54 protein-coding genes and 1 other RNA gene (1 of these 55 only partly in view) are annotated in these 55170 nt (G+C 67.7%); 33 read left to right on the forward strand and 22 right to left on the reverse strand.

The genetic code is table 11. The annotated features are described in order from the left end of the window. The 3 genes from ACFQ4E_RS13440 to ACFQ4E_RS13450 all read left to right on the forward strand — a co-directional run. The coding region (locus ACFQ4E_RS13440; RefSeq protein ID WP_386804386.1) for a 3'-5' exonuclease at positions 1–1138 on the forward strand (1138 nt) is incomplete at its 5' end. Positions 1139–1228: 90 nt separating this feature from the next. After that, complete coding sequence (locus ACFQ4E_RS13445; protein WP_386804388.1) at positions 1229–1432, forward strand: YgaP family membrane protein; 204 nt, start codon at positions 1229–1231, stop codon at positions 1430–1432. A gap of 98 nt (positions 1433–1530) precedes the next feature. Beyond that, positions 1531–1890: an excinuclease ABC subunit A gene (locus ACFQ4E_RS13450; RefSeq protein ID WP_386804390.1), complete on the forward strand. Its 360-nt coding sequence runs from the start codon at positions 1531–1533 to the stop codon at positions 1888–1890. A gap of 138 nt (positions 1891–2028) precedes the next feature. Here ACFQ4E_RS13450 and ACFQ4E_RS13455 read toward each other — a convergent pair whose 3' ends face one another. Beyond that, positions 2029–2484, reverse strand: coding sequence for a DNA polymerase III subunit chi (locus ACFQ4E_RS13455; protein WP_386804392.1), 456 nt, complete (start codon positions 2482–2484; stop codon positions 2029–2031). Continuing rightward, positions 2484–3953, reverse strand: coding sequence for a leucyl aminopeptidase (locus ACFQ4E_RS13460; RefSeq protein WP_386804394.1), 1470 nt, complete (start codon positions 3951–3953; stop codon positions 2484–2486). The genes ACFQ4E_RS13455 and ACFQ4E_RS13460 overlap by 1 nt, the downstream gene beginning before the upstream one ends. Before the next feature lie 132 nt (positions 3954–4085). Between ACFQ4E_RS13460 and lptF the strand changes: the two genes are divergently transcribed. The 6 genes from lptF to rsmA are packed head-to-tail and all read left to right on the forward strand — an operon-like array spanning position 4086 to position 11493. Beyond that, positions 4086–5222: an LPS export ABC transporter permease LptF gene (lptF, locus tag ACFQ4E_RS13465; protein WP_386804396.1), complete on the forward strand. Its 1137-nt coding sequence runs from the start codon at positions 4086–4088 to the stop codon at positions 5220–5222. After that, complete coding sequence (gene lptG / locus ACFQ4E_RS13470) at positions 5219–6313, forward strand: LPS export ABC transporter permease LptG (protein ID WP_386804398.1); 1095 nt, start codon at positions 5219–5221, stop codon at positions 6311–6313. The genes lptF and lptG overlap by 4 nt, the downstream gene beginning before the upstream one ends. After that, positions 6313–8451 carry an LPS-assembly protein LptD gene (locus tag ACFQ4E_RS13475; protein ID WP_386804400.1) on the forward strand — a complete coding sequence of 713 codons (2139 nt, stop codon included), beginning with the start codon at positions 6313–6315 and terminating at the stop codon, positions 8449–8451. Before lptG ends, ACFQ4E_RS13475 begins: the two co-directional genes overlap by 1 nt. Further along, the gene (locus ACFQ4E_RS13480) at positions 8442–9686 is read left to right on the forward strand and encodes a peptidylprolyl isomerase (protein ID WP_386804401.1); all 1245 of its coding nucleotides are present in this window, start codon (positions 8442–8444) and stop codon (positions 9684–9686) included. The genes ACFQ4E_RS13475 and ACFQ4E_RS13480 overlap by 10 nt, the downstream gene beginning before the upstream one ends. Continuing rightward, on the forward strand, positions 9683–10654 hold the full coding sequence (pdxA, locus tag ACFQ4E_RS13485) for a 4-hydroxythreonine-4-phosphate dehydrogenase PdxA (protein WP_386804403.1): 972 nt from the start codon (positions 9683–9685) through the stop codon (positions 10652–10654). Before ACFQ4E_RS13480 ends, pdxA begins: the two co-directional genes overlap by 4 nt. Beyond that, the gene (gene rsmA / locus ACFQ4E_RS13490) at positions 10651–11493 is read left to right on the forward strand and encodes a 16S rRNA (adenine(1518)-N(6)/adenine(1519)-N(6))-dimethyltransferase RsmA (RefSeq protein ID WP_386804405.1); all 843 of its coding nucleotides are present in this window, start codon (positions 10651–10653) and stop codon (positions 11491–11493) included. Before pdxA ends, rsmA begins: the two co-directional genes overlap by 4 nt. 71 nt (positions 11494–11564) lie before the next feature. On the opposite strand, the gene ACFQ4E_RS13495 is transcribed toward rsmA, so the two are convergent. The 3 genes from ACFQ4E_RS13495 to prfA all read right to left on the reverse strand — a co-directional run bounded on the left by ACFQ4E_RS13495 (position 11565) and on the right by prfA (position 14342). Further along, the gene (locus tag ACFQ4E_RS13495) at positions 11565–12230 is read right to left on the reverse strand and encodes a DUF4167 domain-containing protein (RefSeq protein WP_386804407.1); all 666 of its coding nucleotides are present in this window, start codon (positions 12228–12230) and stop codon (positions 11565–11567) included. A 220-nt stretch (positions 12231–12450) separates the two neighbouring features. Beyond that, entirely contained in the window at positions 12451–13296 is an 846-nt protein-coding gene (gene prmC / locus ACFQ4E_RS13500) for a peptide chain release factor N(5)-glutamine methyltransferase (RefSeq protein ID WP_386804409.1), read from the reverse strand. Continuing rightward, complete coding sequence (gene prfA / locus ACFQ4E_RS13505) at positions 13293–14342, reverse strand: peptide chain release factor 1 (RefSeq protein ID WP_386804411.1); 1050 nt, start codon at positions 14340–14342, stop codon at positions 13293–13295. The genes prmC and prfA overlap by 4 nt, the downstream gene beginning before the upstream one ends. A gap of 239 nt (positions 14343–14581) precedes the next feature. Here prfA and ACFQ4E_RS13510 point away from each other — a divergent pair, with 239 nt between their 5' ends. Next, the gene (locus ACFQ4E_RS13510; protein ID WP_386804413.1) at positions 14582–14860 is read left to right on the forward strand and encodes a hypothetical protein; all 279 of its coding nucleotides are present in this window, start codon (positions 14582–14584) and stop codon (positions 14858–14860) included. Here the strand turns inward: ACFQ4E_RS13510 and ACFQ4E_RS13515 are convergent. Next, a complete protein-coding gene (locus ACFQ4E_RS13515) occupies positions 14836–15246 on the reverse strand; it encodes a DUF1499 domain-containing protein (RefSeq protein ID WP_386804415.1) in 411 nt (136 codons plus the stop codon). The two genes, ACFQ4E_RS13510 and ACFQ4E_RS13515, sit on opposite strands and share 25 nt — an antisense overlap. A gap of 256 nt (positions 15247–15502) precedes the next feature. Between ACFQ4E_RS13515 and ACFQ4E_RS13520 the strand changes: the two genes are divergently transcribed. Continuing rightward, a complete protein-coding gene (locus tag ACFQ4E_RS13520) occupies positions 15503–15709 on the forward strand; it encodes a hypothetical protein (RefSeq protein ID WP_386804417.1) in 207 nt (68 codons plus the stop codon). A gap of 12 nt (positions 15710–15721) precedes the next feature. Here ACFQ4E_RS13520 and ACFQ4E_RS13525 read toward each other — a convergent pair whose 3' ends face one another. Further along, the gene (locus ACFQ4E_RS13525) at positions 15722–16885 is read right to left on the reverse strand and encodes a M20 aminoacylase family protein (protein ID WP_386804419.1); all 1164 of its coding nucleotides are present in this window, start codon (positions 16883–16885) and stop codon (positions 15722–15724) included. Positions 16886–16948: 63 nt separating this feature from the next. Between ACFQ4E_RS13525 and mazG the strand changes: the two genes are divergently transcribed. From mazG to ACFQ4E_RS13555, 6 genes are all read left to right on the forward strand, one after another. Then, entirely contained in the window at positions 16949–17752 is an 804-nt protein-coding gene (mazG, locus tag ACFQ4E_RS13530) for a nucleoside triphosphate pyrophosphohydrolase (protein ID WP_386804421.1), read from the forward strand. 75 nt (positions 17753–17827) lie between these two features. Further along, positions 17828–18183, forward strand: a transfer-messenger RNA (tmRNA) gene (gene ssrA / locus ACFQ4E_RS13535). 112 nt (positions 18184–18295) lie between these two features. Beyond that, positions 18296–18775 carry an SspB family protein gene (locus ACFQ4E_RS13540; RefSeq protein ID WP_386804423.1) on the forward strand — a complete coding sequence of 160 codons (480 nt, stop codon included), beginning with the start codon at positions 18296–18298 and terminating at the stop codon, positions 18773–18775. Between the two features lie 170 nt (positions 18776–18945). Then, a complete protein-coding gene (fumC, locus tag ACFQ4E_RS13545) occupies positions 18946–20340 on the forward strand; it encodes a class II fumarate hydratase (protein ID WP_386804425.1) in 1395 nt (464 codons plus the stop codon). Between the two features lie 168 nt (positions 20341–20508). After that, positions 20509–20682, forward strand: a complete 174-nt coding sequence (locus ACFQ4E_RS13550; RefSeq protein ID WP_386804427.1) for a DUF4169 family protein — start codon at positions 20509–20511, stop codon at positions 20680–20682. Beyond that, positions 20679–20921 carry a ribbon-helix-helix domain-containing protein gene (locus ACFQ4E_RS13555; protein WP_386804429.1) on the forward strand — a complete coding sequence of 81 codons (243 nt, stop codon included), beginning with the start codon at positions 20679–20681 and terminating at the stop codon, positions 20919–20921. The genes ACFQ4E_RS13550 and ACFQ4E_RS13555 overlap by 4 nt, the downstream gene beginning before the upstream one ends. 13 nt (positions 20922–20934) lie before the next feature. Here the strand turns inward: ACFQ4E_RS13555 and ACFQ4E_RS13560 are convergent, their stop codons facing one another. Continuing rightward, positions 20935–21636, reverse strand: a complete 702-nt coding sequence (locus ACFQ4E_RS13560; protein ID WP_386804431.1) for an SIMPL domain-containing protein — start codon at positions 21634–21636, stop codon at positions 20935–20937. Between the two features lie 160 nt (positions 21637–21796). Between ACFQ4E_RS13560 and ACFQ4E_RS13565 the strand changes: the two genes are divergently transcribed. Next, complete coding sequence (locus ACFQ4E_RS13565; RefSeq protein ID WP_386804433.1) at positions 21797–24460, forward strand: hypothetical protein; 2664 nt, start codon at positions 21797–21799, stop codon at positions 24458–24460. A gap of 114 nt (positions 24461–24574) precedes the next feature. Here the strand turns inward: ACFQ4E_RS13565 and hppD are convergent, their stop codons facing one another. Next, a complete protein-coding gene (gene hppD / locus ACFQ4E_RS13570; protein WP_386804435.1) occupies positions 24575–25672 on the reverse strand; it encodes a 4-hydroxyphenylpyruvate dioxygenase in 1098 nt (365 codons plus the stop codon). A gap of 118 nt (positions 25673–25790) precedes the next feature. Here hppD and ACFQ4E_RS13575 point away from each other — a divergent pair, with 118 nt between their 5' ends. Then, on the forward strand, positions 25791–26264 hold the full coding sequence (locus ACFQ4E_RS13575) for an Lrp/AsnC family transcriptional regulator (RefSeq protein ID WP_386804437.1): 474 nt from the start codon (positions 25791–25793) through the stop codon (positions 26262–26264). 78 nt (positions 26265–26342) lie between these two features. Beyond that, on the forward strand, positions 26343–28220 hold the full coding sequence (locus tag ACFQ4E_RS13580; protein ID WP_386804439.1) for a monovalent cation:proton antiporter-2 (CPA2) family protein: 1878 nt from the start codon (positions 26343–26345) through the stop codon (positions 28218–28220). Between the two features lie 72 nt (positions 28221–28292). Here the strand turns inward: ACFQ4E_RS13580 and ACFQ4E_RS13585 are convergent, their stop codons facing one another. From ACFQ4E_RS13585 to ACFQ4E_RS13605, 5 genes are all read right to left on the reverse strand, one after another. After that, on the reverse strand, positions 28293–28802 hold the full coding sequence (locus tag ACFQ4E_RS13585) for a CarD family transcriptional regulator (RefSeq protein WP_386804441.1): 510 nt from the start codon (positions 28800–28802) through the stop codon (positions 28293–28295). A gap of 288 nt (positions 28803–29090) precedes the next feature. Further along, complete coding sequence (gene fdxA / locus ACFQ4E_RS13590) at positions 29091–29429, reverse strand: ferredoxin FdxA (protein ID WP_386804443.1); 339 nt, start codon at positions 29427–29429, stop codon at positions 29091–29093. Between the two features lie 51 nt (positions 29430–29480). Next, positions 29481–29852, reverse strand: coding sequence for an RNA-binding S4 domain-containing protein (locus tag ACFQ4E_RS13595; RefSeq protein ID WP_386804445.1), 372 nt, complete (start codon positions 29850–29852; stop codon positions 29481–29483). Positions 29853–29940: 88 nt separating this feature from the next. Continuing rightward, positions 29941–32919 (reverse strand): helicase-related protein, encoded by a 2979-nt coding sequence (locus tag ACFQ4E_RS13600; protein ID WP_386804447.1) that lies wholly within the window; start codon positions 32917–32919, stop codon positions 29941–29943. A gap of 29 nt (positions 32920–32948) precedes the next feature. Beyond that, a complete protein-coding gene (locus ACFQ4E_RS13605; RefSeq protein ID WP_386804449.1) occupies positions 32949–33524 on the reverse strand; it encodes a hypothetical protein in 576 nt (191 codons plus the stop codon). 84 nt (positions 33525–33608) lie between these two features. Here ACFQ4E_RS13605 and ACFQ4E_RS13610 point away from each other — a divergent pair, with 84 nt between their 5' ends. From ACFQ4E_RS13610 to ACFQ4E_RS13625, 4 genes are read left to right on the forward strand one after another with little or no spacing between them, the layout of a single operon-like run. After that, positions 33609–33902 carry an SCP2 sterol-binding domain-containing protein gene (locus tag ACFQ4E_RS13610; RefSeq protein ID WP_386804451.1) on the forward strand — a complete coding sequence of 98 codons (294 nt, stop codon included), beginning with the start codon at positions 33609–33611 and terminating at the stop codon, positions 33900–33902. Beyond that, on the forward strand, positions 33902–34867 hold the full coding sequence (locus ACFQ4E_RS13615) for an alpha/beta fold hydrolase (protein WP_386804453.1): 966 nt from the start codon (positions 33902–33904) through the stop codon (positions 34865–34867). The genes ACFQ4E_RS13610 and ACFQ4E_RS13615 overlap by 1 nt, the downstream gene beginning before the upstream one ends. Before the next feature lie 48 nt (positions 34868–34915). Further along, complete coding sequence (locus tag ACFQ4E_RS13620; protein ID WP_386804455.1) at positions 34916–35938, forward strand: ligase-associated DNA damage response exonuclease; 1023 nt, start codon at positions 34916–34918, stop codon at positions 35936–35938. Then, a complete protein-coding gene (locus ACFQ4E_RS13625; protein WP_386804456.1) occupies positions 35935–37533 on the forward strand; it encodes an ATP-dependent DNA ligase in 1599 nt (532 codons plus the stop codon). The genes ACFQ4E_RS13620 and ACFQ4E_RS13625 overlap by 4 nt, the downstream gene beginning before the upstream one ends. 270 nt (positions 37534–37803) lie before the next feature. Here the strand turns inward: ACFQ4E_RS13625 and rpsI are convergent, their stop codons facing one another. The 3 genes from rpsI to ACFQ4E_RS13640 all read right to left on the reverse strand — a co-directional run bounded on the left by rpsI (position 37804) and on the right by ACFQ4E_RS13640 (position 40368). After that, positions 37804–38292: a 30S ribosomal protein S9 gene (gene rpsI / locus ACFQ4E_RS13630; protein ID WP_386804458.1), complete on the reverse strand. Its 489-nt coding sequence runs from the start codon at positions 38290–38292 to the stop codon at positions 37804–37806. Position 38293: 1 nt separating this feature from the next. Beyond that, positions 38294–38758: a 50S ribosomal protein L13 gene (gene rplM / locus ACFQ4E_RS13635; protein WP_386804460.1), complete on the reverse strand. Its 465-nt coding sequence runs from the start codon at positions 38756–38758 to the stop codon at positions 38294–38296. A 197-nt stretch (positions 38759–38955) separates the two neighbouring features. Continuing rightward, a complete protein-coding gene (locus ACFQ4E_RS13640) occupies positions 38956–40368 on the reverse strand; it encodes an aminotransferase-like domain-containing protein (RefSeq protein ID WP_386804462.1) in 1413 nt (470 codons plus the stop codon). A gap of 97 nt (positions 40369–40465) precedes the next feature. Here ACFQ4E_RS13640 and ACFQ4E_RS13645 point away from each other — a divergent pair, with 97 nt between their 5' ends. The 3 genes from ACFQ4E_RS13645 to ACFQ4E_RS13655 all read left to right on the forward strand — a co-directional run bounded on the left by ACFQ4E_RS13645 (position 40466) and on the right by ACFQ4E_RS13655 (position 41687). Continuing rightward, the gene (locus ACFQ4E_RS13645) at positions 40466–40693 is read left to right on the forward strand and encodes a DUF1127 domain-containing protein (RefSeq protein ID WP_386804464.1); all 228 of its coding nucleotides are present in this window, start codon (positions 40466–40468) and stop codon (positions 40691–40693) included. 147 nt (positions 40694–40840) lie between these two features. Continuing rightward, entirely contained in the window at positions 40841–41098 is a 258-nt protein-coding gene (locus ACFQ4E_RS13650) for a hypothetical protein (protein ID WP_386804466.1), read from the forward strand. 37 nt (positions 41099–41135) lie between these two features. Beyond that, on the forward strand, positions 41136–41687 hold the full coding sequence (locus tag ACFQ4E_RS13655; RefSeq protein WP_386804468.1) for a DUF6151 family protein: 552 nt from the start codon (positions 41136–41138) through the stop codon (positions 41685–41687). A 29-nt stretch (positions 41688–41716) separates the two neighbouring features. Here the strand turns inward: ACFQ4E_RS13655 and ACFQ4E_RS13660 are convergent, their stop codons facing one another. Beyond that, positions 41717–42205 (reverse strand): GFA family protein, encoded by a 489-nt coding sequence (locus ACFQ4E_RS13660; protein WP_386804470.1) that lies wholly within the window; start codon positions 42203–42205, stop codon positions 41717–41719. A gap of 195 nt (positions 42206–42400) precedes the next feature. Here ACFQ4E_RS13660 and purL point away from each other — a divergent pair, with 195 nt between their 5' ends. Then, positions 42401–44560: a phosphoribosylformylglycinamidine synthase subunit PurL gene (gene purL / locus ACFQ4E_RS13665; protein ID WP_386804472.1), complete on the forward strand. Its 2160-nt coding sequence runs from the start codon at positions 42401–42403 to the stop codon at positions 44558–44560. A gap of 3 nt (positions 44561–44563) precedes the next feature. On the opposite strand, the gene ACFQ4E_RS13670 is transcribed toward purL, so the two are convergent. From ACFQ4E_RS13670 to ACFQ4E_RS13685, 4 genes are all read right to left on the reverse strand, one after another. Continuing rightward, a complete protein-coding gene (locus ACFQ4E_RS13670) occupies positions 44564–45163 on the reverse strand; it encodes a DUF4174 domain-containing protein (RefSeq protein WP_386804474.1) in 600 nt (199 codons plus the stop codon). 163 nt (positions 45164–45326) lie between these two features. Further along, a complete protein-coding gene (locus ACFQ4E_RS13675) occupies positions 45327–47447 on the reverse strand; it encodes an OmpA family protein (protein ID WP_386804475.1) in 2121 nt (706 codons plus the stop codon). Positions 47448–47564: 117 nt separating this feature from the next. Continuing rightward, positions 47565–48824, reverse strand: coding sequence for a vWA domain-containing protein (locus ACFQ4E_RS13680; protein WP_386804477.1), 1260 nt, complete (start codon positions 48822–48824; stop codon positions 47565–47567). Between the two features lie 135 nt (positions 48825–48959). Then, complete coding sequence (locus tag ACFQ4E_RS13685) at positions 48960–49868, reverse strand: AAA family ATPase (RefSeq protein ID WP_386804478.1); 909 nt, start codon at positions 49866–49868, stop codon at positions 48960–48962. A gap of 249 nt (positions 49869–50117) precedes the next feature. Between ACFQ4E_RS13685 and ACFQ4E_RS13690 the strand changes: the two genes are divergently transcribed. The 5 genes in view from ACFQ4E_RS13690 to ACFQ4E_RS13710 are tightly spaced (at most 1 nt apart) and all read left to right on the forward strand, a layout consistent with a single transcriptional unit that may run on beyond the window. Beyond that, a complete protein-coding gene (locus tag ACFQ4E_RS13690; protein WP_386804480.1) occupies positions 50118–51149 on the forward strand; it encodes a glycosyltransferase family 2 protein in 1032 nt (343 codons plus the stop codon). Further along, entirely contained in the window at positions 51146–51844 is a 699-nt protein-coding gene (locus ACFQ4E_RS13695) for a sulfotransferase (RefSeq protein WP_386804482.1), read from the forward strand. Before ACFQ4E_RS13690 ends, ACFQ4E_RS13695 begins: the two co-directional genes overlap by 4 nt. Further along, positions 51841–54228, forward strand: coding sequence for a glycosyltransferase family 2 protein (locus ACFQ4E_RS13700; protein WP_386804484.1), 2388 nt, complete (start codon positions 51841–51843; stop codon positions 54226–54228). The genes ACFQ4E_RS13695 and ACFQ4E_RS13700 overlap by 4 nt, the downstream gene beginning before the upstream one ends. Position 54229: 1 nt before the next feature. After that, positions 54230–54934 (forward strand): FkbM family methyltransferase, encoded by a 705-nt coding sequence (locus tag ACFQ4E_RS13705; protein ID WP_386804486.1) that lies wholly within the window; start codon positions 54230–54232, stop codon positions 54932–54934. Then, positions 54924–55170, forward strand: partial view of a glycosyltransferase family 2 protein gene (locus ACFQ4E_RS13710; RefSeq protein WP_386804488.1) — the beginning only. 827 nt of this gene lie beyond the right edge of the window; the window shows 247 of its 1074 coding nt (coding positions 1–247); the start codon lies at positions 54924–54926; its stop codon lies beyond the right edge, outside the window. The genes ACFQ4E_RS13705 and ACFQ4E_RS13710 overlap by 11 nt, the downstream gene beginning before the upstream one ends.

Consider the following 55170-nt stretch of genomic DNA (forward strand, 5'->3'; position numbering starts at 1 on the left):
GGCGCATGCGCTCGACGCAAGCGCCGCGGCGCATCTGGGCGATCTCGGCCCCGCCGCCACCGCCGTCACCGCGGCGCTCTCCACCGCGCGCCAGGAGCGCGCCGAGGCCGTGGCGCTCGAGACCCGGCATCTCGAGGACGAGCGGAAGCGCCTGACCGCGATCCTCTCAGAGGTTCCCATCGCCACCGTGCTGATCAATGGCAATGACCAGATCGTGCTCTATGACGGTCAGGCCGCCGAGATCCTGTCGCAGATCTCCGCGCCCCGGCTCAATGCGCCGATGTCGGATTATGTCGACCGCCGCGCGTTCGACCGCGCCAAGGCCCAGATGCGGTCGACCGGCAAATCCGTCGAGGCCGGGATGGCGACCGCCGACCGGGCTCTGACGCTCACCCTCACGATGACCCCGCTCGAGGCCGATTGCACGCTCATCTTCATCGACGCCGCCGAGGCGCGCATCGCCCCCGAGGCGCAGCGCCCGCTGACCTATGATTTCGCGCTTCTGGACCGCTCAAGCGAGACCGGGCTCGAGGAGGCGCCGCTATCGCGGCTCGATTTCTGCGTCTTCGATCTGGAGACGACGGGGCTCTTGCCGCACAAGGACGCGGTGGTGCAGATCGGCGCGCTCCGGGTGCTCCGGGGCCGCGTGGTCGAGACCGAGAGCTTCGACACGCTGGTCGATCCCGAACGCCCGATCCCGCCGGTCTCGACCAAGGTGCATGGCGTGACCGACGCGATGGTCGCGGGCGCGCCGAAGATCGCCGAGGCCGGTCGCGCATTGCACCGCTTCGCCCGGGACGGGGTGATCGTCGCCCATAACGCTCCCTTCGACCTGGCCTTTCTGCGCCGCCATCGCCGCGCCATGGGGGTCGATTGGGACATGCCGGTGGTCGACACGGTGCTGGTCTCGGCGGTGTTGTTCGGCACGACCGAGCCGCATGACCTCGACAGTCTCGCCGCGCGGCTCGGGGTCGAGCTGGCCGAGGCCGACCGCCACACCGCGCTCGGCGATGCCCGCGCGACCGCCCAGGTGCTCTGCCGGATGCTGCCGATGCTCGAGGCGCGCGGGATCGACCGGTTCGGCCGCCTGGTCACCGAGATGCGCAAGCATGGACGGCTGATCGCCGATCAGAACTGAGGTGCCTGCGACGTTGCGTCCCTTGCGGACGCGCTGTTTGACCATCATATTCATCTTATAGAATGTGATTCCACAAACGGAGATCTCGCCATGTTCACGCGCAATGTCGGCACGCTCGACCGGGTCCTTCGGATCGTCGTCGGAGTGGCCCTTCTCCTGGGCTTTTTCCTCATGCCCGACGCGGCCTATCGCTGGCTGTTCCTGATCGGCATCATGCCGCTGGCCACCGGGATTTTCGGGACCTGCGGGCTCTATTCCCTCTTCGGGATCAACACCTGCCAGAGCGGAACATAGCCCGCGCATCGGCGACGCTCCGCCCAAGGAGCGCTGCCCGCTGGAACGGTTGCCGGGGCAGAGGCATTTCCTTTCCGAACCAAGGAAAGAGACATGCCATGACCCGCATCATGACCACACTCGCGCTGGCGCTTGCCTGCGCCGCCGTCACCCCCGCCATCGCCGCCCCCAAGGGCTGCCCGCCGGGGCTCGCCAAGAAACAGAACGGCTGCACGCCTCCGGGCCTCGCCAAGAAGGGCGTGATCCGCGACGAGGACCGCTATGCCGAGGAGCAGCTTTACCGCTACGGGATCGGCGACCGGATCGACACCGATTACGTCGTGATCCGCGATCCGCGCCGCTACGATCTGGACCCGGGCGAGAGCTATTACCGCGTGGGCGAGACCGTCTACCGCGTCGATCGCGAGACCCGCGAGGTTCTGGACGTGATCGGGGCGCTGTCGACGATCCTGAACTGACCTGAGCCGGGAGCGGTCGCGCACCGGGATCGCTGCGCGATGCGAGAGGCGCTGCCTCTCGCGCTCTCCGGGATATTTCCGGACAGATGAAACATCGGGAAGGCGCCCGGCGCGGATGCGTGGGGCGCTTTCCGGCTGTCAGGCCTCGGCTTTCTTTTCCCAGCGGCCCGAGGCTTCGGACCAGTATTGCGCGGCGGCACCGGCACCGGTCAGTGCCTTCCACTGGGTGCGGGCCTGGGCGACGGCGGCTTCGTCATGGCCGTCGAAAAGGATGCAGACCCGCTCGAGCCGGGCGACCTCGCCTGCATCGACCCCGGCGCCGTCCACGGCCATGAGACAGGCGGGATCGTTCCTGGCCTCACCGGTGGTCAGGAGGATCGGTTGCGCCGCGTCATGCGGGCCGCCCGCGATGCCATGCGGCAGGAACCCGTCCTCGGGCCCGAGCCAGAGCGCCTGATCGAGCCAGTCGAGCCGCGCGGGATCGGGCGCGCGGAGCGCCACGCGCCAGCCCGCCTGCAGCGATTTGCCCAAGAGAAGCCGCAGCGTCTCGTCGAGGGGCGCGCGGGTCAGGTGGTAGAAATAGGCCGCACCCATCACCCCTGCTCGAAATGCTCGGCGATGAGGCGGTTGAGGGTCAGGACACCCCAGCCTGTCGCGCCCTTGGCCGAAAGCACCTGGTCCTTCGGCACATGCGCGACGCCCGCGATGTCGATATGGCACCAGGGCAGGTCGTCCTTCACGAAGCGCTTGAGGAATTCCGCCGCGGTCAGCGTGCCCGCCGGGCGGCCGCCCGAGTTCTTCACATCGGCGAGCGGGGTCTTGATGAGATCGGCATAGCCCGGACCGAAGGGCATGCGCCAGGCGCCCTCGCCCTCGGCCTTGGCCGCGGCGAGGAGATCCTCGGTGAAGCCGTCATCGGTCCCGAGAACCGCGGCATGATCGTGCCCGAGGGCGACGATGCAGGCCCCGGTCAGGGTGGCGAGGTCGATCATCGCGGCGGGCTTTTCGGTCTCCTGCGCGTACCAGAGCACGTCGGCCAGGACGAGACGGCCCTCGGCATCGGTGTTCACGATCTCGATCGTGTCGCCCTTCATCGAGGTGACGATATCGCCCGGGCGCGAGGCGCGCCCGTCGGGCATGTTCTCGACCAAGCCGACAAGGCCGGTGACATTGGCGCGGGCGTTGCGGCGCGCGAGCGCGCGCATCGTGCCCGCGACCACGCCGGCGCCGCCCATGTCCATGGTCATGGTCTCCATGCCCGCCGAGGGTTTCAGCGAGATGCCGCCGGTGTCGAAGACGACGCCCTTGCCGACAAGCGCGAGCGGCGCCTCGTCGCCGCCGCCCTTCCAGCGCATGACCACGAGTTTCGCGGGGCTTTCCGAACCCTGGCTGACCGAGAGGAACGAGCCCATGCCGAGCTCGCGCATGTGATCCTCTTCGAGGACCTCGACCTCGATGCCGAGCTCGGAGAGCGCCACGAGACGGGCGGCGAACTCGCTGGTGGTCAGGACGTTGGCGGGTTCGTTGACGAGATCGCGGGTGAAGCTGACGCCCTCGGCCAGGGCCAGCGCGGTGGCGGCGGCGGTCTCGGCGGCGTCGGGCTTGGCGGAGTGGATCGTCACCGCGCCCGGCGCGTCACCCTTGTCGGATTTGTGCCGGGTGAAGCGGTAGGAGCGCAGGACGAGGCCCAGCACGATCTCGGCGGTGTCGCCTCGGGCCTCGGCCAGCACAGTGAGCGCGGCGCTGCCGCCCGCGCGGGCGAGCGCCGATCCGGACTTGCGGGCGGCGGCGGTGTCGGCCTTCTTGTCGAGCTTGACGATGTCGATGCCGTCGGCCTCAAGCCCCGCGGGCCAGGCGAGCGAGAGCGCGTCGCCCTGCGCGAGCTTCTCGAAGCGCTCAGAACCCACGGCGCGCTCGAGCGCGCCCTTGCAGAGCTTGTTCAGCCGCCGCGCGCCGGGCGAGAGCTTGCCGTCGGCGGGCACGAAGACCGCGATCCGGCCCGGGGCCTTCGCCAGCGCGTCGAGATCGGTGGCGGTGAAGGACACGGGGCGCAGTTCGGTCATGGCTCATTCCTTGAAAGACGGGTCGGACCCAGAGGTATCGTCCGGGCCGGAGCTTGACCAGAGCGACCTTTCTCCGCCCCGAAACATGGGCTAGGGTCCGCGGCAACGAGACCTCGGGAGGCAAGGCGCGGCGTGGCGAGATTCGACAGATATCTCCTGTCCCGGCTGCTCGTGCTCTTCGGTTTCTTCACCCTGGTGCTGGTCGCGGTCTACTGGATCAACCGTGCGGTGGTGCTGTTCGACCGGCTGATCGCCGACGGGCAGTCGGCGGGCGTGGTGCTGGAGTTCACGCTCCTGTCGCTGCCCGGCGTGATCCTGTCGGTGCTGCCGATGTCGGCCTTCGCGGCCGCGGTCGCGGTCACCAACCGGCTGTCGAGCGACTCGGAGCTGACTGTGATGCGGGCGACGGGGTTCTCGCCCTGGCGGCTGGCGCGTCCGGTGCTGTTCTTCGGCCTCTTCGTGGGCTGCATGATGCTGGTCCTGAGCAACGTACTGGTGCCCTCGAGCCTTGCGCAGCTGCGCGACCGCGAGCTCGAGGTCTCGGGCGCGGTCAGCGCGCGGCTTTTGCGCGAGGGCAGCTTCCTGCATCCGTCGCGCGGGGTGACCTTCTACATCCGCGACATCACCGCCGAGGGCGAGCTTCTGGACGTCTATCTCTCCGACCGTCGCCAGGACGGGCGCGAGGTCACCTATACCGCCGAGAGCGCGGTGATCCTGCGCGACGATGACGAGACGCGGCTGATCCTCCTGAACGGGTTGGCGCAGACCTACGAGATCGGGACACGGCGGCTCTCGACCACGACCTTCGCGGATCTCACCTATGATGTCAGCGCGCTCATCGACGCGCGCGACAGCCGCAGGCCGGAACCCGACGAGCTGCCGACGCTGCTTCTCCTGACCGATCCCGAGGGCGTGTCGGAGCTCACGCGCGAGGATATCGGCGAGGTGTTCGAGGAGGCGCATACACGGCTGGCCATGCCGATCCTCGCGGTGGTGGCGTCGCTCGTGGGTTTCGCGGCGCTGATCGTGGGCGGGTTCAGCCGCTTCGGGCTGGGCAAGCAGATCGCCTTCGCGGTGCTGCTTCTGGTGCTGATCAAGATGGTCGAGAGCGCCGCGACGGCCGCGGTCCTGAAGACCGCGTCGCTCTGGCCGCTCACCTATGCCGCGCCGCTCTTCGGGCTGGTCCTGGTGGCGACGATGCTCGCCTGGGCAGCGCGCCCGCATCCGCCGCGCCGCCGGCTGCGCGAGGCCGAAGAGGCCGCGACATGATCCTGCATCTCTATTTCGCGCGGCGGTTTCTGCTCGTCTTTCTGGGTCTGTTCGGGGTGTTCTTCCTGTTCCTAGCGCTTCTCGACGTGGTCGATCTGTTGCGCCGGTTCGAGGGCGATCTCGCGCCCGGCGCGCTCTTCACCCTGACGCTGCTGAAAGCGCCCGAGGGGCTCTATCAGATGTTACCGCTGGTGATGATCCTGTCCTCCATCGCGGTGTTTCTGGCGCTCGCGCGCTCCTCGGAGCTTTTGATCGCGCGCGCGGCGGGGCGCTCGGGGCTGGTGGCGCTCCTGGGCCCTGCGCTTGTGTCGCTGCTCGTCGGCGCGGTGGCGGTCGCGGCGATGAACCCGATCGTCGCGGGCACGTCGAAGCGCTATTCCGACCTCGTCGAGCGCTACCGCAACGGCGGCACCGCGACGTTTTCCATCGGGGCCGAGGGGCTCTGGCTGCGGCAGGGCGACGACACCGGGCAGACGGTGATCCACGCCTCCCGGGCCACCCCGGATGCGACGCGCCTCTTCGAGGTGACCTTCGTCGAATACGGCTTCTCGGGCGGGCCGACGCGGCGGATCGAGGCCGAGGAGGCATGGCTCGAGGACGGCGCGTGGCAGCTTTCGAACACCAAGAGCTGGCCGCTCGGCGGCGGCGGCAACGCCGAGGGCGCCGCCGAAGAGGCGCCCCGGATGGAGCTCGCCTCGACCCTGACGCAGGACAGCATCCGCGACCGGTTCGGCCGCCCCTCGGCGGTGTCGATCTGGGCGCTTCCGGCCTTCATCTCGGAGCTCGAGCAGGCCGGCTTCTCGGCCCGGCGCTACGCCGTCTGGCTGCAGCTGGAACTGGCCCGGCCGATCTTTCTTCTGGCGCTGACGCTGGTTGGCGCCGGGCTCACCATGCGGCATACGCGCCTCGGGCGGACGGGAATTTCCGTGCTGACGGCGGTGCTTCTCGGGTTTGGACTATATTACGTGAGAAACTTTGCGCAGATCCTGGGTGAAAATGGCCAGATCGACCCCTACACCGCCGCCTGGATCCCGCCCGTGGCGGCGCTGATGATCGCCTTCGGCCTGATCCTGCACCGGGAGGACGGATGATGCGCGCGTTCTTTCTGTCGCTGCTCCTGGCGCTCGCGGCCCTGCCCGCCCGAGCGCAGAGCCCCGATCCGGCGCTTCTGGTCGCCGACAGCGTCCGGGTCGAGGGCGAGCGGCTGATCGCCACCGGTGCGGTCGAGGCGCTTTATGACGGCACGCGGCTCAATGCAGAGACCGTCGTCTACGACCGCGCCACGGACACGCTGCGTCTCACCGGGCCGATCCGGCTGACCGGGCCGGACGGCACGGTTCTGGTGGCCGACAGCGCGGCGCTCGACCGCGATTTCGAAAACGGTCTCCTGCGCGGCGCGCGGCTGGTTCTGGACGAGCAGCTGCAGCTCGCCGCGGTCGAGGCGCAGCGCGTCGGCGGGCGCTACACCCAGCTCAGCCGGGTCGCCGCCACCTCCTGCCAAGTCTGCGGACCGAACGACACGCCGCTCTGGCAGATCCGCGCCGACCGGGTGATCCATGACGAGATCGAGAAGCAGATCTACTTCGATCACGCGCAATTCCGCGTTCTCGACGTGCCGATCTTCTACATGCCGCGCCTCCGGATGCCCGATCCCACGCTGGAGCGCGCGCGGGGCGTTCTGGTCCCGACGCTGAGATCGTCGACGCTTCTGGGGTTCGGGATCAAGGTGCCCTATTTCATCCCGCTCGGACCCCATCGCGACATCACTCTGACGCCCTATGTCTCGCGCATCACCCGGACGCTGGAATACCGCTACCGGCAGGCGTTCCGCCGCGGCGATATCGAGATCAACGGCGCGTTCAGCCAGGACGACATCTCGGACGAGGGTCTGCGCGGCTACCTCTTCACCACCGGCGCCTTCGATCTGGGGCGCGGCGTGGCGCTCAGCTTCGATATCGAGACGACCTCGGACGACGCCTATCTCTCGGCGTATGACTATTCGTCGAAAGACCGGCTCGACAGCGCGCTGTCGCTGACCCGGACGCGCCCGGACAGCTATTCCGAGGCGGGGATCATCCATTACCAGACCCTGCGCGATGCCGAAAGCGACGCGACCCAGCCCTCGATCGTGATCGATCTGAACCACGAGCGGCGGGTGTTTCCGGCGCGGCTCGGCGGCGAGCTGCGGTTCGGGGCGCGGCTCCATTCGCATTACCGCTATTCCGACAGCGTCACCGACGGCGCGGATGCCGATGACATCATCGACGGGCGGGACGTCACGCGGCTTGCCGCCGATCTGAGCTGGCGCGACCGCTGGACGCTCGCGGGCGGGATGCGCGCGGGGCTGAGGCTGCATCTCTGGGCCGACCGCTTCGAGACCCGCCAGGATGCGGGCGCGCCCGAGAGCGCGTCGCAACTGACGCCGGGCGCGGCGCTGGAGCTGCGCTGGCCCTTCGCCGCGCGCGGCTCGAACGGCGCGCGCTACCTGCTCGAGCCGGTCGCGCAGCTGGGCTGGATGGGCGGCGAGCGGCTGGCGATCCCGAACGACGAAAGCTCCCGCGTCGAGTTCGACGAGGGCAATCTCCTGGCGCTGACGCGCTTCCCGGCGACCGATCGGCGCGAGCGTGGGGCCACGGCGGCGCTCGGGCTGCGCTGGCTCCGCGAGGGGCGCTCGGGCTCGACCGCGTCGCTGATCCTCGGCCGGGTCTGGCGCGAGGAGCCCGACCCCGATCTGAGCCTGTCTTCGGGGCTCTCGGGCGGGGCCTCGGATCTCCTGATCGCGGCGCAGGCGCGGCGGCCCGAAGGTTGGGATTTCCAGATCCGCGGCCTTCTCGACCCCCGGAGCGCGCAGTTCTTCAAGGCCGAGGCCCGCGCCGGATGGACCACCAGGCGCTTCGATCTCGCGGGCTCCTACCTGCTTCTGCCCAACGATCCGCAGGAGGATCGCAACGGTGCGCTGTCGGAATGGAGCGTCGACGGGCTCTACCGCGTCACCAAAGCGGTCTCGACCGAGGTCTATGGCCGCTACGACGTCACCGACGACCGGTTCGCGCGCGCCGGCGCCAGCCTCACCTGGCAGAACGAGTGCGTGCGCGCGCGGTTTTCGGTCTCGCGCCGCTTTGCCTCATCCACTAACGTAGAACCATCCACGGATTTCGGCCTGACCGTCGCGCTGAAAGGCTTCAGCACCGGCGGCAGTGCCAAGGAGAGCAGACCTACATGCCCCTGAAGACCACATTCGCCGCGCTTCGCGTTCTGGCCCTCGCCGTCCTGCCGCTGACTGCCCTGCCTTTGGGTGGTGTCGCCCCGGCGGCCGCGCAGGGCCTGTTTTCGCCCGCGATCACCGTCAATGACAGCGTCATCACCGGCTACGAATTGCAGCAGCGCGCCCAGATGCTGACGCTCCTGAACGCGCCGGGCAATCCTCAGACGCTGGCGCGCGAACAACTGGTCGACGACCGTCTGCGGCTGCAGGCGGCGCGCGCCGCGGGGTTCGATCCGAGCCGCGAGGAAATCCTCGAAGGCATGGAAGAGTTCGCGGGCCGGGCCAATCTCAGCCGCGAAGAGTTCACCCGGGCGCTGGCCGGGGGCGGCGTGGCCGAGGAGACCTTCTACGATTTCGTTCGCGCGGGCCTGGCCTGGCGGCAGTTCGTGCAGGCCCGCTTCGCCCGCGACAGCGCGGTGAGCGAGGCCGAGGTCGACCGGGCGCTGTCCTCGTCGGCGGATGGCTCGAACGTGCGCGTGCTTCTGTCGGAGATCATCATGCCCGCCCCGCCGCCGCAGGCCGCGCAGGTCCGCGCCCGGGCCGAGCAGATCGCGCAGACGCGCTCGGAGGCGGAGTTCTCCGCCTATGCGCGCCAGTTTTCCGCGACCGCGACGCGCGGCAGCGGCGGACGTCTGCCCTGGCAGAACCTGACCGATCTGCCGCCCGCGCTCCAGCCCATCGTGCTGGGTCTCGCGCCGGGCGAGGTGACCGATCCGCTGCCGATCCCGAACGCCGTGGCGCTCTTCCAGCTGCGCGGCATCGAAGAGGCGGGCTACAGCGCGCCCGAGATCGCCGCGGTGGAATATGCCGCCTATTACCTGCCCGGCGGGCGCACCGCCGAGACGCTGGCGCGCGCGCGGGTGATCGACAGCAAGACCGACCGCTGCGACGATCTTTACGGGATCGCCAAGGGGCAGGATCCCTCGGTCCTCCAGCGCGAGACGCTGCCGCCCGCGCAGGTGCCCACGGATATCGCCTTCGAGCTCTCCAAGCTCGATCCCGGCGAGATCTCGACCGCTCTGACGCGCAACAACGGGCAGACGCTGATGGTGCTGATGCTCTGCGGGCGCACCAATGCGGTCGCCGAGACGGCGGATCGCGAGCAGTTGACGCTCGGGCTGCGCAACCGCCGGGTCACGGCGCTGGCCGATGGCTATCTCGCGCAGCTCCGCGCCGACGCCCGCATCATCGAGCGATGAGCCCCGCGCCTCTCGCCGTCTCCTGCGGCGAACCGGCGGGGATCGGACCGGAGCTTGCCGCTGCGGCCTGGTCGGTGCTCGGCGCGTCCCTGCCCTTCGCCTGGATCGGCGACCCGGGCCATCTGCCCGAGGGCACGCCGCTGGTCGAGATCGGCTCGGTCGCGGAGGCCGCGGAGGCGGCCTCGGACGGGGTGCCGGTGCTGCCCTTGGCCTTTCCGGGCAAGCGCACGCCCGGGGCGCCGCAGCCCGCGCAGGCCGCGAAGGTCGTGGAAAGCATCGAGACCGGCGTGCGTCTGGTGACAGAGGGCGCGGCCTCGGGCCTCTGCACGCTGCCGATCCACAAGCAGGCGCTGCAGGACGGGGCGGGCTTCGGTTTTCCGGGCCATACCGAGTTCCTGCGCGATCTCGCGGGCGTCCCCGAGGTGGTGATGATGCTGGCCTCGGACCGGCTGCGGGTGGTCCCGGCGACGATCCACATCGCGCTGTCGGAGGTGCCCCGCGCGTTGACAGCCGAGCTTCTGGAGACGCGGCTTCGGATCACCCATGACGGGTTGCGGCGGCTCTTCGGCCTCTCCCGGCCGCGGATTGCGGTCGCCGGTCTCAACCCCCATGCGGGCGAAGGCGGCAAGATGGGGCGCGAGGAGATCGAGATCATCACGCCGGTGCTGGAGAAGCTTCGAGCGGAGGGCCTCGACCTCGCCGGGCCGCTCTCGGCGGACACGATGTTCCACGACACCGCCCGCGCGCGCTACGACGCCGCGGTGGCGATGTATCACGACCAGGCGCTGATCCCGATCAAGACGCTCGATTTCGACCGGGGCGTGAACCTGACGCTGGGCCTGCCCTTCATCCGCACCTCGCCCGATCACGGCACCGCCTTCGACATCGCCGGAACGGGGCGCGCCAACCCCGCCTCGACGCTGGCCGCGCTGCGGCTGGCCTGGGACCTCGCGGGGCGGCGGGCATGAGCGCCATCGACGGCCTGCCGCCGCTCCGCGCGGTGATCGCGGAGCACGGTCTCTCGGCGAAAAAGGCGCTCGGGCAGAACTTCCTTCTGGACCTGAACCTGACCGCCAAGATCGCGCGGCAGGCGGGCGATCTGAGCGGGCTCGACGTGCTTGAGATCGGCCCCGGCCCCGGCGGGTTGACGCGCGGGCTTCTGGCCGAAGGGGCGCGCAAGGTGCTCGCGGTCGAGAAGGATGCGCGCTGTCTTCCGGCGCTCGCGCAGATCGCCGAGGCCTATCCCGGGCGGCTCGAGGTGGTCGAGGGCGACGCGCTGGAGATCAACCCGCTGGAGCGGCTGACCCCGCCGATCGCGATCTGCGCGAACCTGCCCTACAATGTCGGCACCGAGCTTCTGGTGCGCTGGCTGACACCCGAGACCTGGCCTCCGGTCTGGTCCTCGCTGACGCTGATGTTCCAGCGCGAGGTGGCCGAGCGCATATGCGCGGCACCCGGGTCCAAGGCCTATGGGCGGCTCGCGATCCTCGCGCAATGGCGCTCTGAGGCGCGGATCGTGATGTCGCTGCCGCCCGAGGCGTTCACGCCGCCGCCGAAGATCTCCTCGGCGGTGGTGCATCTGACCGCCCTGCCCGAGCCGCGCTTTCCGGCGCCCGCGAAGCGCCTGGAGCGCGTCGTGGCCGCCGCCTTCAACCAGAGGCGCAAGATGCTGCGCGCGGCGCTCAAGGGTCTTCATCCGCAGATCGAGGAAAAGCTCGAAGCGGCGGGGATCGCGCCCACCGAGCGCGCCGAGCAGGTGCCGCTGGAGCGGTTCTGCGCGCTGGCGCGGGTGCTCGAGGAGGGCTGAGGCCAGAGCTTCGCAAATGAAAAAGCCGCGCCTCGATGGGCGCGGCTTTAAAAATTCTGATATCCGGGCGCTTACTCGGCGGCGTTGTCCGCCTTGGGTGCATCCGAGGCCTTCCGGCGCGGTTTGCGCTTGGGCTTCTGCGAGGCGTTCTCGGGCGTGTCGACCAGACCGCTGTCTTCGTCATCCTCGGAGAGATCGACCACGTCGGTGCTGCTCGAGCTTTCGCCGAACTCGGGTTCGATCACCTCGGCCCCGCCACCGCCGCCGCCCCGGCGACGCTTGGGCGCCTTGGTCTCCGGCTGCTCGGAGGCCTCGGGGCTGCCATCGTGCTGGCCGCCGCCCGATCCGTTGCCGCCATCGGAATGGCCATTGTTGCCACCGTTGTTGTCATTGCCGCCGTTGTCGTCCTGGCGGTCCGAGCGCTCGCGGTCGCGCTGCGCCTGGCGTTCGCGGTTCTCGCGTTCCTGCTGCTCGCGGCGCTCGTTCTGTTCGCGCTGCGCTTCGCTCAGCATCCGAAGGTAATGCTCGGCATGCTGCTGGAAGTTCTCGGTGGCCACGCGGTCACCGCTCAGCTGGGAGTCGCGGGCAAGCTGGTTGTACTTGTCGATGATCTGCTGCGGCGTGCCGCGCACCTTGCCGTCCGGACCGGAGCTGTCGAAAACCCGGTTGACGACGTTCCCGACCGTATTCCGGTTGCGGTTGGACTTCGACCGCGAGCGTTTGTTCGAGGATCGCATGAGGTGATTTCAGTCCTGTCTTTGACTGTTCCGGTGATCCGTGAGGCGCTCTGTGCTGCGCCCGTTGCGTCCGGATCACGTCGCTGTATGGCTTGGTGTCGGGCGGGACCGCCCAAAAGGCATCCGCCGTCCCGACTGATCCCGAGTAACCATGTCCGGATCGCTTTCACAAGGGCAAATAGCGTCAAATGGGCGGAATCCCACCGAACGGGGCCCTGAATCACACGGATTCGGCCAGAACGACACGGTCTCGGCCATCGAGATCGGGCAGAACGCGCAGCCGCGAGAGCCCCGCGGCGGCGAAGATCTGCGTCACGTCCGCGGCCTGCGTGGCCCCGATCTCGACCAGAAGACGGCCTCCGGGCAGGAGCCGCTCGGCGGCGCCCTCGGCGATGATGCGGTAGGCCGAGAGCCCGTCACCCTCGTCAGTCAGCGCCATGCGCGGCTCGTGAAAGCGCAACTCGGGCGCGAGCCCCGCCATCTCGTGGGCGGCGATATAGGGCGGGTTCGACACGATCAGATCGTAGCGCGCCTCGCCGAGCGCGTCGTACCAGCAGCCCTCGATCAGCTCGGCGCGGTGTTCGAGCCGCATGGCGTTGCGGTTCCAGAACGCCACCTCGAGCGCGGCGGCGCTCAGATCAACGCCGGTGCCGAGACTGTCCTCGCGCTCGGCCAGGAGCGTCAGGAGAATGCAGCCCGAGCCGGTGCCGAGATCGAGCACACGGGCGTAGGGCTCGGCCAGCGCGGCCTCGATCAGAGTCTCGGTCTCGGGGCGCGGGTCGAGCACATCGCGCGACACCAGGAACTCGCGCCCGTAGAAGAGCCTGCGTCCGATCAGGTGCGAGACCGGCACCCGGTCGGCGCGGCGGTCGATCATCACCCGGTAGACCACGGTCAGATCCGGCGCGACGGGCTCGGGCAGAAAGAGCGTCAGCCGTCCGGGCGGAACCTTGAGCACATGCGCCAGAAGCCGCCGCGCATCGCGGCCCGGATCGGGGACGCCCGCCTCGGTCAGCCGCTGCGTCGCTTCGGCGAGGATCTGCGATCCGGTCAGGGCCGCGCTCATGCGCCCATCTCGGCCAGCTGCGCGGCCTGCGCATCGGCGGTCAGGGCGTCGATGACCTCGTCCAGATCGCCCTGCATCACCTGGTCGAGCTTGTAGAGCGTGAGCCCGATGCGGTGATCGGTAAGGCGGCCCTGAGGGAAATTGTAGGTGCGGATGCGCTCGGACCGGTCGCCCGAGCCGACCTGCGCCTTGCGGTCGGCGGAGCGTTCCGAGGCGGCGCGCTGGCGTTCGGCATCGTAGAGCCGCGCGCGGAGCACGTTCATGGCGATCTCGCGGTTGCGGTGCTGGCTCTTCTCGGAGGAGGTCACGACGATGCCGGTCGGAAGATGGGTAATGCGCACCGCGCTGTCGGTGGTGTTGACGTGCTGGCCGCCGGCGCCGGAGCTGCGCATCGTGTCGATCCGGAGATCGTTCGGGTCGATGGCGATATCGACCTCCTGGGCCTCGGGCAGGACCGCGACGGTGGCGGCGGAGGTGTGGATGCGGCCCCCGGATTCGGTCGCGGGCACGCGCTGCACGCGGTGCACGCCGCTCTCGTATTTCAGCCGCGCAAAGACGTTGTCGCCCTCGATCCGGGCGACCAACTCGCGCAGGCCGCCGAGTTCCGAGGTCTGTTCCTCGATCACCTCGACCCGCCAGCCGCGGGCCTCGGCGTAGCGCAGATACATCCGGTAGAGATCGGCGGCGAAAAGAGCCGCCTCCTCGCCGCCAGTGCCGGGGCGAATCTCGAGGATGGCGGGCCGGGCGTCGGCGGCGTCGCGCGGCAGAAGCGCGATCTGGAGCGCGGCCTCGGCCTCGGGCAGCTCGGCCCTGATCGCGGCCAGTTCCTCTTCGGCCAGCGCCCGCATCTCGGGGTCGTCGAGCATCGCCTGCGCATCGCGCCGCGCCTCGACGAGGCTGCGCCAGGCGCCGATCTGAGAAACGACGGGTTTCAACTCGGCATATTCGCGGCCCAGGGCGGCGATATCGCCCTCGCCCGTGGCAAGGCGCGCCTCGAGATACTCGAACCGCTCAACGATCTGGGAAAGGCGCTCTTCAGGAACCATGGATGCGGTTCCTTGCCGATCCACCCGGTCCGGTCAAGCCCGGGACGCATCGGACCGGGTCGAGGCGGGGTCTCGGGGCGGTCGGTTGGCGGCGCGGTTATGCGTCCGGGCCGATCTGGAGCGGGTAAATGGACCTGCGCAGCTACGGCACCGACACCGCTCGCGGCGGCGTCTCACGGCGCGAAATCCGCGCTCACTCCGACCTCCGCCGACGGGAAAAACCGTGCTATGATCGCGCTATGCGCCTGATCCTGTCCCTCTTCGTCGCCGCGGCCCCCGGTCTTGCCGGTGCGGATGTCACGACCCCGGGCGGGCGGACGATTCCGTGCTACTGCACCGGCAGCCATGGCGAGCGGATCGAGCTGGGCGAGATGATCTGCCTGCATGTCGACGGCCGCAGCTTCACCGCGCAATGCCAGATGTCGCTGAACGTGCCGATGTGGCGCGAGCTTTACGAGGGGTGTCTGTCGTCCGAAGCGCCGCGCCTGCCGGATCACTCGCCGCGCGACAGTTCCTGAAGCCAGCCTTCGGCGCGGGCGCGGTTGACGCCCATGTCGGACTGGCCGAAGCGCGAGCGCGACCAGAGCTCGACCACGCCATCGCCCAACTGGATGGTGGTGTAATCGGGGAAGCCCATCCATTTCGACCGGGTGATATAGGTCACGCGGCCTTCCTCGGGGCTTCCGGCCAGAAGGTCGGTGCGCGGCGTGGCGAGTATGATGTGATCGAGGCGGCGGAACACGTCCTCGCCCCCCTCGATCCGGCGACGCACTTGGTTCGCGCCGTCCTGATCGGCGGTCACCTTGGGATCGACATGCCAGTCCTCCGCGGGCGACGGCGCAAGGCGCACCCAGGCGGCTGCAGCTATGGCGGCGAGGATCAGAAGGATGAACAGCTTTTTCACGGCGACTCTTTCGATAGCGGTGTCGTTCCGACCTATCACAGTGATCCGCCGGGTCGAGGGGCGGCACGGGGCGCGGGCGCGGAACCGGCAATTTCCTGCGCTCCGCCGCATGGGAGTGCACGAGGTCCGGGCAGAATCTAGGGCGGGCCTCTCGGGGGCTCTATGGGCAAAGGCGTCCCGGCCTGGGTCGACCCAGCCCCGCGCGCGTCCTTCCGGATCGAGAGACGCGCGCGCATTTTCCTGCTAAACTCGCGGCATGGACCAGTTGATCACCCTGCTTGCCGCGTTCGACGACGCCCTCACCGCGTTCATCTCGGAATCCAAGCTTCCGTCCCTAGTGCTGCTCTTCGCCGTGGTCTTCGCGCTGTTCTGGCTCTTCGGCAGCCGTCGCTCCGCCGACGGGGCGACGGGCGATTACGGCGATTATGACGGCGGCTGCGATGGCGGCGACGGCGGCGACTGATCCCGCCGGGATCTAGCCGCGCGCGTGGCGGGTCTCGATCAGCCGCGCGAAGAAGCTCGCGCCGATCGGGGCGACCCGGTCGTTGAAATCGAACTCCGGGTGATGCACCGACGGCCCCTTGCCCTGGCCGAGAAACAGAAACGCCCCCGGCCGCGCTTCGAGCATGAAGGAGAAATCCTCGGCCCCCATCTCGGGCGGCACATTGGCATCGACCAGCGCCTCTCCGACGATGTCGCCTGCGATGCCCGCGGCCCAGTTTGCCTGATCGGCGTGATTGATCGTGGGCGGATAGTTGCGGCGGTAATCGATCTCGACGCCAAGCCCGTAGGCCTCGGCGATGCTGCGGCAGAGCTCGCCGATCCGGCGCTCGGCCAGGTCCCGGGTCGCGGCGTCGAAGCTGCGCACCGTGCCGCCCATCGTCACACGCGACGGGATCACGTTCGAGGCCGAGCCGCCATGGAGCTTGGTCAGCGACACGACCAGAGGCTGGCGCGGATCGGCATTGCGCGACACCACGGTCTGGAGCGCCTGCCCGAGCGCCAGAGCGCCCGGGATCGGGTCGATGCAATCCTGCGGATAGGCGCCGTGGCCGCCCTTGCCGGTCAGGACGAGATCGAAATCGTCGACCGCCGCCATGAGCGCGCCGGGCGCGGTCGAAAACCGCCCCTCCTCGGAGAACGGATCGCAATGGAGCGCGTAGACCTCTTCGATGCCGAAGCGGTCCATGACGCCCTCTTCGACCATGATCCGGCCGCCGCCAATGGTCTCTTCGGCGGGCTGGAAGAGGAGCACGACGCGGCCGGTGAAATTGCGGGTCTCGACCAGATAGCGCGCCGCACCGAGAAGCATGGTCGTGTGGCCGTCATGGCCGCAGGCATGCATCCGTCCCGGCACGGTCGAGGCCCAGTCCGCGCCGGTTTCCTCGTCCATCGGAAGCGCGTCCATATCGGCGCGAAGGCCGGTCACGGGCCCCGGCCCCTGCCCTTCGATCACGGCGACGACACCGGTCTCGGCGATGCCTTCATGGATCGCGTCGACACCGATCTCGCGCAGGCGCGCGACGACGAAACCGGCGGTCTCGTGGCAGTCGAGACCGAGCTCGGGATGGGCGTGCAGGTGACGGCGCCAGGCGGTGAGATCGTCGGAGAACCCGGCGATGCGGTTGAGAACGGGCATGTGCTGGACTCCGGAAGGTCGCTGGTCCATCCCTCCTCCGATTGCGAGCGAGGAGCAAGGCTTATGTCGGACGCGCTGATCCACGATCCCGAGGGCGGGCTGCCGCGACTGCGCGAAATCATGCGCCGCCTGCGCGACCCCGAGACCGGCTGTCCTTGGGATATCGAGCAGGATTTCGCCTCGATCGCGCCCTACACGATCGAGGAGGCCTACGAGGTCGCCGATGCCATCGAGCGCGAGGCCTGGGGCGAGTTGAAGGGCGAGCTGGGCGATCTTCTGTTCCAGTCGGTCTACCACGCGCAGATGGCCGAGGAGGCCGGGCATTTCAGCTTCGACGACGTCGCCAATGCCATCTCCGACAAGATGGTGGCACGGCATCCGCATGTCTTCGGCGACGAGTCGAACGACAAGAGTGCCGAACAGCAGGTCCGCGACTGGGAGGCGGTGAAGGCGGCGGAGCGCGCCGCCAAGGCCGAGACGCGGGTGCTCGACGGGGTCGCGGTCGGGCTTCCGGCGCTGACGCGGGCGGTGAAGCTGCAGAACCGCGCGGCGCGGGTGGGGTTCGACTGGCCCTCGACCGACGAGGTGATCGACAAGATCGTCGAGGAGGCGGGCGAGCTGCGTGCGGCCACCGACCCGGCGCATCGCGCCGAGGAGTTCGGAGACCTGCTCTTCGTCATCGCCAACCTCGCGCGACATCTTGAGATCGACCCCGAGGAGGCGCTGCGGGCCGCCAATGCCAAGTTCATCCGCCGCTTCTCGGCTGTGGAGGATGCGCTGGCGGAACGCGGCAAGCGCCCCGCCGACAGCGATCTGGCGGAAATGGACGCGCTCTGGGACGCAGCCAAGCGCGCCGAACGCGCCTGAGGGGTACCGCGCGTCCCACCGGCGCCGTTTTCCGAGACGGAAAACGCGCGAAATCTTTGTAAGATTTCGACGACCGGTCTTCCCAGCCGCCGCCCTGGCGCCTATATTCGGACTGTCTCGGCAACGGGACTATGGACATAAACGCGCTCGTAATAAGCGGATCGGACCCGGGGGCGGTACCCGGCGGCTCCACCAAACATCCCTTCGTTGGGGGACCATGGGGCCGAAATTAGGATCGACGAACGTCTAAAGGGGTTTGCTTTGTCCCGGTGAGGTACCACCGTTATCGGTCCGTAAAGCATAATTGCCAACGACAATCGTGCTCCGGTCGCACTCGCCGCGTAAGCGGTGCGTAAGATCGAAATCTTAAGTCCAGTCCTCTAGCAAGGGCTGGCGGGGTTCGCAGGCACCTGGCAACAGAAGCCTGCATTTTCATCCCCCTCCGACCTCATCCCGACGATCCGGCAATTGGCCGCCACAGCCCCTTCCGTTTCGCGGATAAAGGAATATGCTGCAGGTCAGTCTCGACGCGGAGAGCAGCGCATGACGGATGGAATCGACTACGGAAACCTGATGCATCGTGCGATGCGGGGCCTGATTCAGCAGGTTCTGACCGATGTGGCCGCCGAGGGTCTTCCGGGCGAGCACCATTTCTTCATCACCTTCGACACCGGCCACCCGGATGTCGAGATCGCCGACTGGCTCTCGGACCGCTACCCCGGCGAGATGACCGTGGTCATGCAGCACTGGTTCGACGACCTCGCGGTCACCGATGACGGGTTTGCGGTCACGCTGAACTTCGGCGATGCGCCGGAGCGGCTCTACATCCCCTACGACGCGATCAAGACCTTCGTCGATCCGTCGGTCGAGTTCGGCCTGCGCTTCGAGACGCAGGACGATGATGGCGACGACGAGGACGAAACGCCCGGTCGCCCGGTGCCGAAGCCCGTCGCCGATCCGGCCGAGCCGGGCGCGGTCCGGGGCGACGCCGAGGTCGTGAGCCTCGACAAGTTCCGGAAATAGGCGAGTCTCACGCGCCTGCGGGCCTCGCGTTAGCGCAACCATCCGCCCTGCCCCTCGTGCCGCCCTCTCCACTGGTCTATAGCTCGCGCCGACTTGCCGGATCGCGCCCCGCGGTCTAAACGGCATGCGACAGTATACACAAGCGAGACCCCAGACGAGGAGCGCGCCGAATGACCGCCACCCGCACCGAAACCGACAGCTTCGGCCCACTCGAAGTTCCCGCCGACAAGTACTGGGGCGCGCAGACCCAGCGCTCGATCCAGAACTTCCCCATTGGTTGGGAGCGTCAGCCGGTCCCGATCATTCGCGCGCTCGGTGCGATCAAGCGCGCCTGCGCCGAGCAGAACGTCGCGCAGGGCGACATGAAAGCCGAGATCGGCGAGGCCATCGCCAAGGCCGCGCAGGAGGTGATCGACGGCAAGTTCGACGACAACTTCCCGCTCGTGGTCTGGCAGACCGGGTCGGGCACGCAGTCGAACATGAACGCCAACGAGGTCATCTCGAACCGCGCGATCGAGATGCTGGGCGGCGAGATGGGATCGAAAAAGCCGGTCCATCCGAACGATCACTGCAATATGGGCCAGTCCTCGAACGACACCTTCCCGACCGCGATGCATGTCGCCATCGGGATGCAGGCGCGCGACGTGCTGCTGCCGGGCCTGAAGAAACTGCATGCCGCGCTCGTCGCCAAGTCCGAGGCCTTCGCCGACATCATCAAGATCGGCCGGACCCACACTCAGGACGCCACCCCCCTGACCCTCGGCCAGGAATTCGGCGGCTATGCCCACCAGGTCGACAAGGCCATCGAGCGGATCGAGGCCTGCCTGCCCGACATCTACGAACTGGCGCAGGGCGGCACCGCCGTCGGCACCGGTCTCAACACCAAGCCCGGCTGGGCCGAGGGCGTCGCCTCGCGCATCGCCGAGATCACGGGCCTGCCCTTCGCCACCGCCCCCAACAAGTTCGAGGCGCTGGCCGCGCATGATGCGATGGTGATGTTCTCGGGCGCGCTCAAGACCACAGCGGCGAGCCTCTTCAAGATCGCCAACGACATCCGGCTTCTGGGCTCGGGTCCGCGCTCGGGCCTTGGCGAGCTGATCCTGCCGGAAAACGAGCCCGGCTCGTCGATCATGCCCGGCAAGGTGAACCCCACTCAGGCCGAGGCGCTGACCATGGTCTGCGCGCATGTGATGGGCAACGACGCCGCCGTCGGCTTCGCGGGCTCGCAGGGGCATTTCGAGCTCAACGTCTACAACCCGATGATGAGCTACAACGTGCTGCAATCCATGCAGCTTCTGGGCGACTCGGCCAGCGCCTTCACCGACAACATGGTGGCGGGCATCGAGGCGAACGAGACCCGGATTGACCAGCTGATGAAGAACTCGCTGATGCTGGTGACCGCGCTCGCCCCGACCATCGGCTATGACAACGCCACCAAGGTCGCCAAGACCGCGCACAAGAACGGCACGACGCTGAAGGAAGAGGCGATCGCGCTGGGTTTCGTCGACGAAGAGACCTTTGATCGCGTGGTGCGTCCCGAGGACATGATCGGCCCCAAGGGCTGAGGCCTCCGCTCCGACGGAGCCGCTGAACGACACAGGATCGGGGGCGCGTGTCCCCGATCCGACGACGCCCCGCGCTGCGCGGACGGGATCGGACGGTCGGGCGCTCCGCTGAGAATGCCCTGCGCAGACCCAGTTCACAGCCCGGTCGCGGCGCGCTACAATTTTGCGATGGCGACCCCGATCAACCTCAACAAGCACCGCAAGGAGAAGGCCCGCGCCGAGAAGCGCAAGGCTGCCGATGCCAATGCGGTCAAGTTCGGACGCAGCCTCGCGGAGCGGCGGCTCGATCAGGCGCGCGCCGAGAAAAGCGCGCGCGAGCTCGACGGGAAGAAACGCGAATGAGCACCCGGCCCATCAAGCATTCCCTGACGCTTTCGGGCCATCGCACCTCGGTCACGCTCGAAGCGCCGTTCTGGGAGGCGTTCCGCGCGCTTGCCCGCGCCGAGGACAAGCCGATCAACCGCCTCGCCGCCGAGATCGACGCCGCGCGCGATCCCGAGACCGGTCTCGCCTCGGCGATCCGCGTCTGGGTGCTGGAGCGCGTCCGGGACGGCGCGCTCCGGCCTGTGGACGGCAACTGACGGCCCGCGCCGGTTACTCCTGTTCGATCTCCCAGGTGATCGAGACGCTGACCGAATAGCCGGTTTCGCCCGCCGCGACCGGCACCGCGTCGGCCATCATCCGCATCTCCGCCATCGCCACGGGGCGCCCGCCGCCGCCATTCTCCGAGATCGAGCGGATGCGGCCGAGGCTGACGCCCGCGGCCTTGGCGATGGTCTCGGCCCGCGCGGTCGCGTCGGCGACGGCCATGCGGCGCGCCTCGTCCAGAAGCGGGTCGGGGTTCGCGACATCGAAGCTCAGGCCCTGGAGCGTGTTCGCGCCCCCGTCGAGCACGCCGCCCAGGACCTCGCTCAGGTTGTCGAGATCGCGGATCCGCGCGGTGACGCGATTCGACGCGCGGTATCCGGCGATCTCGCCGCTGCCGCCGGCCGGCATGGTCGTGCGGTCGACCCAGATCGGACCGAGGTCGAGCCCCGAGGTCTGCATGTCCTGGGGCGACACGCCGAAGGCCTCGAGCCGGGTCAGAATCGCGGCCGCAGCCTCGGAGGCGGCGTTCATCGCGCCCGACGCGGTCTCGTCCTGCGTGGTCACGCCCATGGTGATCTGCGCGACATCCGGCGGTGCGCTGACCGTGCCGGTTCCGGTCAGTGACAGGGTGGCGTCGGTCTCCTGCGCGGCGGCGGCGACAGGGGTCAGCGCCAGAAGCGCAACCGGAAAAGCGTGACGAAGCGGCATGTCGGTCCCTTTCAAAGGCAATCTGCGATTGAACTTGGCGTGCCCGGGGAGGAGGAACAAGGGGCGCTCCCGCGCAGTCGGCGAAACCTCGCGGTGGGAGGACGCGAAAGCGCCGGAGACGCTTCCCCACCCACCGGCGAAGATGCTAATAGGCATAGTCATGAAACCCACCTACGCGCTGTCGCTCACATTCTCCGGAATCACGCTTTTGAAGCGGATGGACGAGGCTTGGGCGGTGCTCGGCGACGTGTCGCTGGAGGCCGAGGATTTCGACGGCGAGATCACGGCGCTCCGCGAGCTGGCGGGCCCCGCGCCCGAGGTCGCGATCGCCCTGCCCGCCTCGCAGATCAAGTATCTCGACACGCCCGCGCCCGAGCGGCGCGGCGACGCGGTCCATGCCGAGGCCGCGCGCGCGGCGCTCGATGGCGCGACGCCCTACAGTGTCGACGAATTGCGCGTCGATTGCCGCCGCGATGGCGCGGTGCTGAAGGTGGCCGCCGTCGCGCAGGAGACGCTCGACGAGGCGGAGGCCTTCGCACGGGACCGCGGTTTCGTGCCGGTTTCCTTCTTCGCGAGCCCAACCGGGCCCGAGTTCAAGGGCGCGCCGTTCTTCGGAGCGCCCGCGGGCGCGACCGGCCCCGCGCCGGAACGCGAGCGGCGGATTCGCCTGGTTGCGCCGGAGACGGTGCCGGAGCCGTCCGAGGTCGAGGACGCTCCGACTCCGACGCCTGTCATCGAGAACACGGATGATGGCGCGCAGTCGGAGGCCTCGCAGACGGCGTCTGAACCCGAGATCGAGGCGCGCGCCGACGCGGCGGCAACGACCGGCGACGCGGCCCCGAGCGTGGAGACCGATCCGGCTCCAGAGCCGCCGAGCGTGCCCGATGACACCGCGCCCGCTGCCTCCGAAGAGACCACGACCAAGCCGGGAAATTATACCAACGGGAGCGCGGCCCCTGCTCCGACACCCAAGCGCGAGGCCCCCGAGGACGACGCAGCGCCCACGTTCCGGCGGCGCGAGTCTCAGGGCGAGGCGCACTCCTTCGCGCAAGACTCCCCGTTGCCGCGCACCATCAAGCGGGCGGCGAGCGTTCCGGGCTTTGCCGAACCCGCGGCCGAAGCGCCTCTCGCGCCCGCTGCCTCGCGATCGGTGCCGTTCTCGTCCTCGCGCCGCGCGGCGCCCTCGGCGCCGAGACGCGACCAGCCCGCCGAGCCGCCGAAGCGCCGCCTGACCCTCTCGGCGCTCTCGGATGCGGAGACCGAGATCGACCCGGCCGACCGCATCCAGAGTTTCACGGCGCCTCCGCCGCTCGATCCCGAACCCGCAGCACCGCCCGCCGCGAAAAAGCCAGCGGCGGCACGGCCCGCGCCGGTGCTGGGCCCCAAGGTCAAGCCGGGCGCGCAGGAGCGTCTCGACCGCATCCGCGCGCTGAGGCCCGGCGTTGCGGACGAGAGTGTCGAAGGTGGCAAGCTCGAGCTGACGATCCCGCCCGACGAGGAAAAGCGCCGGATGACGGTGTTCGGCGCGCGCGAGGATGCGCGGGTCGTGGGCGGCAAGCCGAAATATCTGGGCCTGATGCTGACCTTGGCGCTTCTGGCCTTCCTGGCGGGCGTCGCGGCCTGGGCGACCGTCTTCATGGATGACGGGCTGGTGCGGCTCTTCCGCGGCGCACCCGAGACCGCGGTCGCCGCTGCGCCCGAGGACGACATCGCGCCCGAGCTGGACACCGTCGCAATCGTCGCGCCGGAAGACGCGGCTCCCGCTTCGGAGAACACCGAAGTTGTCGCAGAACCAAATGACGGCCCCGCCGAGCCGGTCGCCGAAGACGCGACCCTCGATCCGGCGGAACTGGCCGCGCGCCGTCTGAGCAGCGCGGAGGCCGCGACCGTCTATGCCGCCACCGGCATCTGGCAGCGCGCGCCGACCGCGCCCCTGGAGCCCGAGGCGAGCCTTGTCGAAGAGGTCTATGTCAATTCGATCGACCCCGAGGTCGGGCAGTTCGACGCGCTCGCGCTGCCGCAGGAACCGGCTCTGCCCGGCGACCGTATCTTCGAGAGCCCGCCGATCCCGGCGCCCGCGGGCACCGTCTACGATCTGGATGAGCGCGGCATGGTCCGCGCCACGCCCGAGGGGGCGATCAACCCGGACCGCGTGCGGGTCTTCCTCGGACCGCCGCCCGCCGTGCCGCCCCTCCGGGAGCCCGAGCCGGGGCCCGAGGCCGGTGTCGCGCCGGAGGGCACCCAGGAAGAGACCGGCCTCGTGATCCCCGACGCGCTTCTGGAGGCGTTTCGGCCCGCCGGTCGGCCCGGTGACCTGATCGAGCAGACCGAGCGCGCCCGGTTGAGCGGCAATACGCTGCAGGAACTGGCACTCTTCCGGCCTCTGATCCGACCCGAGACGGTCAAGGCCCTGGCCGAGCGCAACGCGACGGCCACGGCCCAGGCGGTGTCGGTGTCGCTGTCGCCCTCGACGCGGCCGAGCGGCTTTGCGCGGATCGTCGAGGCAGCACGGGCCGCACCGCCGCCGGTGCGCGTGGCCACCGCCACAGCCGCGCCGCGCGTCGTGCCGAGCGTGCCCTCGAGCGCGTCGGTGAGCCGTCAGGCGACGACCTCCAACGTCCTGAACCTGCGCAAGGTGAACCTGATCGGGGTCTACGGCCAGCCCTCGAGCCGCCGTGCTCTAGTCCGGCTGGCCAATGGCCGCTTCGTCAAGGTCGCCATCGGCGACCGGATCGACGGCGGCCGGGTGGCCGCCATCGGCGAGAGCGAGTTGCGCTATGTAAAGGGCGGCCGGTCGGTCGTCCTGTCGATGCCCCGCGGCTGAGGGCGGCAAAACTTTAATTAAAGTTTTGCACGCCAGACCCGTCAGCCGGTCCTCATATCGCGCAACGGCTGGGCTCAAAAATCTTAGTTAAGATTTTTGCGCCGCGACGCCCCGTCACTCGGCGGCGGTCAATTCGCCATTGGCGATCTGCTCGGCCTCGATGGATTCGAAGAGCGCCTTGAAGTTGCCTTCGCCGAAACCGTCATCGCCCTTGCGCTGGATGAACTCGAAGAAGATCGGTCCGATCACGGTTTTCGAGAAGATCTGCAGGAGGATCTTGGTCTCTCCTCCATCGACCACGCCTTCGCCGTCGATCAGGATGCCGTGCGTTTTCATCCGCTCGACGGGCTCGTCATGCCCCTGCACCCGCTCGAAGCTCTGGTCGTAATAGGTGTCGGGCGGTCCCGGCATGAACTTGACGCCGTTCTCGGCAATCGCATCGGTCGCATCGTAGATGTCGCGCGCACCGACGGCGATATGCTGGATACCCTCGCCCTTGTATTTCTCGAGATAGGCGACGATCTGGCCCTTCTCGCCGCGATCCTCGTTTATCGGGATGCGGATGCGGCCGCAGGGCGAGGTCAGGGCCCGCGAAAAGAGGCCCGAATACTTTCCAACGATGTCGAAGAAGCGGATTTCGCGGAAATTGAACAGCTCGCCGTAGAAGCGGAACCAGGTGTCCATGTTTCCCTTGAAGACGTTGTGGGTCAGGTGGTCGAGGTAATAGAACCCGACGCCGCGGGGCTTCGACTGCTCGATCCAGGTGAACTCGGCATTGTAGGGCGAGGTGTCGTAATACTGATCGGTGAAGTAGATCAGCGACCCGCCGATCCCCTTGATCGCGGGCCAATCGACGGTCTTGTCGCTGCCCTCGTAGGGTTCGGCTCCCTTGGCGACGGCGTGCTCGAAGGCGTGCTGTGCATCGCGCACGCGCCAGGCCATGGAGGGCGCGCAGGGGCCGTGCTCTTCCACGAAGCGCGCGGCGAAGCTGCCGGGTTCGGCGTTCAGGACATAGGTGATGTCGCCCTGCTGCCAGAGCTCGACGGCGCGGGTCTTGTGGGTCGCGACATGCACGTAGCCCATGCGGGCGAAGAGGTCGCGGAGCACCTGCGGCTCGGGATGGGCGAACTCGACGAACTCGAACCCGTCGGTTCCGGCGGGGTTCTCCTTGGTGATCTCGGCTTGCGGGGCGTCATGCGGGAACGGACCCATGGCGTATCCTCCTGTTCTATTTGAGACCGAGTCTACTGCATGAGAGCCGCACGATCCGCGCGATCTGAAACGCGTTTGGAACTTTACCCGCGTGCCCGGCGCGCATATCCTGCCAATCATGCACGAAACCCGCACCCCTCTGGACGAAACCGACCGACGGCTGCTTGCGGCGCTGCAGCGCGACTCGCAGATCACCAACGACGCGCTCGGGTCCCAGCTGAACCTCTCGCCCAGCCAGGCCGGACGCCGTCGGCAACGGCTCGAGGCTCAGGGCTATGTGCTGGGCTACGGCGCGCGGCTCGATCCGGAGGCGCTGGATCTCGCGGTCCAGGCCTTCGTGCAGGTGCAGCTTTCGACCCACGGCCCGGAACAGGGCAAGAGCGTCACGCGGCTGATCGAGACGCGGCGCGAGATCGTCTCGGCCTGGACGCTGACCGGCGAGGCCGATTACCTGCTGCGGGTCTATTGCGAGGACCTCGGAGCGCTCAACCGGCTGATCCACGAGGTGCTCCTGCCGCATCCGGCGGTGGCCCGGGTGCAGAGCCAGATCGTCATGGACCAGCCCAAGCGCGACACCGGCCTGCCGGTCTGAGGCCCACCGGGACAATCTGCGGGGTTGCAGACGCCGCCCCTGCCGCCATCATGGCGGCGACCCCAAGGAGCCCGGTTGATGGACGCGTTTCTCTACCAAGCCTCGATCTTTCTCGCCGCCGCCGTGATCGCGGTGCCCATCGCCTCGCGCCTCGGGCTGGGATCGGTGCTGGGATACCTTCTCGCGGGTATCGTGATCGGGCCGGTCCTCGGGCTGACCGAATCGACCGACGACCTTCAGCATTTCGCCGAGTTCGGCGTGGTGATGATGCTCTTCATCATCGGCCTCGAGCTGGAGCCTCGCACCCTCTGGGACATGCGGCAGAAGCTTCTGGGCCTCGGCGGGCTGCAGGTGACGATTACCATGCTGGCGGTCATGGCCGCGGCGATGGCGCTCGGGCAACCCTGGGCCCCAGCCTTGGCCATCGGCATGATCTTCGCGCTCTCCTCGACCGCGATCGTGCTGCAGACCCTGTCGGAGAAGGGGCTGATCCAGACCGCGGGAGGACGCTCGACCTTCTCGGTCCTCCTGACGCAGGACATCGCGGTCATCCCGATGCTGGTCCTCCTGCCGCTCCTGTCCTCGCGCGATCCGGCACGGATCAGCCCCGACGGCGCGATCCAGCGCGGCGACGCGGCCGCGCATGGCGACGCACATCATGTCATGAGCCTGGTCGAGGGCCTGCCCGGCTGGGCCGTGGCGCTCGTCACGCTCGGCGCCATCGCCGCGATCATCCTCGCGGGGGTCTACCTTGTCGGGCCGGTCTTCCGCTTCATCCACGCCACGCGGCTGCGCGAGATGTACACCGCGCTCGCCCTTCTGATCGTGCTCGGCATCGCCTTCCTGATGATCCTCGTCGGGCTGTCGCCGGCGCTCGGCACCTTCCTAGCAGGCGTCGTTCTGGCGAACTCGGAGTTCAGGCACGAGCTTGAATCCGACATCGAGCCGTTCAAGGGGCTGCTGCTCGGGCTTTTCTTCATCACCGTCGGCGCGGGGATCAATTTCACGCTCTTCTTCGCGCAGCCTTTCGTGGTGCTCGGGCTGGCGCTCGGCGTGATGTTCCTGAAGGGCGCGATCCTCTACACGCTGGGGCGGATTTTCTCGATCCGAGGGCGTGACCGGTGGCTCTTCACGCTGGGTCTCGCGCAGGCCGGGGAGTTCGGCTTCGTGCTGATCTCCTTCTCGCTCAGCCAAGGGGTTCTCACCGGGCGGCTGGGGCAGCTCCTGCTCCTCGTGATCGCGCTCTCGATGCTGCTGACCCCGCTCTTCTTCATCGGCTACGAGTGGCTGTCGAAGCGGATGGAGGAGATCGACGAGGTTCCGGCCGAGGACGAGATCGACGAGACCGCGCCGGTCATCATCGCGGGCGTCGGACGCTTCGGGCAGATCGTCAACCGGATGGTGCAGAACACCGGCTTCAAGACCGTGGTTCTCGATCATGACATGAAGACCATCCAGACCATGCGCCAGTTCGGCTTCAAGGGCTTCTTCGGAGACCCGACGCGGCCCGAGCTTCTGCACGCGGCGGGTCTGGAACATGCCAAGGTGCTGGTCGTCGCGATGGACGATCCGAAAGCCACGAGCACGATCGTCGCCTATGCGCGGCGGACGCGCGGGGACGACCTGCACATCGTCGCGCGGGCGCGGGACCGGAGCCATGTCTACGAGCTCTACCAGGCCGGTGCGAACGACATCGTGCGCGAGCTCTTCGACAGCTCGCTGCGCGCGGGCCGCTACGTGCTCGAAAACATCGGCCTCAGCGAATACGAAGCGGCGGAGGCGCAGAAGACCTTCTTCCACCATGACCGCGAAACCGTGCGGGAACTGGCGCGGCTGTGGGATCCCGAGCTTCCGGCGGTCCAGAACGAGGCTTACGTGAAGCGCTCGAAGGAACTCGAGAAGGATCTCGAGGCCGCGCTCCTGGCCTCGCTCGAGCAGAAGAACGGCACCGGCTGACGGGTCTTGCGCCAAAGAAAAGACCGCACCCCGGAGGGATGCGGTCAAAATTTCACGCGATGCGCTGCCCGATCAGGCGGCGCGGCTCACCAGGACGTCGTCCACCTGCTTCGCGGCCGAGACCTCGTCGCCACCGGAGACGGCAGCCACTTCGCGGGTCAGACGCTCGAGCGCGGCTTCGTAAAGCTGACGCTCGGAATAGCTCTGCTCGCGCTGGTCGTCGGCGCGGTGCAGGTCGCGCACCACTTCGGCGATCGCGATAAGATCGCCGGAATTGATCTTCTGTTCGTATTCCTGCGCCCGGCGCGACCACATGGCGCGCTTCACCTTGGCCTTGCCCTTCAGGGTCTTCATGGCTTGGCTCACGACGTCCGGCGAGGAGAGCGACCGCATGCCAACTTCGCTGGCCTTGTGGGTCGGCACGCGCAGCGTCATCTTGTCCTTTTCGAACGAGATGACGAACAGTTCTAGCGCGATGCCCGCGATCTCCTGCTCCTCGATCGACATGATCTGTCCGACGCCGTGGGCGGGATAGACCACATAATCGTTGGGGCGAAACTCGTTCTTTTTGGTCTTGGTCATACAGCTTCCTCAGCGGCTTGACGAACGGGCACAGGCGACAGAAAAGGCGATCGGAAACACAGGATTTCCGGTCACCTCGGACTCGTTTCGGGGTCTATATCAGAGCGACCGGGTTTGGTCGCGGCTCATCCTGTGTGCGCAACGTCATCATTTGTGGATGTAATATACCATAAATGACAGGCACTTCCTAGCGCAGCGCGGAAACGCCGAAAAGAGCGCCGAAACAAGCGCCTGTCACGCGATCTTCACGTGACGGGACCGGTGTGCGTGCCGGTCTCGCGAATCGGCTCAGCCGCCCTCGCCGGGCGCTTCCGAGAAGTACTTCTCGAGCTTGCCCTCTTCGCCGTCGCGCTCTTCGGCCTCGGGCAGCGGGTCTTTCTTGGTGATGATCACCGGCCAGAGCTCGGAATACTTGCGGTTGAACTCGACCCATTTCTCGGCCTCGGGCTCGGTATCGGGCCGGATCGCGTCGGCGGGGCATTCCGGCTCGCAGACACCGCAATCGATGCACTCGTCGGGATGGATCACCAGCATGTTCTCGCCTTCGTAGAAGCAGTCCACCGGGCAGACTTCGACGCAGTCGGTGTATTTGCAGGCGATGCAGTTGTCGTTGACGATATAGGTCATGGGCGATGCAGTCCGTCTCGGTTTCGGTCTCAGCTAGACCATGCCCGGGGATCATTCAAGCGCCTGATCCCGGGTTTGATCGAGCCGCCGGCGCGCGCGCTTGGTGGGACGCCCGCCTGCCTCGGGAATGGGCGTGGCCGGGTCGCGCGGCTGCGGCTCGGGTGGCGCCAGATCGGTGTAGAGCGCCTGCGCCTCCGGAGCCGGGCCGCGGCGGGTGCCGAGCGCCTCGATGCGGATCACGCGGACGGCGCGCGCCTGCGGGAAGGTCAGGACATCGCCTGCGCGCAACACGGTGGAGGCCTTGGTCACGTGACTTCCGTTGAGACGGCAGCGCCCCGAGGTGGCGGCCTTGGCGGCGAGGCCGCGGGTCTTGAAGAAGCGCGCCTGCCAGAGCCATTTGTCGATGCGCAGACGGTCGGTCACGGCGCCCTGCGCCCGGGCTGGGCGCGGGACGTTTTCCGGACCGGAAAACGCGCGATTTCCGGTTCGGAAATCGCCGACGCGGCGGCGGTCACGACTTGTCCTTGAGCCCCATCAGCGCGGCGGCGAAGGGGTTGTCCGGATCGATCCGGTCCTTCTTCTGCGGCCGGCTCTCGAAGCTCTTCGGCCCGGATGCGCCCTTGCCCTTGGGCGGACGCTTGCCGCCCTTCGCGCCTTTCGGCCCACGTGCCGCGCCCGGCTTGCCGCCCTGAGGCGCGCCACGCCCGGGGGCTCCACCCCGGCGGCCGCGCTGCTGTCCGCCGCGCGTTCCGGCCCAGGTGAAGGTGTAGAACACCTCGGTCTCCGGGCCTGCGATATCCGCATCTGGCGCGGTGCCAACCGGGGTGTCCTCCGACGACACCGCGTCGATCGGATCGGGCTCAGCCGGATCGGCGGGCTCTTCGGCGATAGGCGCTTCGCCCTGGTCGGGGATCTCCTCGATCTTCTCCTCGACCGTCTCGGCCTCCGCGTTCACGCCCTCGGGCGCTTCGGTGATCGCGCCGGGCTCGATCGCGTCGGGCTGACCGGCATCGAAGACCGGCGTATCGGCGTTCTCTGCACCCTCGGTGATGGGCGGCACTTCGGCCTCATGCGCCACGCCTTCGTCGGTCGGCACGGTCTGGTCGACCGCCTTGACCTTCTCGCGCTCGGCTTTCTCGGCGCGGTAGCCCAGGCCCTGCATCAGGTCGGCGAACTGTTCGAGCGTAAGACCGGTGATCGACAACATGTCCGCCGAGGCCTCGAACCCGCCGCGGCTGTCCATGCCGCGCAGCATGTCGGCGAGGCGTTCCAGCATGTCGATCCGGATCGCGCGCTCGCCCGCGGCGCGGTAGCCCATGACGGCGTAATGCTCGACCGGCAGGCCGGGCGTTGCGGGCACGGTCACGAGCCCCGGCGGCGGCGCCTCGGGGAAGGTGTCGAGCCCCTGCGCCAGCGACCAGAGCACCAGGCGCAGCCGCGTCGGTGCGGGCTTCAGAAGGAGCGGCAGGAAGATGGTGAACTGGCCGAAGCGGATGCCGTGCTTGCGCAGAGCGCCGCGCGCATCCTGGTCGAGCGCCTTCACCTCGTCGGCGACGGGGCCGCGGGGCTGCACGCCCATCGCCTCGATCATGCGGAAGCCGAAGCCCTTGGCCGCGCCCGAGAGCGCCTCGTCGCGCTGGATCGTCAGGAGCGGCTCGAAGAGCGCGGCGATCTTGCGGTCAATGAAGTGCTGCAAGCGGCGCTGGACCTTCTGCATCACGTCCGGACCTGCGGCCTCGTCAACAAAGGCCACGACGCGCGGTTTCAGCGCATCGTCGCCCTTTTCGAGCTTGCCGACCGCGTCCGAGCCCCACATGAGCCCGCCCTGCTCGGTGAAGTCGATCTCCGTGTCGGGCGCGTTGTAGAACCGGTCCGCGCGCAAATGGAAATGCGGCGCCAGCGCCTGGAGCGACGCGGTTTTCAGCGTCTTCGCCTCCTGCCCTGTCGCATCCTTGTCCTGGCGGAACCGGAACCCTTCGAGACGGCCGACGAATTCGCCCTCGACCGTCACTTCACCCTTGTCGTTCACCTCGGCCAAAAGGGCCTCCTTTTGTTTCAACCGGCGGAGCAGCACGCTGGTCCGCCGGTCCACGAATCTTTGTGTCAGCCGCTCGTGCAGCGCGTCCGACAGGCGGTCTTCTACCGAACGGGTGCTCCCGCGCCAATGCTCTTCATCCCCGACCCACCCCTTGCGTTGCGCCACGTAGGTCCAGGTGCGGATATAGGCCAACCGCTTGGACAAGGTGTCGATATCGCCGTCGGTCCGGTCGATCCGGTGGATCTGGCGGGCCATGAAGTCGTCGGGAACGCTGCCACGTTCGTGCAGATGTCCGAAGATAACCTCCAGAAGCCCCGCATGTTCCCCGTGAGAGATGCCGCGGAAGTCGGGAATGCGGCAGACGTCCCAGAGAAGTTTAACCGATTGCGGCGAGGAGGCGCGCGCCATGACCTCGGGACGCGACGCGAGGCTCTTGAGCGCGATGAGATCGTCGGCCTCGCGCGCCTTGACGAGACGCTCGTCGGTGGGCTGGGCCTCGAGCGAGCGGATCAGGGTCTCGGGCGTGCCGAAGCTCAGCGCCGCGTTGCGCCAGTTGAGCTTCTTGATCGGCGTGAAGCTGTGGCTGCAGATCGCCTCGGCGACCTCGTCGGAGAGCGGGCTCGCCTCGCCGGTGACGCCGAAGGTGCCGTGGCTCATGCCGCGTCCCGCGCGACCCGCGATCTGCGCCAGCTCGTTCGGCGCCAGGGGCCGCATCCGGCGGCCGTCGAACTTGGTCAGCGAGGAAAAGGCGACATGGTCGATGTCGAGATTGAGCCCCATGCCGATCGCGTCGGTGGCGACGAGGAAATCCACTTCGCCGTTCTGATAAAGATCGACCTGGGCGTTGCGGGTCCTGGGCGAGAGCGCCCCCATCACCACCGCGGCCCCGCCCTTCTGGCGGCGCAGGAGCTCGGCGATGGCGTAGACATTGTCGACCGAGAAGCCGACGATGGCGGTCCGGGGCCTCAGCCGCGAGATCTTCTTGGAGCCGGTATAGACAAGTTGGCTCATTCGCTCGCGGCGCACGAACTCCACCCCCGGCACGAGCGCCGCGATGGGGCCGCGCATGGTGTCCGAGCCCATGAAGAGCGTCTCGGAGGTGCCGCGCATCCTGAGAAGCCGGTCGGTGAAGACATGGCCGCGCTCGGGATCGGCGCAGAGCTGGATCTCGTCCACGGCGACGAAATCGCAGCCCATGCCCTCGGGCATCGCCTCGACCGTGCAGACCCAGTAGGTGGCGCGCGGCGGCACGATCCGCTCCTCGCCGGTGACGAGCGCCACCACCGAGGGCCCGCGCGCGGCGACGATCTTGTCGTAGACCTCGCGCGCCAGGAGTCGAAGCGGCAGGCCGATCATGCCCGTCCGGTGCCCGAGCATCCGGTCGATGGCGTAATGGGTCTTGCCGGTATTGGTCGGGCCGAGAATGGCCGCGATCCGGGCCTTGTAGGGCATGGGGGCCAGTCCTTCGAAGGCGGATCAGGTCAGAGCGACATGCCGCGCGCGGCGCGGTTCAGCCGCTCGAGCGCGGCGTCGATATCCTCGTCATGCGGCCGAAGCGCGGCGGCGCGGGAATAGGCGTCAAAGGCAAGCGCGGGCTTCTCGAGCTGGTCGAAGACCGCGCCGAGGCCGCGCAGGGCGCCGAAATGATTCGGATTGAGCGCGAGGGTCCGCTCAAGGGCATAGACCGCCGGGCCGAACCGCTCGTCGGTGTAATAGGCGAGCGCCAGCGCGTGCCAGCCTTCGGCAAAAGCCGGCGCATGATCGGTTAGAGCGGTGAGGTGGTCGATGGCGCGCCCGACCTCGTTCACCTCGAGCGCGTCGCGCCCGCGCTTGAGCAGCAGATCCATCGCCGCCGAGCCGGATTTCGACCATTCCAGCCGGATCTCGCGCTCGATGCGGCCTGCGGTGACGGCATCCTCGGCCTCGGCCAGGCGTTCCAGAAGCCCGTCGCTCTTTTCGCTCCCGGCCTGCGCCAGGGCGGGGCCGCCCGGGCACAGCGGGAGGCTCAGCAGAAATGCCGCAACGACAGATTTGATCTTGGGCGCATGCGCAGTCATCTTGGCCCCAACTGTAACGCGTGTCCCGGGAATTGCCAGAGAGCGCCCGATCACGAAAGAGATCCCGAAGGGAAGGCAAGAGCGATGAGCGAGTATACCCAGGAAGCGATCAAGGCGCTGAACGAGAAGCTTGGCGGCGAGGGCATCGAAGGCGGCACGGCCAAGTTCGACCTCGAAGGCGAAGGCAGCTTCATCCTCGACCAGAACGGCGCGCGCGAGGGCGATGGCGATGCGGATGTCACCCTTTCGGCCGAGCCGGACGTGTTCCGCCAGATGTTCGAGGGCGATCTGAACCCGACCTCGGCCTTCATGTCGGGCAAGCTCTCCATCGACGGCGACATGGGGCTGGCGATGAAACTCGCCGCGCTCCTGGCCTGATGCTCGAAGAGGCGCCCTTCCACGCCGCGCTGGCCGAGGCGCCGCCCGAGACCCGCGCGGTCTGGGCCCGAACCGATGACGGCAAGCGCATCCGGCTGGCGATTGCAGAGGCCGAGAGCCCGGAAGGCACGGTGCTGCTGTTTCCGGGGCGCACCGAATATGTCGAGAAATACGGGCGCACCGCCGCGGATCTGACCGCGGCGGGCTTTTCCGTTATGGCCGTCGACTGGCGCGGACAGGGGCTGTCCGACCGGCTGTTGCCGGATGCGCGCACCGGTCATGTCGATCTCTTCGCCGATTACCAGCGCGACGTCGCCGCCGCCGTGGCCGCCGCCGAGGAGCTTGGCCTGCCCCGTCCCTGGCATCTTCTGGCGCATTCCATGGGCGGCTGCATCGGCCTGCGGGCGCTGACCGAGGGGCTCGAGGTCGCCTCGGCGGTCTTCACCGGCCCGATGTGGGGCATCTCGATCTCGACCGCCATGCGCCCCGCCGCCTGGGCGCTCAGCTGGTCGGGCGCGCGCTTCGGCCTTGGTCACCTGACCGCGCCCGGCACGAAGCCGGAAAGCTACGTCGTCACCGAAAGCTTCGAGAGCAACCTCCTGACCCGCGACACCGAGATGTACGCCTATATGCGCCGCCAGGTCACCGAGGTGCCGGAACTGGCGCTCGGCGGGCCGTCGCTGCGCTGGCTGAACGAGGCGCTGGTCGAATGTCGCGAGCTGGCGCAGCTCCCCGCGCCCGACCTGCCCTGCCTGACCTTCCTCGGCACCAACGAACGCATCGTCGACACCGCGCGGATCGAGACGCGCATGGCGCGCTGGCCCGGCGGACGGCTGGTCCATGTAGATGGCGGCGAGCACGAGGTGCTGATGGACGACCCCAAGACCCGCGCCGAGGTCCTCTCGGAAATCGTCGCCCATTTCCGCGGAACGCAGCACCGGGACGAAGAGGCCGCACGCGCCTGAGAGCGCGCGGGGACTGGTTCGCGCCCTCCCCGCCCCTAGGTCTGGCGCATGGACGTGCTGACCTTCACCGAGCGCGGCATCTACTGCCCCGCGGGCGATTTCCACATCGACCCCTGGCGCCCCGTCGACCGGGCGCTCATCACCCATGGTCATGCCGATCACGCGCGCTGGGGGCATCGGCGCTATCTCGCCACCCACGCCGCCCAGCCGGTGATGCGCCACCGGCTGGGCGAGATCGACGCCGAGGGCATCGGCTACGGCGAGAGGCTTCGGATCGGCGATGCCAGCGTCTCCTTCCATCCCGCCGGGCACATCCCCGGCTCGGCGCAGATCCGGGTCGAGGTGGCGGGCGAGGTCTGGGTGGTCTCGGGCGATTACAAGGTCACGCCCGACGGGCTGTCGGAGCCCTTCGAGCCGGTGACCTGCCACGCCTTCATCTCGGAATGCACCTTCGGCCTGCCGGTCTTCAAATGGCGGCCCCAGTCCGAGGTCGCGGCGGAGCTGAACGAGTGGTGGCGCGGGGCGGCTTCCGACGGGCGGACCGCGATCCTTGGCGCCTACAGCCTCGGCAAGGCGCAGCGGCTCATGGCGATGCTGGAGCCCGGGATCGGCCCGATCCTGACCCATGGCGCGGTCGAGGGCACGAACGCGGTGCTGCGGGCGCAGGGCTACGATCTGCCGGAGACCCTTCAGGTCACCGGCGACACGAAAATCGCCGATCACCCGGGCGCGCTGGTGATCGCGCCGCCCTCGGCTCTGGGCACGCCCTGGGCGCGGAAGCTCGGACCCAGCTCGCAGGCCTTCGCCTCGGGCTGGATGCGCCTGCGCGGCGTCAGGCGCAGGCGCGCGGCGGATCGCGGCTTCGTGCTCTCGGACCATGCCGACTGGGACGGGCTGGTGCAGGCGATCCGCGAGACGCAGGCCGAGCGGGTCTTCGTGACCCATGGCTACACCGAGATTTTCGCGCGCTGGCTCGCCTCGGAAGGCTGGGACGCAAAGGTGGTGCCGACCGAGTTCGGCGGCGAGGAGGACGAGCCCGAGGCCGCGAGCGCTGCGGAGGTGGGATCGTGAAACGCTTCGCCGAGCTCTTCACCGCGGTCGATCAGACCACCCGAACCTCGGCCAAGACCGCGGCGCTGGCCGCCTATTTCCGCGACGCGCCGGACGACGACAAGCTCTGGACCATCGCGCTCTTCTCCGGCCGCCGCCCGAAACGCGCGGTCACGACTACGCAGCTGCGCGAATGGGCCGCCGAGCGAGCCGGCGTGCCGCTCTGGCTTCTGGAGGAATCCTATCCCATCGTCGGCGACCTGGCCGAGACCATCGCGCTTATCCTGCCGCCCGCAGAGGAGAGCTCGAACGAGAGCCTGAGCTACTGGATCGGCGAGTTGCGCGCGCTGGCCGCGCTGCAGCCCGAAGAACGCCGCGACCGCATCCTCGCGGCCTGGGATAGGCTCGGCCCGACCGAGCGCTTCCTTTTCAACAAGCTCATCACCGGAGGCTTCCGCATCGGCGTCAGTCGCAAGCTGATGACCCGGGCGCTGGCGCAGGCGACCGATCAGGACGAGGCCAGCCTCGCGCACAAGCTGATGGGCAGCTGGACGCCCGACACGATCAGCTATCACGGCCTGATCGAGGCGCGCGATCCCGAGGCCGAGGCCTCGCGGCCCTACCCGTTCTACCTCGCCTACCAGCTCGACGATCCGCCCGAGAGCCTAGGCGCGCCCGAGGAGTGGCAGGCGGAGTGGAAATGGGACGGCATCCGGGGGCAGCTGGTGCTGCGGGGCGGCGCGCACCATGTCTGGTCACGCGGCGAAGAACTGATGACCGACCGCTTTCCCGAACTGGCCCGCGCGCTCGATTTCCTGCCCGATGGCACGGTTCTTGACGGCGAGATCCTCGCCTGGGACCACGCGAGCGCCATGCCCCTGCCCTTCAACACGCTGCAGAGCCGGATCGGGCGGAAGACGGTGCCGAAAAAGCTTTTGAGCGAGGCGCCGGTGATCCTCGTGGCCTACGATCTTCTGGAAGAGGGCGGCGCGGATCTGCGCCAGCAGCCGATGGCTGAGCGCCTTGCCCGGATGGAGGCGCTCCTGGCGGGCCTGCCCCCCGAAGCGCCGCTCCGCCCCTCGCCGCTGATCGACTTCGAGGGATGGGACGCGCTCACCGCCACCCGCGCCACCGCCCGCGACCAGCGCGCCGAAGGGGTGATGCTGAAACGCCGGAGCTCGGCCTATGGCGTCGGACGAAAGGTCGGCGACTGGTGGAAATGGAAGCTCGATCCGCTGACCATCGACGCGGTGATGATCTACGCCCAGCAGGGCCATGGCCGCCGCGCCAATCTCTTCACCGATTTCACCTTTGCGGTGCGCGACGGAGAGGCGCTGGTGCCTTTCACCAAGGCCTATTCCGGACTGACGGACGCAGAGTTCCGCCAGATCACCGCCTGGGTGCGAAAGAACACCCTGCAGCGCTTCGGTCCGGTGCGGCAGGTGACGCCGGAACATGTCTTCGAGATCGCCTTCGAAGGCATCCAGAAGAGCCCACGCCACAAATCCGGCGTGGCGCTACGCTTCCCGAGGATGTCCCGCTGGCGCCACGACAAGCCGGTCTCAGAGGCCAACACGCTCGACGACCTGAAGGCCATGCTCGCCGCCTATGGCTGAGCGGTGCTCAGCGTGGCGGGCGTCTTGCCGCGTATTTTCGGAAAAGGAGAAACATGAAAACAAGCGGACCGTGGGGGGCGGCGCGCTCACGGCGCGGTCGGACCCGCCTCTGGCCAAACGACGGCGCGCGGGTCCGGGCGCGCGCCCTTGGCTTCTTCTTTTTCCAAATACGCATCCCCACGACTGCCGCGGGGCCGATCGCCGGGCGAGCGCGCCACAAAAAACGGGGCCCCGGAGGGCCCCGCCTGAACAGTCGATCCGATATTTGGATCAGCGCTTCGAGAACTGGAAGCTCCGGCGCGCCTTGCGCTTGCCGTACTTCTTTCGCTCGACCACGCGGCTGTCGCGGGTCAGGAAGCCTGCTGCCTTGAGCGCGCCGCGGAGCGACGGATCGTAGAGCTGGAGTGCCTTGGAGATGCCGTGCTTGACCGCGCCGGCCTGGCCCGAGAGGCCGCCGCCCTTGACGGTCGCCATGACGTCGAACTGGTCCTCGACGCCGGCCACCGAGAAGGGCTGGCGCAGGATCATCTGCAGCACGGGGCGCGCGAAATAGGCGGCCATTTCCTTGCCGTTCACGGTGACCTTGCCGGAGCCCGGCTTGATCCACACGCGGGCGGTCGCGTCCTTGCGCTTGCCGGTCGCGTAGGAGCGGCCCAGCTCGTCGCGGACCGGGTCACGCGAGGTTTCGGGTTCCACGGCAACGGTCTCGACGCCCGCGGCCTGGCCCAGTTCTTCGAGGGAGTTGATCTGCTCAGCCATGTTACTTCGCCGTCCGGGTGTTCTTGGAGTTCATCGACTTGACGTCGAGCGCTTCGGGGCTCTGGGCCTCGTGCGGATGCTCGCCGCCGGCATAGATGCGCAGGTTGGTCAGCTGCTTGCGCGACAGGCGGTTGCCCGGGAGCATGCGCTTGACCGCCTGGAAGACCACGCGCTCGGGATGCGCGCCCTCGAGGATCTGCGCCTTGGTGCGCGACTTGATCCCGCCGGGATGGCCGGTGTGCCAGTAGAAGTTCTCTTCGCGCTTCTTGCCGGTCATCTGCACCTTGTCGGCGTTGATGATGATGACATTGTCGCCCATGTCCATGTGGGGCGTGAAGCTGGGCTTGTGCTTGCCGCGGAGCCGCGTGGCGACGATCGAGGCGAGACGGCCGAGAACGACGCCCTCGGCGTCGACCACGATCCATTTCTTCTCGATGTCTGCCGGGGTCGCAGAAAAGGTTTTCATTGGGGAATCCCCTGGGTTCGAGTTGGTGTTCGTGTAGTTCTGCCGCATCCGGACACTTGTCCCGGACCGGCGTGATCCGATGGGCGGGTTATAGAGATCGCCGGGGGCCAGTCAAGCGGGGCTTGCCGGTATTAATCAAGCCAAATCAATGGTTTAAAAAATAGGTATATAAATACCCCATCGCAACAATCGTTTTCTCAGACCGCGATCCGATCCGGCGGGTTGTCGAGGAGATCGCGCAGACGGCCCATCGCCGCCTCGAAGCTTTCCAGCGCGACCTGCGCGTTGATGCCCATGCGGACCGCGTGCGGGGCGCGCCCGTCGCGCAGCGCGAATTCGTCGGCGGCGCGGAGCTGCACGCCGACCGCCTCGGCGGCCTGCACGAAAGCACCCGCTCGCCAGCCGTCGGGAAGGCGCAGCCAAAGATAGGGCATGTCCTCGCGCCAGATCAGATCGTGGCGCCCGAGCGCATTGACCGCGGCGCGGACGTAATCGGCGACGCGCAGCCGCACCCGCTCGGCGATCTCGAGCGTTTCGGCGCGCGGCAGGATGTCGGCCACCAGATCGGCGAGCGGCTGGGCGATGCCAAAGAAGCCGTATTCCGCGACGCGGCGCAGCTCGGAGGTCCAGGGCTTCGGCGCGACGACGAAGCCGATCCTGAGGGCCGGGGTCAGGAGCTTGGAGATCGAGGAGACGTACCAGCCCTGCTCGGGCAGAAGCGCGCGGTAGCTGCGCTCGTGGCTGCGCCCGGTGCGATAGCAATCGTCCTCCATGATATGGAAGCCGCGGCGGCGGGCGATCTCGGCGATGGCCTCGCGGCGCTCGAGGGCGGTGAAGATGCCGGTCGGATTGTGCACCTCGGGAGAGGTACAAAGGAGCTGCGCGCTGCTCTGCGCCGCGATCCGGTCGAGCGCCTCGGGGTCGATGCCGCGCGCATCCATCGGGACGGAGACGACCTCGGCGCGGAGAAGTTCGGCGGCGCGGCGGAAGCCGGGATAGGACAGCTCTTCGACCAGCACCACCGGCTTCGGTCCGCGAAGCACGGCCTGCATGACGAGGCTGATGCCGTTCTGGCCGCCATGGGACAGGACGAGATCCTGCTGGTCCACCGGTCCGAGCGGCGTGCCGCGGAGCCACCCCAGCACGGCTTCGCGCGCCGGGGTGAAGGCGGGTCGCGAGGGGTAGTTCAGGAGCCGCTCGGGCGGGCTGCTTGCGAGCCGGGCGAAGGCGTCGCGGATCAGGTCACTCTGGCCCATGTCCGGCAATTTCGGTGAGAAGAGAGAGACTTGCTCGGTCTCTTCGCTGACGGCGCGCTGCGGCCAGCGCGGCTCGGGCAGGAGCGCGGGGCGTCCAGGCGGTTGCCGCGTCGTCGCGGCGACGAAGGTGCCGCGGCCGACCTCGGCGGTCAGGCGGCCCGCATCGGTCAGGATCGTGTAGGCGCGCGCCGCGGTGCCCGGAGTGATCGACAGCGTCCAGGCGAGCTCGCGCACCGGCGGCAGACGGTCGCCGGGGGTCAACTCGCCCGCGGCGATGGCCTCTTTGAGCGCTGTCGCCAGCGCGCGGTATTTCGGCCCGGGAGCCGCGGCGAAGCGTTCTGAAATTGTATCCATGACAATGTTTCTGTGGATCAGGGGATAGCTTCTTTGTATCGATTTACATGCAGCACATCGCTGCATTGTGTCAATACAATTCGGAAAGGATATCCCGATGTCACCCGCCCTCCAGAACCCGCATCTCGCCCTCCTTGGCGCGGAGCCCCGCCTCGTCCCGGCGGCGGCACTGGCGGTAAAACTGGCAGCGGCGATCCAGATCTGGTCGATGCGCCGCCGAACCCGGCATCAGCTGCGCGATCTCGACGACCATCTGCTGAACGACATCGGCGTCACCCGGCGGGAGGCCTTCGGCGAATCCCGGCGTGCGTTCTGGCGCGGGTAATCCCTGCCCGCACCGGACCTCTTCCTCTGGGCCGTCTTCGGACGGCCCTTTTTTCTGGGATCTCACCATCGGGATCGGACTTGGGTTCGTCATCTCGTCATGGCTTTATGCGCAGAGTGAGGGGACAGAAGCTGGCAAGGAGCGGAGATGCGGCATTGGGGGGCAGGTCTTTTTGCCCTGGCCTGGCTGGCCTCGGCGGCCCTGGCGCTCATCGGCACGCAGGGGCTCTTCGGGACCCAGCCGGACGGGCTTGCGGCGGTCTGGCTCATCTTTGTCGGGATGCCGTGGTCCCTGGGCCTCGTGGCGATCGACACCCTTCTCGACCTGCCCGATTGGGCCGGCATGGCGCTGGCCTATGCCGCGCCGGGCCTGACATTGGCGCTGATCCTGCGGCTCGGACGCTGAGCCGGGGCGCGGGACGCAAAAGACATTTGGAGGAACCATGACCGAATTTTCCTGCCGCTGCGGCACGATGGCATGGCAGGTCGACCCGGGCGTGCCCGGCACGCAGGTCACCTGTTACTGCCCTTGGTGCCAAGCCGCCGCGACCCATGTCGGCGCCTCCGACTGGCTGGACAAGGCAGGCGGCACGCTCATCCGCCAGACCCTGCCGCGCGCGCTGCGGATCACCAAGGGCGAGACGTCCCTCAAGGCATTTCGGCTGTCGAAAAAGGGCGTGCTGCGCTGGTACGCGGGCTGCTGCGGGACGCCGATGGCCAACACCTTGGGCAGCCCGGCCCTGCCCTTCGTCGGGGTGATCCTGCCTCCGGGCGACACGCAGTTCGGACGCTGCCGGAATTTCGCGTTCACCGAGACGGCGAAGACGAAAGTCCGCCAGCGCGGCATGGCGCGCGTGGCCTGGGGCGTGCTCTTGCGGGGCGCGATGGCGCGGGCCCGGGGTGAAACGGCCTCGCCGTTTTTTGAAGACGGCCAGCCGGTGCGCCCCGTCGAGCAGCTCGACCGCGCCACCCGGCAGGCGGCTGGCGCGCCGTGAGGGCGCAGTAAGGCCAGGAGACCGAGGCCTCAGCCGCCCACCACGAAGGGCGCCTCATGCACCACCGGTTCGCAGGGCGTCCCGTCTGCTTCGGCCACGTGGCACTCGTAGGTCGGCACGCCGGGCGGCAGGATGGTGCCGGGACGGGCCTCGCCGGTGAAGATGTGCTTGCTGTTCTCACGCGTGACCGCGATGGCGCCCGGGTCGTCGAGCGTGCCGATATAGAGCCCCAGCCTGTCCGGCCAGCGCGCGAAGGTGAGGGCCAGCTTGGTGCCGCAGGCGGCGCAGAACTGCACATGCACGTCCTGCCCACTGCCCTCGGAGGGCAGAGTGAAAACCGCGGGCGATCCGCGCGTGATCTCATAGGCGTCGCGCTCGAAGATCGGCTCGATCATCCGGTCCGAGCCGGTCGCGCGCTGGCAGAAGCGGCAATGGCAGATCGTCACCCATAGCGGATCGCCTGTGGTCTGGTAGGCGACCGCGCCGCACAGACAGCGCCCCGTAAGTCCCTCGGTCATCTCGCACCCTCCCTTCCCGATCAGATGTGTGCCGCAAAGCCTATCCGCATCGGGCCGGATCTGGCCACCGATCGTGCCCCGGAGCGCCTTTCACAGGCAGCGCGGGTGCTCGAGGCCCCACGAGAGCGCCCTGCCCCCTTCCCCTCCGGGCTTACCTGACCTAAAGAGCGCGCGACGTCCCAGGGGAGCTTCACGATGCAGGACCCGGCCATCACGCCCGAGCTGATCGAGGCGCACGGAATCAAGCCCGACGAGTACCAGCGCATTCTCGACATCATCGGCCGCGAGCCGACATTCACCGAGCTGGGCATCTTCTCGGCGATGTGGAACGAGCATTGCTCGTACAAGAGTTCCAAGAAGTGGCTGCGGACCCTGCCAACGACCGGCCCGCAGGTGATCTGCGGCCCGGGCGAGAACGCCGGTGTCGTCGATATCGGCGACGGCCAGGCGGTGGTCTTCAAGATGGAGAGCCACAACCACCCCTCCTATATCGAGCCCTACCAGGGTGCGGCGACCGGCGTCGGCGGCATCCTGCGCGATGTCTTCACCATGGGTGCGCGGCCCGTGGCGGCGATGAACGCGCTGTCGTTCGGCACGCCCGATCATCCCCGGACCCGCACGCTGGTCCATGGCGTGGTCGAGGGTGTCGGCGGCTACGGCAACGCCTTCGGCGTGCCGACGGTCGGCGGCGAGGTGCGCTTCCACGCGGCCTATAACGGCAACTGCCTCGTGAACGCCTTTGCCGCGGGGCTCGCGGATGCGGACAAGATCTTCTACTCGGCGGCCTCGGGCGTCGGGCGTCCGGTGGTCTATCTCGGCGCCAAGACCGGTCGCGACGGTGTCGGCGGCGCGACCATGGCCTCGGCCGAGTTCGACGAGACCATCGAGGAAAAGCGCCCCACGGTGCAGGTGGGCGATCCGTTCACCGAGAAGCGGCTGATGGAGGCCTGCCTCGAGCTGATGCAGACCGGCGCGGTGATCTCGATCCAGGACATGGGTGCCGCGGGCCTGACCTGTTCGGCGGTCGAGATGGGCGACAAGGGCGAGCTGGGCGTCCGGCTCGATCTGGAAAAGGTTCCCTGCCGCGAAGAGGGCATGACCGCCTACGAGATGATGCTGTCGGAAAGCCAGGAGCGGATGCTCATGGTGCTGGACCCGGCGCGCGAGGACGCGGCCCGCGCCGTGTTCGAGAAATGGGATCTGGATTTCGCCATCGTCGGCGAGACCATCGCCGAGGACCGCTTCCTGATCGTCCATAATGGCGAGGTGAAGGCCGACCTGCCGCTCAAGGCGCTCTCGGGCAATGCGCCCGAATACGACCGTCCTTGGGAGCAGACCCCCGCCGCCGAACCCTTGGGCGATCTGCCCGAGATCGACGCGATGGAGGCGCTGAAGACGCTTCTCGCGGCGCCGAACTACTGCTCGCGCGCCTGGGTCTACGACCAGTATGACAGCCAGGTGATGGCCGACACGGTGCGCCAGCCGGGCTTCGGCGCGGGCGTGATCCGCGTCGACGGCAGCGACAAGAAGCTGGCCTTCACCTCGGACGTGACGCCGCGCTATGTCCGCGCCAACCCCGAGGAAGGCGGCAAGCAGGCGGTGGCCGAAGCCTATCGCAACCTCTCGGCGGTGGGTGCCAAACCCCTGGCGACGACGGACAACCTCAATTTCGGCAACCCCGAGAAGCCCGCGATCATGGGCCAGTTCGTGGGCGCGATCAAAGGCATCGGCGCGGCCTGCGCGGCGCTCGACATGCCGATCGTGTCCGGCAACGTGTCGCTCTACAACGAGACCGACGGCAGCGCGATCCTGCCCACGCCGACCATCGGCGCGGTGGGACTGATCGCGGCCGGTGAGACGGCGATCCTCGGCCCGCCCGAGGCCGGAGACGTGGCGCTGGTGATCGGCGAGACGCAAGGACACCTTGGCCAATCGGCGCTGCTGGCGGAGGTTCTGGGCCGCGAGGATGGCGACGCCCCGGCGGTCGATCTCGATGCGGAAAAGCGCAACGGCACCTTCCTCAGGGACAACCGCGCGCATGTACGGGCGGCGACTGATCTGGCCGATGGCGGGCTCGCGCTTGCGGGGTTCGAGATGGCTGAGGCCTCGGGTCTTGGCCTGACGCTCGCGCCCGGCGATGTCCCGACGCTCTTCGGCGAGGACCAAGCCCGCTATCTCGTGGCCTGTTCCGAGGAGGGCGCGGCAGCGCTCGAGGCCGCCGCGAGCTCCGCGGGTGTTCCGGTGACGCGCGTCGGCAGCTTCGGCGGCGACAGCTTCACGATGGGGGGCGCCGCCGCGCCTCTTGGGGACCTCGTCGCGCTCTGGCGCGGGGCCTTCGCGGACAAGGTCGCCTGAGCGTCAGCCGTCCTTCATCTCGCGCTGCCGCATCGGCATCGCGTCGATCGTTTCGAACAACTCCTGCGCCGAGACCGGCTCGGTCCGGCGCAGCTTGATCGCGCCATCCTTGCCGATCAGCAGAACCTCGAACTCATGCGCGCCGTAGCGGTCGCGCAGCGCGCCCTCCTGCGCCGGATCGGTGTCGCTCAGAACCACGATGTCGCGGTCGATCAGTCCGTCGCGGACCTCTTCGAGGATCTTCCGCTGCTTGCCATAGCCCGGATGCGCGCGCGACGGCGCAAAGATCACCACGGGGCGGTTTTCCCATTTCAGACCGACAAGGCTGCGGGTCTCGGGGTCGAGATCGGCGAAGACCCCGTCATTCTCCAGGCTCTCCGATCCGCGCTCCGGGATCAGCGTGATCGGGCGGCCGCTGCCCTCGGCATGGGCGAAGCTGCGCCAGAGGAAGAGACCGACCACGACGGTCGCGCCCACGGCGAGGGCGGCGCCCGCGGCGGGCAGGTAGGGGCTTTCGCGGACCCGCTCGAAATGGGTGGGCTCGCGCAGGTGCAGACGGCGGCTGAGGCGGTCGAGAAAATCGTCGAGATCGAGATCGGGCATCGGAGGTCTCCGGCAGAATGGGCTCTGCGGGATCAACGCGCGGCGGGCGTGGAAGGTCCGCGCCGCGCGACAGGTCTCGGCAAGAGATCGCCGCTTGCCACGCGAAAACGCCCCCGGAGATGTCTCCGGGGGCGTCGGTCGCGGTCCGTGGGTGAGGTCTGCCTCAGCTGCCTTGCAGGAGCGGCGTGATCCGGCGCACGGCGGCGCGGCGGTTGGCGCGCTCGCTGTCCGAGGTCTCGATCAGGAGATCGCTCTCGCCATAGCCCTGCACCACCATGTTTTCCGGCGGCACGTCGAAATACTCGGTCAGCGCCAGCGCCACCGACTCCGCACGGCGGTCGGAGAGCGCCAGGTTGTAGCTATAGGCGCCCGTCGCGTCGGTGTGGCCCTCGATGAGGAACACTTCGGCGGGGTTCTCCTCGATCATCGCGCGCAGCGTCCGGCCGAGGGCCGACAGCTCTTCCGCCTCTTCGGGACGGATCACCGCCGAGTCGGTCTGGAAGTTGATCGTGTCTACGTTGATTTCCGGAACCAACTGGCGCACCGCGTCGATATTGCGGATCTGGCCGAGCGAGAAGCGGCGGTTCACCGCCTCGGGCTCCTGCTGGGCAAGGGCCGCGGCCAGCGCCTCGCTGTCCAGTTCGCGGAAGTTCATCGCCTGCCGGTTGGTCTCGTTCGTTTGCGGCAGTTCGTTGACCACGACCTCCTGAGCGGCCTGCGTGTCGTCGAAAAGCACGACCGTTTCGCCACCGGGGATGGTGCGCGTGCGGCGCAGAACCCGGCCATCGGCGGCGCGGATGGTGACGATTTCGGTGCCGTCTTCGCGGACGACCACGGTGCGGGTCGAGCCGTCATCGAAGCGGTAGGTCGTCACGTTCGAGCCCGGCTGGGCGAGAAGCGCGTCGTCGTTGCGCAGAACGCGATACTGGCCGTCACGCTCGACCACGACACGGTCGCCGGTATCGGCCACCACCTGCTCGTCGCCGCGCAGAATCTGGTTGAGCGCGATGGCGCCGAGCCCGGCCAGAGCCGCACCGGTCAGGGCACGGCCGATATCGCCGCCGTCACCGCCATCGTCATTATTGTCGGCGGTCTCGCGGTTGGCCTTGGACTTCCGGTTCTTTTGGGCGTCCTTGATGCTGGTGTCGAACTCCTCGGAGGAGGAGCGCGAGTTCTCTTCGGTCACGGTTTCGGTCACGACCTGAGCATCGGCGGTTTCCGGATCGGCGGTCGCGGCGGCAGAGGCCGCGGCGGCGGCGTCGGCCTCGGCCTCGACGGCCGCCTGCTCTTCGCTGTTCATGGGCTCGGGCTCGGGCGTCGCCTCGGAGCCTGCCGAGGCGGTCTCTTCGATCACCTGCTCATTGTCGGCCTGCGCCTCGCCGGTCGCGGCGCCGACGGCGGCTCCACCGGCGGCACCGGCTGCAGCGCCGGACCCGGCGGCTGCACCGTCGACGGCAGCGCCGCCCGCAGCACCCTCGGCGCTCAGCGCCTCTTCCAAAGCCGCGGCGTCGTCGGCAACCTGGCTGTTCTCATTGGCCCGCTCGGCGGAGCGCTCATTGCCGGTGGCCTGCTCGGGCTCGGCCTCGACCATATTGGGATCGTTCTCGGCCTCGTCGACCGAGACCATCTCGGACTCGGGCGCGGACTCGGCCTCAGGCGCCGCCTCGGCGGAGGCTTCGGCATTGGCATTGGCATCGGCATTGGCAGCGACCTCGGCGTTGCCCTGCGCGTTCGCATCAGCGTTGCCTTGCGCGTTTGCATTGGCGTTGCCTTGCGCGTTCGCATTGGCGTCGGCCTCGGGCGCGGCATTGGCCTCGGCCTGCGCTTCGGGCTCGGCCTGCGACGCCTCGGTGACCTCTGCGTCACCCTCCTGCATCGGCTCGGCGGCTTCCTCGGCGGTCGCGACCTCCATCTCGCCCTGCGGAAGCGCGTCGGCGACCGCGTCGCTTGCCGCGTCCGCGGACTTCGCAGCGGCCAGTGCCGCATCGCCCTCGTCGCTTTCGAGAAGCGCGATGGCGCGGTCGATCCGCTTGGCCCGGCCGTCATTCTTGGCGGTCTCGCGCATCGCGCGCAGTTCCTCGATCACTTCGTCCTTCGACAGGTCGGCGGCATCGAGCTCGAGCTTGGCGAACAGCTTGTCGAGCTGCATCTCGGCATTGGCGCCTTTGCCATTGCCCTGACCGTCTTTCCCGTTGCCATTGCCCTGAGCGAGCAGCGGCTGCGGCACAACAAGGCTCGCGGCCAACACCAGAGCGGTGGTCGATTTCAAGATTCGGGACGTCATCTGAGTACCTCAACGCGGTTATGCGCTACCCTGTCCGGCAGCATGTGTGCGGCACAACGCGCGGGACAGGTGGGTAAGTTCCCGCGAAAAGGCGAGACACAGGCGAAACTTTGCCGGTCAGTCCTCGATGAGGCGCATGAGCCGGACCTTCTCGCCCATGTCCTCGGGGGTGGAGATCGCTGCCGCGAGGGCTTCGAGCGAGGCGATGGAATGCCCGGCGCGGAAACTGTCGACATGCGGCAGCATCGCGCGGATGCCCGCGGCCTTGGGCGCGAACCCGTCCCAGCGCAGAAGCGGGTTGAGCCAGATCAGCCGCCGCGCGGAGAGATGCAGCCGCTCCATCTCGCGTTCGAGATCGCCGGATGTGTCGCGGTCGAGCCCGTCGGTGATCAGAAGCACCACCGCCCCCTGCCCCATCACGCGGCGCGACCAGTCGCGGTTGAAGACATGCAGAGACGACCCGATGCGTGTGCCTCCCTCCCAGTCCTGCGCCTCGGCGCCCGCGGATTTCAGCGCCTGGTCGACATCGCGGGTGGCGAGATGGCGGGTGATGTTGGTGAGCCGGGTGCCGAAGGTGAAGGCATGGACCTTCGCCCAGCCCGCGCCCTTCTCGTTGGCGACGGCATGAAGGAAATGCAGGACCATGCGCGAATATTGCGACATCGACCCGGAGATGTCGCAAAGCACCACGAGGTTCGGCCAGCGCGGCCGCGGCGTCTGGCGCGCGATGCTCCGGATCTCGCCGCCTTGGCGCATTGCCGCCCGGATGGTCCGCCGCCAGTCGGCGCGCGCGCCCCGGAGCGCGGCCATGCCGCGCCGGGTCGGGATCGGCTTCACCGGGAGCTTCAGGCGCGCCAGCATGCGCTTGGCCTCGGCGATCTCGGAGGTCGACATCTGCTCGAAATCGAGACTGCGCAGCCGCTCCTCCTCCGAGACGGTCTGGCTGGCATCGATCTCGATCCTGACCTCGTCGTCCTCGCGCTCCTCCTGCTCGGGCATCTCCGGCGCCATCCCGTCGAGAAGCGCTTCGGCCGCGCGCTTCTCGGCCGATTGCGCGACGCGTTCTTCCTGGACGCCGCGGATGGCCGGCAGCATCATCGACATCATGTGCTCGAGATAGCGGGGATCGCGCCAGTAGAGCCGGAAGATCTGCGCGAAGGTGGCGCGATGCTCGGGGCGCGACACGAAACAGGCATGCAGCACCCAGAAGAAATCCCGCTTCTCGGTGAAGCCCGCCGCCTCGACCGCACGGATGGCGTCGATCACCCGGCCCGTGCCCACGGGCAGGCCCGCCCGGCGAAGCGCGCGCGCGAAATGCGTGATGTTCTGCGCCAGCCGCGGATTGTCCGGCAACTCGATCGGAGCGTATTCAGCCATGCCGCGACCCCAGCCCAGACGTCGCATGCGTATTTTCAAAAAGAAGAAACGCGAAGAGCGCCCTTGGGCTTCTTCTTTTTCCAAATACGCACAGCCCGCTTTCGGCTGGCGCTCCGCCGCGGAGCCCTGCCGACATCACGCCGGCTCCAGCGACGCCTTCGCCTCGTCGAGCAGGCGCTTGGCCTCGGAGCCCTTCAGTTTCTGGATGTCGTCCTGGTATTTGAGGATCGCTCCGAGCGTGTCCGAGATCACCTCGGGCGAGAGGTCGATGACATCGAGCGCGAGCAGGCATTTCGCCCAGTCGATGGTCTCGGCCACCCCCGGTTTCTTGAAGAGGTCCTCGGTCCGGAGACGCTGGACGAAGGCCACCACCTGCCGCGACAGGGTCTCGGCGGCTTCGGGGGCGCGGGTGTGAAGGATCGCCATCTCGCGCTCGAAATCTGGGTAGTCGACCCAATGGTAGAGGCAGCGACGCTTCAGCGCGTCATGCACTTCGCGGGTGCGGTTCGAGGTCAGGATCACGATCGGCGGCTCGGGCGCCTTGACGGTTCCAAGCTCGGGGATCGTCACCTGGAAATCCGACAGCGCTTCGAGCAGGAACGCCTCGAAGGGCTCGTCGGTACGGTCGAGCTCGTCGATCAGGAGGATCGGCGCGCCGCGCTCGTCGGGGCGCATCGCTTCGAGCAGCGGGCGCTCGACCAGATATTCGTCCGAGAAGAGCTCGGTCCGGAGCGCGTCCCGGTCGGCGCCGCCCGCGGCCTCGGCGGTGCGGATCGCCACCATCTGGGCGGGGAAGTTCCACTCGTAGACCGCCGAGGAGGCGTCGAGGCCCTCGTAGCATTGCAGGCGGATCAGCTTGCGGTCGAGCGCGGCGGCGAGCGCCTTCGCGATCTCTGTTTTGCCGACCCCGGCCTCGCCTTCGAGAAAGAGCGGGCGTCCGAGCCGGAGCGCCAGGAACACCACCGTCGCGAGCGAGCGCCCGCAGACATAGCCGGTCTTGCCCAGCATGTCCTGCACGGCGTCGATGGATGCGATCTCGGTCATGGTCAGTCTCCTCCCGCCCGTCAGAGGTCGCCCGCCACGGCCCGGGCGTCAATGGTGCGAAGGTCGCACCCGGACAGGAAATAGGCGGCATTCTCAGCGCCGAATTGACGCAACACGGGCCCGGTGCAATAGTTCGGCCCAAGAAAAACGCCGCCAGAAGGCGCGGCACACGAGCGGGCAGCAACAGGACATCATCATGGCGACAGCGCCGTCATGCGTCGGCCGTCCCGGCAGAAACGGGACGCGGGCATGAAGATCACCACCATCACCTGCGTGAAGAACGAAGGCCCGTTCCTGCTGGAATGGATCGCTTACAATCGTCTGATCGGTGTGACCGATTTCCTGTTCTACTCGAACGATTGCGACGACGGCACCGATACGCTTCTCGATGCGCTGAGCGCGCGGGGAGGTGTGGTTCATCTGCCGAACCCGGCGGAAGGTCGGAATTATCAGATGGAGGCGCTCAAGGCGGCGGCGCATGAGGAGGTGGTGCAGCGCGCGGACTGGGTCTGGATCGCCGATGTCGACGAGTTCCTGAATATCCACGCGGGCGATCACACGATACCTGCTCTGGTGATGGCATGCGGCGATCCGCAAGCGATCTCGGTTACGTTCCAGTTCTTCGCCAATGGCGGTGTGTCGGATTTTCGTGACGCTCCGGTGATCGCCCAGTTCACGCGCAGCCACAATCCTGACCTTTGGTGCGCGGAAAGCGCGATCGAGGTGAAGACGCTCACACGGTCCGATTTTCCGTTGCAGTACTATGGCGCGCACCGGCCTTTCTTCCGCAAGGGGCTCGACGAACGGGCGCGGCCTCGCTGGACGGACGGATCGGGCCGGAAAGTGCCGCCCAAGTTCCTGATGGCGGCCAATCCGCGACGCATCCGCAAGTTTCCGGCAGCGGGCGCGCGCCGACTGGCCACGTTGAATCATTACGCGTTGCGCTCGCTGGACAGCTACCTCGTCAAAAACGACCGCGGTGACGTCAATCGCGAGAACCGCGCGTTCGACGACACCTATTGGCGGGAACGCAACGATCCTGCCTGGGAGGATCGGAGTATCCTTCGGATGTTGCCGAAGCTCGAGGCGGCCTTGGCGGAGATGAAGGACGACCCGGAGATCAGACGGCTGCACGAGGAATGCGTCGCGCGCCACCGCGCCAAGCGAGACCGATTGTTGGGCGATCCCTTCTACGCCGAACTGCATGCCCGTTTGTCCTGCGCACCGGCTTTGCCGCCGGGCGAGCCCGAATTGATGGAAGAGCTCGGACTGTCCCTATGAGCCGTTTGCGCGTCATCAATCTTGGCTTGCCGAAATCGGGCACGACAACTTTTGCGCGCGCGCTGAAGCGGGCCGGTCTGGCAGTGGCGGATTGGAAGATCCAGCCTGGTCAGAGCTCGGACGCCGGACTTCAGGACCGATTTCTCGGCGAGCTGCTCTATGATGGGTATTTCAAACACGGCGATCCTCTTGCGCTGTTGCCCGAGTTCGACGCCTTCGCCGAGATTTCCACTGCATCGAAGAGCTTCTCGCTGTGGCCTCAGCTGGATTTCCCGCTGATCCAGTGCATTCGCGATCGGCATCCCGGCGCTAAATTCGTGCTTTCACACCGGCCTGCGGAGGAGATCGTGGATTCGATGATGCGGTGGTCGAACCTAGGATCTCGACGCCTGCCGAAATACAGCATTCCCGGCCTGCCAGCTGGTTACGGCAAGACCACGTCCGAACTCGAGCGCTGGGTGACGGGGCATTATTTATTCACCCGCCACGCCTTTGCGGACAGCGCCGACTTCTTGGAATACGACATCGCCGATCCAGACGCGCCGCGGCAGCTAGAGGCGTTCTTGGGAATCTCCATCCCGTGGTGGGGCAAAGCAAATGCGAACCCATCCGTGCCGAAAGACCAGACAGCGGAAGGTGCCGCAGAAACGGATGACAGCGCCGCAAAGGCGGGCACCACGGAGACGACCGAATGAGGATTGTTCTGCATATCGGGCCCGAGCCGGTCATCGCCGAGCGTATTCAAAGCGTGTTCAACGACAAGCGCGAGCAGCTTCTGGGGAAAGGCGTGCTTTATGCACGGGGACCGGGCGCGAAGAACCACACACGGCTTTTCATGGCGGTCAGCGATCCTGACGCGGTCGATACGCTGCGGTTCAACCGCGGATTCATACTCCCGGAAAAACAGCGCGCGCTTTTCGCGGATGTGGCCGAGAGCCTGGCCATCGAGGCGCGACGTGAGGGTGTCGAGACGCTGATCCTGTCCTGCCACCAGTTGGGCACGTCGCTTAGGAACATGAGCGAGTTGGCACGCGTGAAAAGCGTTCTTGCGCCCATCTCCCAGCGGATCGACATCGTCGGCATCGTCGATGCCCCCGCGCGGATGCTGGCGCGGCGCTATGCCCAGCAGGTGATCGACGGGCGCGCCGTTCCGCTCAGCCAAGAGATCGATCTTGCGGACGCGCCCAGCTGGTGGGACGCCGCGCTGGCGACCTGGCCTGCGTCGCGCCCAGAGGCCGGAGTTTTCCCAGAGTTGCAAGGCGCACCGCATTGGCTGGACCTGCGCCGCCTGGTGACGGAGTGGGATGCGGCCTTCGGCGCGGGGACGGTCAAATTGCATACCGTCCCGCCAGAGGTGCTTTGGGGCAATGAGCTGCCCGAGGCCCTGCGCGAGATTTTCGGCATCGCAAGCTCTTTCGGCAAGGCTGAACCAGCTCGCCCCCCGACGGAGCCTCCGGCGGCCTGGCTTACGCGCGCGCGCCTCTTCAACGACGCGGTGATCCGCATGCTGGAGCGCTCCGACACGATCCTGTCCCGGCCACTCTGGCGCAAGCTTGTTGGTGAGATCATGTTGGATGGCCCGCCACTCGATCCCGGAGAGCTATCGGCGGTCAGCGCACGGTTCGCAGAGGATCTGGCCGAGCTTGTGCGCGCGCATCCGGGACTTGATGCGCAGACGCTGGATGCCGGGCCGGCTGCCGGACCCTGGCAGGAGGCCGATCCGAAATACGGCTTCCGGGCCACGCAATATCTGATGGCCTTCCGCTGGCGCATCAAACGGGCGGCGAAGGACGAGCAGGATAAGAAGGCGCAGGAACTGGCGGCGCTGGCCGCTGTCGCATCGGAGGACTTGCGGGGCGTAGAGACGCAAGACGTCACGCCCGAAGAAAGCGGTCTGACGCCCATCGCCGCGCGACTGATGCCGCCCCTGGCAAAACAGAAATTCGCGCAGCTCCAGAATTCGATCTACGCCCCCCACAACCGGATCGGCGCGATCAACGAGGAAGAGCTGGCCGCTCCTTTCACGGAGCTCGAACGCCGCCCCTTGCCCGAGAACCGAAGCGGGAACGTCATCGTCGGCTGCATGAAGAATGAGGCGCCATATATCCTCGAGTGGGTCGCCTATCACCGCGCCATCGGATTCGACGATTTTCTGATTTACACAAACGACTGCGAGGACGGCACGGACGAGATCCTGGGGCGTCTGCAGGCGATGGGCGTGTTGCAGCACCGTCGGAACAACGACTGGAAAGGCAACTCGCCGCAACAATTCGCGCTCAATCGCGCTTTGAAGGAACCGGTGATCCAGAACGCCGATTGGATCGCGCATATCGATGTCGACGAGTTCATAAACGTGCGGTGCGGCAACGGGACAATTTTCGATTTCCTGGACCGCGTGCCCGACGCCACCAACATCGCGATGACCTGGCGGCTCTTCGGTCATTCCGGCGTGACCACATTGGAAGATCGGTTCGTCACCGAACAGTTCGATCTATGCGCCCCTAAATACTGCCCCAAGCCGCACACGGTCTGGGGCTACAAGACGATGTTCCGCAACATCGGGGCTTACGCGAAAATCTCCTGCCACCGACCCAACAAGCTGGCGTCGGGCGCTGAAGAAAGAGTGCGTTGGGTCAACGGCTCCGGAGCGGACATGACCGCGGAGGCGATCAAGAACGGCTGGCGCAGTTCCAAGAAATCCATCGGCTACGACCTTTTGCAGCTCAACCATTACGCGCTGCGCTCGGCGGAGAGCTTTCTTGTGAAGCGCCAGCGCGGGCGCGCGCTGCATGTCGATCGCTCGATCGGCCTGAACTACTGGATCCGCATGGACTGGTCGGACGTGCGCGACATCACCATCCAGCGCAACCTGCCGCGCCTCCGAGCTGAATACTACCAGCTTCTCGCCGATCCGGTGCTGCAGGAGTGGCATCAGAAGGGCCTCGCCTGGCACCGTGCCAAGGCCGACGAATTGCACGCCACGCCTGAGTTCGAAGAGCTCTACCAGAAGGCGGTCGAGCTGAAGCTCTCGGAAACCGAACGCGTGGCCTATGCGCTCGCCCTCGACATGGAGACCTGAGATGGACGGCGGCAACCTGCCCGAAAAAGAGAAGATCATCGCCAGTCCCGACGGCGTCCGCTTCCCGGTCGACAAGGCGATCCTGGGTCCTCGGTTCCGGCGCTCGATCCGCTCGGGTGGCTACGAGGTGAAGGAAGCGACCGCGATCCGCCAGTTGGTGCGCAAGGGCGACCGGGTGCTCGAGATCGGCGGGGGCGTGGGCTACATCTCGTCGCTCCTCGCCAAGGATGGCCGCGCCGCCGAGATCCGCAGCTTCGAGGCCAATCCCCGGCTGGTGCCCTATATCCGCCGGGTGCATGAGCTGAACGGGTTCACGACCTGCTCGGTCACCAACGCGCTTCTGGCCGACGGGCCCGGGCCCGACCTGCCCTTTCACATCCGTACGAATTTCCTCGCCTCCTCGATGGATCTCGACGCGGGCGAGAGCAATATCGTCGAGACCGCGATGGTGCCGCAGCAGGACATTCATGCGCTGATCGCCGAGTTTCAGCCGACCTTCCTGGTCTGCGACATCGAAGGGGCCGAGGCGCATCTTCTGCCCGCCGCCGACTGGTCCGGACTGCGCGTCGCGGTGGTGGAGCTGCATCCGCAATGGATCGGACAGGCGGGCGTCCAGGCGGTGTTCGACGGCTTCCACCGCGCGGGCCTCACCTATTTCGCCAAGACCAGCCACGCCAAGGTGGTGAGCTTCAAGCGTGGCTTCTGAAGCGCCGCACATCCTCGCCATCCTCTGCGTCCGCAACGAGGGCGCGTTCCTGCTCGACTGGCTGGCCCATCACAAGGCCTGCGGCATCAGCCATGTCCTTGCCTTCACCAACGATTGCGACGACGGGACCGACGCGCTTCTCGACCGGCTGGAGGCGCTGGGGCATGTCACCCATCTCAGGAACGACGGGCCCTATGATCAGGGCGGCATCCAGTTCACCGCGCTGAAGACCGCCG

It is taken from the genome of Litorisediminicola beolgyonensis (assembly GCF_042679605.1).
GTDB lineage: Bacteria > Pseudomonadota > Alphaproteobacteria > Rhodobacterales > Rhodobacteraceae > Litorisediminicola > Litorisediminicola beolgyonensis.

Bases quoted from the DNA above. Each gene is read 5' to 3' on its own strand.
- ACFQ4E_RS13445 (WP_386804388.1), top strand. From the start codon at position 1,229: ATGTTCACGCGCAATGTCGGCACGCTCGACCGGGTCCTTCGGATCGTC.
- ACFQ4E_RS13450 (WP_386804390.1), top strand. From the start codon at position 1,531: ATGACCCGCATCATGACCACACTCGCGCTGGCGCTTGCCTGCGCCGCC.
- ACFQ4E_RS13455 (WP_386804392.1), bottom strand. From the start codon at position 2,484: ATGGGTGCGGCCTATTTCTACCACCTGACCCGCGCGCCCCTCGACGAG.
- ACFQ4E_RS13460 (WP_386804394.1), bottom strand. From the start codon at position 3,953: ATGACCGAACTGCGCCCCGTGTCCTTCACCGCCACCGATCTCGACGCG.
- lptG (WP_386804398.1), top strand. From the start codon at position 5,219: ATGATCCTGCATCTCTATTTCGCGCGGCGGTTTCTGCTCGTCTTTCTG.
- ACFQ4E_RS13475 (WP_386804400.1), top strand. From the start codon at position 6,313: ATGCGCGCGTTCTTTCTGTCGCTGCTCCTGGCGCTCGCGGCCCTGCCC.
- ACFQ4E_RS13480 (WP_386804401.1), top strand. From the start codon at position 8,442: ATGCCCCTGAAGACCACATTCGCCGCGCTTCGCGTTCTGGCCCTCGCC.
- pdxA (WP_386804403.1), top strand. From the start codon at position 9,683: ATGAGCCCCGCGCCTCTCGCCGTCTCCTGCGGCGAACCGGCGGGGATC.
- rsmA (WP_386804405.1), top strand. From the start codon at position 10,651: ATGAGCGCCATCGACGGCCTGCCGCCGCTCCGCGCGGTGATCGCGGAG.
- ACFQ4E_RS13495 (WP_386804407.1), bottom strand. From the start codon at position 12,230: ATGCGATCCTCGAACAAACGCTCGCGGTCGAAGTCCAACCGCAACCGG.
- prmC (WP_386804409.1), bottom strand. From the start codon at position 13,296: ATGAGCGCGGCCCTGACCGGATCGCAGATCCTCGCCGAAGCGACGCAG.
- prfA (WP_386804411.1), bottom strand. From the start codon at position 14,342: ATGGTTCCTGAAGAGCGCCTTTCCCAGATCGTTGAGCGGTTCGAGTAT.
- ACFQ4E_RS13510 (WP_386804413.1), top strand. From the start codon at position 14,582: ATGCGCCTGATCCTGTCCCTCTTCGTCGCCGCGGCCCCCGGTCTTGCC.
- ACFQ4E_RS13520 (WP_386804417.1), top strand. From the start codon at position 15,503: ATGGACCAGTTGATCACCCTGCTTGCCGCGTTCGACGACGCCCTCACC.
- ACFQ4E_RS13525 (WP_386804419.1), bottom strand. From the start codon at position 16,885: ATGCCCGTTCTCAACCGCATCGCCGGGTTCTCCGACGATCTCACCGCC.
- mazG (WP_386804421.1), top strand. From the start codon at position 16,949: ATGTCGGACGCGCTGATCCACGATCCCGAGGGCGGGCTGCCGCGACTG.
- ACFQ4E_RS13540 (WP_386804423.1), top strand. From the start codon at position 18,296: ATGACGGATGGAATCGACTACGGAAACCTGATGCATCGTGCGATGCGG.
- fumC (WP_386804425.1), top strand. From the start codon at position 18,946: ATGACCGCCACCCGCACCGAAACCGACAGCTTCGGCCCACTCGAAGTT.
- ACFQ4E_RS13550 (WP_386804427.1), top strand. From the start codon at position 20,509: ATGGCGACCCCGATCAACCTCAACAAGCACCGCAAGGAGAAGGCCCGC.
- ACFQ4E_RS13555 (WP_386804429.1), top strand. From the start codon at position 20,679: ATGAGCACCCGGCCCATCAAGCATTCCCTGACGCTTTCGGGCCATCGC.
- ACFQ4E_RS13560 (WP_386804431.1), bottom strand. From the start codon at position 21,636: ATGCCGCTTCGTCACGCTTTTCCGGTTGCGCTTCTGGCGCTGACCCCT.
- ACFQ4E_RS13565 (WP_386804433.1), top strand. From the start codon at position 21,797: ATGAAACCCACCTACGCGCTGTCGCTCACATTCTCCGGAATCACGCTT.
- hppD (WP_386804435.1), bottom strand. From the start codon at position 25,672: ATGGGTCCGTTCCCGCATGACGCCCCGCAAGCCGAGATCACCAAGGAG.
- ACFQ4E_RS13575 (WP_386804437.1), top strand. From the start codon at position 25,791: ATGCACGAAACCCGCACCCCTCTGGACGAAACCGACCGACGGCTGCTT.
- ACFQ4E_RS13580 (WP_386804439.1), top strand. From the start codon at position 26,343: ATGGACGCGTTTCTCTACCAAGCCTCGATCTTTCTCGCCGCCGCCGTG.
- ACFQ4E_RS13585 (WP_386804441.1), bottom strand. From the start codon at position 28,802: ATGACCAAGACCAAAAAGAACGAGTTTCGCCCCAACGATTATGTGGTC.
- fdxA (WP_386804443.1), bottom strand. From the start codon at position 29,429: ATGACCTATATCGTCAACGACAACTGCATCGCCTGCAAATACACCGAC.
- ACFQ4E_RS13600 (WP_386804447.1), bottom strand. From the start codon at position 32,919: ATGCCCTACAAGGCCCGGATCGCGGCCATTCTCGGCCCGACCAATACC.
- ACFQ4E_RS13605 (WP_386804449.1), bottom strand. From the start codon at position 33,524: ATGACTGCGCATGCGCCCAAGATCAAATCTGTCGTTGCGGCATTTCTG.
- ACFQ4E_RS13610 (WP_386804451.1), top strand. From the start codon at position 33,609: ATGAGCGAGTATACCCAGGAAGCGATCAAGGCGCTGAACGAGAAGCTT.
- ACFQ4E_RS13615 (WP_386804453.1), top strand. From the start codon at position 33,902: ATGCTCGAAGAGGCGCCCTTCCACGCCGCGCTGGCCGAGGCGCCGCCC.
- ACFQ4E_RS13620 (WP_386804455.1), top strand. From the start codon at position 34,916: ATGGACGTGCTGACCTTCACCGAGCGCGGCATCTACTGCCCCGCGGGC.
- rpsI (WP_386804458.1), bottom strand. From the start codon at position 38,292: ATGGCTGAGCAGATCAACTCCCTCGAAGAACTGGGCCAGGCCGCGGGC.
- rplM (WP_386804460.1), bottom strand. From the start codon at position 38,758: ATGAAAACCTTTTCTGCGACCCCGGCAGACATCGAGAAGAAATGGATC.
- ACFQ4E_RS13640 (WP_386804462.1), bottom strand. From the start codon at position 40,368: ATGGATACAATTTCAGAACGCTTCGCCGCGGCTCCCGGGCCGAAATAC.
- ACFQ4E_RS13645 (WP_386804464.1), top strand. From the start codon at position 40,466: ATGTCACCCGCCCTCCAGAACCCGCATCTCGCCCTCCTTGGCGCGGAG.
- ACFQ4E_RS13650 (WP_386804466.1), top strand. From the start codon at position 40,841: ATGCGGCATTGGGGGGCAGGTCTTTTTGCCCTGGCCTGGCTGGCCTCG.
- ACFQ4E_RS13655 (WP_386804468.1), top strand. From the start codon at position 41,136: ATGACCGAATTTTCCTGCCGCTGCGGCACGATGGCATGGCAGGTCGAC.
- ACFQ4E_RS13660 (WP_386804470.1), bottom strand. From the start codon at position 42,205: ATGACCGAGGGACTTACGGGGCGCTGTCTGTGCGGCGCGGTCGCCTAC.
- purL (WP_386804472.1), top strand. From the start codon at position 42,401: ATGCAGGACCCGGCCATCACGCCCGAGCTGATCGAGGCGCACGGAATC.
- ACFQ4E_RS13670 (WP_386804474.1), bottom strand. From the start codon at position 45,163: ATGCCCGATCTCGATCTCGACGATTTTCTCGACCGCCTCAGCCGCCGT.
- ACFQ4E_RS13675 (WP_386804475.1), bottom strand. From the start codon at position 47,447: ATGACGTCCCGAATCTTGAAATCGACCACCGCTCTGGTGTTGGCCGCG.
- ACFQ4E_RS13680 (WP_386804477.1), bottom strand. From the start codon at position 48,824: ATGGCTGAATACGCTCCGATCGAGTTGCCGGACAATCCGCGGCTGGCG.
- ACFQ4E_RS13685 (WP_386804478.1), bottom strand. From the start codon at position 49,868: ATGACCGAGATCGCATCCATCGACGCCGTGCAGGACATGCTGGGCAAG.
- ACFQ4E_RS13690 (WP_386804480.1), top strand. From the start codon at position 50,118: ATGAAGATCACCACCATCACCTGCGTGAAGAACGAAGGCCCGTTCCTG.
- ACFQ4E_RS13695 (WP_386804482.1), top strand. From the start codon at position 51,146: ATGAGCCGTTTGCGCGTCATCAATCTTGGCTTGCCGAAATCGGGCACG.
- ACFQ4E_RS13700 (WP_386804484.1), top strand. From the start codon at position 51,841: ATGAGGATTGTTCTGCATATCGGGCCCGAGCCGGTCATCGCCGAGCGT.
- ACFQ4E_RS13705 (WP_386804486.1), top strand. From the start codon at position 54,230: ATGGACGGCGGCAACCTGCCCGAAAAAGAGAAGATCATCGCCAGTCCC.